The sequence below is a fragment of the Paenarthrobacter sp. 10L412 genome, from assembly GCF_056395565.1.
Genome location: NZ_JBFTJT010000003.1, coordinates 339,835 through 383,930 on the forward strand (window position 1 = coordinate 339,835; position 44,096 = coordinate 383,930).

Sequence of the window (44,096 nt, forward strand, 5' to 3'; positions counted from 1 at the left end):
CGTGGCATCCCTCACGGCCACCAAACTTCGGTGGCTGGCTCGAAACGAGCCCGAAAATGCCCGGCGCACTTCTGCCGTTTGCCTTCCCCATGATTGGTTGTCGTGGCGGTTGGCCGGCCATGGGCCAGGCACAGGGCCGGCCTCTTTGGAGTTGCTCCGCACAGATCGGTCCGATGCTTCAGGCACAGGATACTTCTCCTCCAGAACGGGCGAATACTTTCCGGAAGTCTTGAAAGGCACCCTCGGCCATGTCCCGGTGCTGCCGGCCGTCGTCGGGCCTTTGGAAGCATCCGGCAAGACACCGGGCGGCGCCTTGATCGGGCCCGGTGCAGGCGATAACGCCGCAGCGGGTCTGGGCGTCAGCGCCGCCGTCGGGGATGTTGTTATTTCGATCGGCACGTCAGGCACCGTTTTCGCTGTATCGGCGGTCCCATCCCAGGACCCAAGTGGCCTGGTGGCAGGGTTCGCCGATGCCACAGGGAACTACCTGCCACTTGCCTGTACGCTCAACGCCACCCGGATCTTTGATGCCACCGCCGCATTGCTCGGGGTGGATTTGCCGGAGCTCGGCAAGCTTGCCCTGTCCGCCGCGGAAGGAGCCGGCGGCTTGACCCTGGTGCCGTACTTTGAAGGTGAACGGACGCCCAATCTTCCGGACGCCACGGGTTCCCTCCATGGGCTCACAGTTTCCAACTACACGCCAGCAAACCTGGCCAGGGCCGCCGTCGAAGGTGTGTTGTGCTCCCTGGCCGACGGCCTTGCTGCCCTGCAATCGCAAGGCGTGGCGGCCCGACGCATCATCCTGGTGGGCGGTGGCGCCCAGTCCGAGGCTGTGCAGCAGGTTGCCGCTGAGGTCTTCGGATTGCCGGTGTTCGTACCCGCTCCTGGCGAATACGTGGCAGACGGTGCCGCACGGCAGGCCGCCGGCGTCCTCACGGGAAAGCTGCCCGATTGGCCCCTTGAAGGAATCGAGGTTGCTGCGCCGAAGTCCTCGGGAACACCGGGGTTCCTGACGAGGTACCGCCATTACGCGGCCAGGGCAGCCATGGGCTGATCACCGCGCCCGTGCTCTATCGTGACAGGGTGAGCACTGAACAATCCGCACCAAGCAGGCCTCCTGTCATGGAGGACGTCGCCCGCGTTGCCGGCGTTTCCCACCAAACTGTGTCCCGTGTTCTGAACAACCACCCCAACGTGAGCCCAAAGACCCGCGAGCGCGTCGAACAGGCCATCACTGAACTTGGGTACCGCCGCAACACCGCTGCACGCAGCCTGGTGACCCGACGCTCCCAGACCATCGGCGTCCTGGGCAGCGAGTTGGCGCAGTACGGCCCGTCCCACACCCTCCTCGGAGTGCAGCAGGCGGCCAGGGAAGCGGGCTACTTTGTCAGTGTCGCCGGCCTGCGGGAAGTCACGCCGGAGACCATCAAGGACGCCATGGCGCACTTCATGGACCAAGGCGTAGACGGCATCGTCGTGACAGTGCCGCACCCTGGGACCTTTGAGGTCCTGAAGGACATCACCGCTCAAGTGCCGCTGGTGGCAGTGGGCTCTGTCGGCGACGAGCACCTCAGCGGCGCCACCGTGGACCAGCGCGGAGGAGCCCGGCTTGCCGTCCAGCATCTCCTTGAGCTGGGGCACAAGCATATTGGGCATCTTTCCGGGCCCGCTGATTGGATTGACGCAGTTGCCCGTACCGATGGTTGGCGGGACGCCCTGCGTGAGGCCGGCTTGGAACCAGCGGCCCTGATCGAAGGCGACTGGAGTGCTGAGTGCGGCTACCGCGAGGGCCTGAAAATTGCCGCGGAGCGTTCAATGACAGCCTTGTTCGTTGCCAACGACCAGATGGCTCTTGGGGTGCTCCGGGCCTTTCATGAAGCGGGCGTCCAGGTCCCTGCCGATATCAGTGTTGTGGGCTTCGACGACCAACCCGAAGCCGCTTACTTCATTCCGCCGCTGACCACCGTGGCCCAGGACTTTGAGGAGCTTGGCCAGCGCTGCATTGGCTTGCTGCTTGACCGTTTGGAGACGGGCACTACGGGTACGCCAGTGACCGTGAAGCCCCGGCTCGTTGTCCGAGCCACGACGGCGCCCCTCTCAAGCTAACCCAAGCAGGTGGCAGCAGAGCGCGTTCTGGACGTTCAAAACGCGCTGATCTGCGACCTGGTTGGGTCGGAGTGTCTGAAACGGTCCCACATGACGCCCGTCCTCTTGACATCAAAGTTGTGAGCGCTAACAATTGCATCAGACCTTCTTCACTTCTTCCACCCCGACCCCCGGCAATGAGGCCTTGGCCAGCCGGATGGAGACCCCATGAATACCACTGAAAACCTCCCGCTCGACGAGCAGTTTGTCATCGGCGTGGACTACGGCACTTTGTCTGGTCGCGCCGTCGTCGTGCGCGTTTCGGACGGTGCCGAACTCGGCAGCGGCGTGTTCGAATACCCGCACGCCGTTGTGTCCGACCGACTGCCCACAACTGGTCAGCGGCTGCCCGCCGACTGGGCGCTCCAAGTGCCCAACGACTACCGCGACGTCCTGCGCAACGCGGTACCGGCTGCCGTCGCCGATGCCGGAATCAACCCGGAACATGTGGTGGGCATCGCTACGGACTTCACCGCTTGCACCATGGTCCCGACGACGGCGGATGGCACTCCGCTGAACGAACTGGAACGCTTCGCGGACCGTCCTCACGCTTACATCAAGCTGTGGCGTCACCACGCCGCGCAGCCGCAGGCCGACCGCATTAACAAGCTCGCCGAGGAACGCGGGGAGGCATGGCTTCCCCGGTACGGGGGCCTGATCTCTTCAGAGTGGGAGTTCGCCAAGGGCTTGCAGCTGCTTGAGGAAGATCCCGACGTTTACAGCGCCATGGATCATTGGGTTGAGGCAGCCGACTGGATCGTCTGGCAGCTGTGCGGCAGCTACGTTCGAAATGCCTGCACCGCTGGCTACAAGGGCATCTACCAGGACGGCAAGTACCCGTCGGAGGATTTCCTCGCCGCCCTGAACCCCGACTTCAAGGGCTTCGTATCTGAAAAACTGGAGCACACCATCGGCCGCTTGGGCGACGCCGCGGGCTACCTCACAGAAGAGGCTGCGGCCTGGACCGGCTTGCCTGCGGGAATTGCCGTAGCGGTGGGCAATGTGGACGCCCACGTCAGCGCTCCCGCAGCCAACGCTGTTGAGCCGGGGCAACTCGTGGCCATCATGGGCACGTCCACCTGCCACGTCATGAACGGTGACGTCCTGCGTGAAGTCCCGGGCATGTGCGGCGTTGTGGACGGCGGCATCGTGGACGGATTGTGGGGCTATGAAGCCGGGCAGTCCGGAGTCGGCGATATCTTCGGCTGGTTCACCAAGAACGGCGTTCCCCCTCACTACCACCAAGCCGCCGCCGCCAAAGGCCTGGGCATCCACGAATACCTCACCGAACTCGCCCAGAAGCAGGCAATCGGCGAGCACGGCCTCATTGCCCTGGACTGGCACTCAGGCAACCGCTCAGTGCTGGTGGACCACGAACTCTCCGGCGTCATAGTGGGCCAAACCCTGGCCACAAAGCCCGAGGACACCTACCGCGCGCTGCTGGAGGCCACGGCCTTCGGCACCCGCACCATCGTGGACGCATTCCGTGATTCCGGAGTACCTGTCAAGGAGTTCATCGTGGCCGGCGGACTCTTGAAGAACAAGTTCCTGATGCAGGTCTACGCGGACGTCACTGGCCTCCAGCTGTCCACCATCGGCTCGGAGCAGGGACCCGCCCTGGGCTCGGCAATCCACGCCGCTGTGGCTGCCGGGAAGTACAAGGACATCCGCGAAGCGGCAGCATCCATGGCAGCTGCCCCGGGTGCCGTCTACACGCCGATCCCTGAAAACGTCAGGGCCTACGAGGCACTTTTCCAGGAATACCGCACCCTGCACGACTACTTCGGCCGCGGGACCAACAGCGTCATGCACCGCCTGAAGGCAATTCAGCGCGCTGCCCACACCGCCATCACAGAAGGGGTCAACGCATGAGCACGCTCTTGGAAACCATCGCGAAAGTCCGGCGCGAAGTCTGCGACCTCCACGCTGAGCTGACCCGCTACAAGCTGGTTGTCTGGACTGCGGGCAACGTCTCCGGACGGATCCCTGGCTACGACCTCATGGTCATCAAGCCCTCCGGTGTCTCCTATGACGAGCTGACGCCCGAGCAAATGGTGGTCACGGACCTCTACGGGACTCCCGTCAGGGGCATCAACATCGGAAGCGGCGGAACCATTGACTGGGGTAACCCGGACCTCTCGCCGTCCTCTGACACTGCAGCGCATGCCTACGTCTACCGGCACATGCCCGAGGTTGGCGGCGTGGTGCATACCCACTCCACCTATGCCACGGCCTGGGCAGCCCGCGGCGAGGAGATCCCCTGCGTACTGACGATGATGGGCGACGAATTCGGCGGCCCGATCCCGGTAGGCCCGTTCGCACTGATCGGAGACGATTCGATCGGACAGGGAATCGTGGAGACCCTCAAGAACTCCCACTCCCCCGCCGTGCTCATGCAGAACCACGGACCTTTCACCATCGGCAAGGACGCAAGGTCCGCGGTCAAGGCAGCCGTGATGTGCGAGGAAGTGGCAAAGACGGTGCACGTCTCCCGGCAACTCGGCGAACCCCTACCCATTGACCAGGCCAAGATCGACTCGCTCTACAACCGCTACCAAAACGTCTACGGCCGCTAAAGCGGACGTCCAACATACTTTCAGGAGCTATCAAAATGCCCAGCGCCAACACCACGTCCCTTGATCAGTATGAGGTCTGGTTCCTCACCGGCAGCCAGCACCTCTACGGCGAAGATGTCCTCAAGCAGGTCGCCTCGCAATCGCAGGAGATTGCCAACGCCCTCAACGATTCCTCGGACGTGCCGGTCAAACTCGTGTGGAAGCCGGTCCTTACGGATTCAGACGCCATCCGCCGCACCGCGCTGGAAGCAAACTCAAACGACTCCGTGATCGGCGTAACCGCCTGGATGCACACGTTCAGCCCGGCCAAGATGTGGATCCAGGGCCTGGACGCCTTGCGCAAGCCGCTCCTGCACCTGCACACCCAGGCCAACCGTGACCTGCCGTGGGCGGATATCGATTTCGACTTCATGAACCTGAACCAGGCAGCCCACGGCGACCGCGAATTCGGGTATATCCAGTCGCGCCTCGGCGTGCCGCGGAAGACCGTCGTCGGGCATGTCAGCAATCCTGAGATTGCCCGCCAGGTGGGCGCTTGGCAGCGCGCCTCGGCCGGTTGGGCCGCCGTGCGGACGCTGAAGCTGACCCGTTTCGGTGACAACATGCGCAACGTCGCCGTCACCGAAGGCGACAAGACCGAAGCCGAGCTGCGCTTCGGCGTCTCGGTCAACACGTGGTCCGTCAACGAGCTTGCCGACGCCGTGCACGGCGCTGCGGAGTCCGACGTCGACGCCCTGGTTGCCGAATATGAGCGCCTTTACGAGGTGGTTCCGGAACTGCAAAAAGACGGTGCGCGCCATGAGTCGCTGCGCTACAGCGCGAGGATCGAACTCGGTCTCCGCAGCTTCCTGGAAGCGAACGGCTCAGCCGCGTTTACGACGTCGTTCGAGGACCTGGGCGAACTCCGCCAGCTCCCCGGCATGGCAGTCCAGCGGCTCATGGCTGACGGCTACGGCTTTGGCGCCGAGGGCGACTGGAAGACCGCCATCCTGGTCCGCGCCGCCAAGGTCATGGGCGCGGGGCTGCCCGGCGGCGCCTCGCTCATGGAGGACTACACGTACCACCTTGAGCCCGGCTCGGAGAAGATCCTGGGCGCCCACATGCTGGAGGTTTGCCCGTCCCTGACCGCAAAGAAGCCGCGTGTGGAGATCCACCCGCTCGGTATTGGCGGCAAGGAAGACCCCGTACGCATGGTGTTCGATACGGACGCCGGCCCCGGCATTGTGGTCGCATTGTCCGATATGCGGGATCGATTCCGCTTGGTAGCGAACGTTGTGGACGTCGTCGATCTCGACCAGCCTCTGCCCAACCTCCCCGTGGCCCGCGCACTCTGGGAGCCCAAGCCCAACTTCGCTACGTCGGCCGCAGCCTGGCTCATTGCCGGCGCTGCCCACCACACGGTACTGTCCACGCAGGTGGGCCTGGAGGTGTTCGAGGACTTCGCAGAAATCGCCAAGACTGAACTCCTGACCATCGACGAGGACACCACCATCAAACAGTTCAAGAAGGAACTGAACTGGAACGCCGCCTACTACAAGCTGGCCGGCGGCCTGTGAGCACCGAATTCACGCTGCAGTCCGGCGGCTACCGGGCTGTCATCACAGCCCGGGCCGCGGCGCTGCGTGTCTTGCAGTTCCAGGGCCGCGACCTCGTGGTTCCTTTTGCGGCCAGCGAACCAATCCCGGATTACCGGGGAATCATCGCGGCGCCGTGGCCCAACCGGATTGCCGACGGTGCCTATCGTTTCAATGGCAAGGTGCATCACTTGCCCGTCAACGAACCGGACCGGGGCACATCCTTGCACGGCCTCGCCTTCCCGCTGGATTGGGTCCTGAAAGAGTCCGACGCCGGTTCACTCACGTTGACCTGCACGGTTGGGCCCACGCCGGGATATCCGTTCGTGCTGGAGCTCTCGGCTCGGTACATGTTGGACGACGCCGGGCTGCACACGCGGGTAACTGCCCGCAACGCAGGCGACGCTCCAGCACCGTACGGCGTGTGCCCGCACCCTTATCTTGTGGCCGGGTCTTCGCCTCTGGATCAGTGGGTCCTCGATTTTGCTGCGGATAGCTTCCTTGAGGTAACCCCTGACAGGCTGCTGCCCGTGGGTGTTGTGGGAGTTGAGGGCCACGCTTTCGATTTCCGGACCCCGCGCGCCATCGGCACCACTGAGATCGACCATGCGTTCACAGGAATAGCGTTCGACGACGGGCTGGCGCGGCTTTCGCTGCGCGACCCGGCGGGCACCGGCGTCGGGATGTCCTGGGACGAAAGCTGCGCGTGGCTGCAAATCCATACGGCAGACAAGCCGGCACCCCTTCCAAACCGGTTGGGCTTGGCCGTAGAGCCGATGACCTGCCCGCCCGACTCGTTCAACAGCGGTGCGGACCTGATCCGGTTGGAACCCGGTGTCCGGCACACTGCAGCGTGGAGCATCTACGCCCTCTAGTTACCCAACTGGGTCGCAGTAGTGCGCGTTTTGARCGYTCAAAACGGCCCAAGGCCTCCGTGGGCTGACGGATGGAGGACAAGGGCACCACGGCGGAGACGGCGAAATCGATGTCGTCGTAGCCGATGAGGGCAATGTCCTCGGGGATTTTCACGGTCCGGAGCATGGTCAGCGACTGCATGACGCCGAGCGCCAGGAGGTCGTTGGAACAGAACACGGCTTCCGGCCTTTCGGCTGGCTCCCGCTCCACCAGAGCGTTGCCCACTTGGCGCCCCGCAAGGACGGTCTGCCCTGCGGAATCCAGGACCTCGATGGTTGCCCCTGCTACTTCCGAGACGGCCCGCTGTGCGCCGTTGAGTCGGTTGGCTACCTGGCGAATTGATGGGGTACCAACAAAAGCCAGACGACGGCGGCCCGTGTCCAGCAGGTGCTTGGCGGCCAGATACCCGCCTTCTTCGTCATCCACGGAGACTGAACTGCACCGGTCGGTGTCGGCGAGTTGGTCCACCAGGACAGTTGGCACACCACGTTCGCGCAGCGTATCTATCCGATCTCCAACGTCCCCTACAGGCGAGATCAGCAGGCCTTGGACACGCTGTTCCTGGAACAGGTCCATGTAATGCGCTTCCCGGGAAGCGTCCTGGCCGCTGTCCCCTACCAAAACCACGCTACCGAGGGCTGTGGCTGCATCTTCCGCGGCACGGGCAACCGAGGAGAAGAACGGGTTGCCCACATCCAGCACAATCAGTCCGATGGTCCGGCTCTGCCCTGCCCTGAGTTGGCGAGCGGCGTCGTTGCGGACGAAACCGAGTTCGGCGATGGATTTGAGGACGCGCTCCTTGGTCCTTTGCGATACGCGGTCCGGATAATTCAGCACGTTGGAAACAGTTCCCACGGCTACTTGTGCGTGGGTGGCAACGTCTTTGATGCTCGCTGTCTGGGACATGCTTTCCAATCTCCGCTGGTTGTCATCGATTTGCAGGAAACGCCTTGACACCCTCCTTCTTGCGAGGGTAATTTGAATCGTAACAAATGAAACGATTCAAAGACGAGTGACCTGGAGAACCGCACATGAGGGTCTGTTTCCGCTCTTCCGTCCAGTCGGAGCTGATGGACGAATACAAGCGCCGGCATGCAGCCGTTTGGCCGGAAATGCTGCGCGCCCTCAAGGACGCGGGATGGGACAACTACTCCCTTTTCCTGGCTCCCGACGGCCAGTTGATCGGATACCTGGAATGCGATGACTACCAAGCCGCCCAAGCCCGCATGGCCATAACGGACGTCAACGCCCGCTGGCAGGCCGAGATGGCAACCCTGTTCTCGAACAGCGACCTCCCTCCGGACCAGGGATTCGAAATCGTCGAAGAAGTTTTCAATCTTGAGGATCAACTGGCCAAGGCCAGCACCGTCGCAACCCAGCAGAAGGAACAAGCATGAACACCACAGAGTCGGCCGCCACAGAGTCGGCACTTGGCCGCTTGGGAGAACTGGCCATTGAAGTGCCATCCTGGGCCTACGGAAATTCGGGCACCCGCTTCAAGGTCTTCGGCACCCCGGGTACGCCGCGCACCGTCCAGGAAAAGATCGCGGACGCCGCCAAGGTCCACGAGCTGACGGGCCTGGCCCCCACCGTTGCCCTGCACATTCCGTGGGACAAAGTTGATGACTACTCTGCGCTGCGCGAATACGCTGCAGGCTTGGGCGTTGGACTGGGCACCATCAACTCCAACACGTTCCAGGACGACGAGTACAAATTCGGTTCCCTGACGTCCTCCAACGAGACTGTGCGCCGCCGGGCGATCGATCACCACCTTGAGTGCATCCAGATCATGGATGCCACCGGATCAAAGGACCTGAAGATCTGGTTGGCCGATGGCACCAACTACCCCGGCCAGGACGATATGCGGGGCCGTCAGGATCGCCTCGCGGAATCCCTCCAGGAGATCTACGCAGCCCTCGGCGACGAGCACCGACTGGTCCTGGAATACAAGTTCTTCGAGCCGGCTTTCTACCACACCGACGTTCCGGACTGGGGTACTTCCTACGCCCAGACCCTTGCCCTCGGCGATAAGGCCTTCGTCTGCCTGGACACCGGCCACCACGCTCCCGGGACCAACATCGAGTTCATCGTGATGCAGCTCCTGCGCCTGGGCAAGCTGGGATCCTTCGACTTCAACTCCCGCTTCTACGCCGACGACGATCTCATTGTGGGCGCGGCCGATCCGTTCCAGCTGTTCCGCATCATGTACGAGGTGATCCGCGGCGGCGGCTTCGGGAAGGATTCGGGCGTTGCCCTGATGCTGGACCAATGCCACAACCTGGAAGAGAAGATCCCGGGCCAGATCCGCTCGGTCCTGAACGTCCAGGAAATGACGGCCCGCGCATTGCTCGTGGATACCGCAGCATTGTCCGAGGCCCAGCGTGCCGGGGATGTCCTGGCCGCCAATGGCATCTTCAACGATGCCTTCTACACGGACGTCCGCCCGGTCCTGGCCGAGTGGCGTGAATCCCGCGGCCTGCCCGCCGACCCGATCGCTGCCTACAAGGCCAGCGGCTACCAGAAGAAGATCAACGAGGACCGCGCAGGCGGCCAGCAAGCCGGATGGGGCGCATAAAGCATGAACGTGCAAGACACCAACAAGACTGTTGAAGACCTGATTTCCCGCTCCAACCGCCTCGGCGCCGACAAGCGGAACACCAACTTCGCCGGCGGCAACACTTCCGCCAAGGGGATCGAGAAGGACCCGGTTACCGGCCAGGACGTCGAGCTCCTCTGGGTCAAGGGCTCCGGCGGTGACCTCGGCACGCTGAAGGCGGAGAACCTCGCTGTACTTCGGCTGGACCGGCTGCAGGCACTGAAGTCCGTTTACCCCGGCGTCGAGCGTGAAGACGAAATGGTGGCCGCCTTCGATTACTGCCTCCACGGCACGGGCGGCGCTGCGCCGTCGATCGATACTGCCATGCACGGCCTGGTGGACGCGGCGCATGTTGACCACCTGCACCCCGATTCGGGCATCGCGATTGCGACGGCGGTGGACGGCGAAGCGCTGACCTCAAAGGTATTCGGTGAGAAAGTTGTGTGGGTTCCGTGGCGTCGCCCCGGTTTCCAGCTCGGCTTGGACATCGCCGCGATCAAGGAAGCCAACCCGCAGGCGATCGGCACCATCCTCGGCGGTCACGGCATCACCGCCTGGGGCGCCACAAGCGAAGAGGCTGAGGCCAACTCGCTGTGGATCATCGATCAGGCAGAGAAGTTCATCGCGGAAAACGGCAAAGCCGAGCCCTTCGGCGCCAAGCTCCCCGGCTACAGCGCCCTCCCCGAAGCTGAGCGCAAAGCCAAGGCAGCCGCCCTCGCCCCGGTGATCCGCGGCCTGGCCTCCACGGACAAGCCGCAACTGGGGCACTTCAGTGATGACGCCGTCGTGCTTGAATTCCTTGCCTCGGAAGAGCACCCGCGCCTCGGCGCGCTGGGCACCTCCTGCCCGGACCATTTCCTGCGCACCAAGGTCAAGCCGCTGGTCCTGGACCTGCCCGCCGATGCCTCGATCGAGGACTCCGTCAACCGCTTGAAAGACCTGCACGCGGACTACCGCGAGGACTACCAGGCGTACTACGACCGCCACGCCGACGAGAACAGCCCCGCCCTCCGCGGCGCGGACCCGGCCATCGTGCTGGTCCCCGGCGTGGGCATGTTCTCCTTTGGCAAGGACAAACAAACCGCCCGCGTGGCTGGCGAGTTCTACATCAACGCCATGAATGTGATGCGCGGCGCCGAGGCGATCTCCACCTACGCCCCGATCGAGGAATCCGAGAAGTTCCGCATCGAGTACTGGGCGCTGGAAGAAGCCAAGCTCGCCCGCATGCCCAAGCCCAAGTCCCACGCCACCCGCATCGCGCTGGTGACCGGTGCGGCGTCGGGCATCGGCAAGGCGATCGCCACCCGCTTGGCGTCCGACGGCGCGTGCGTAGTGATTGCCGACCTGAACCTTGAGAACGCCCAGGCCGTGGCCGCGGAACTGGGCGGACCCGACGTCGCGATCGGCGTCCAGGCTGACGTGACCGACGAAGCCCAGATCGCGGGAGCGATCCAGGAAGCCGTGCTCGCGTTCGGCGGCCTGGACCTGGTGGTCAACAACGCTGGCCTCTCCATCTCCAAGCCGCTGCTGGAAACCACGGAGAAGGACTGGGACCTGCAGCACAACGTCATGGCCAAGGGCTCGTTCCTGGTGTCCAAGGCCGCGGCCAAGGTCATGATCGAGCAGGGCATGGGCGGGGACATCATCTACATCTCCTCCAAGAACTCCGTGTTCGCCGGCCCGAACAACATCGCCTACTCCGCCACCAAGGCCGACCAAGCCCATCAGGTCCGCCTGCTCGCTGCTGAACTTGGCGAGTACGGCGTGCGCGTCAACGGCATCAACCCCGACGGCGTGGTCCGCGGTTCCGGCATTTTCGCCGGCGGCTGGGGCGCCAAGCGTGCCGCGGTTTACGGCGTGGACGAGCAGGAACTGGGCAAGTACTACGCCCAGCGCACGCTGCTGAAGCGAGAGGTGCTGCCGGAACACGTTGCCAACGCAGTCTCCGTGCTCACCAGCAACGAACTGTCCCACACCACCGGCCTGCACATCCCCGTGGACGCGGGCGTGGCTGCTGCCTTCCTGCGCTAGGACTGCCAGATGAGCAACGGAACGCCCGCGAACAGCAAAGCAGTCTTTGCGGCAGTGGATATTGGCGCCTCTTCCGGTCGCGTCATGCTGGGCCGGGTGTCTCCCACAGCAGGGGTCTCGCTTGAGACGATCCACCGCTTTGCCAATGGTGTTGTGGAGCTCGACGGCGGCCTCCGCTGGAACTTCGACGCCCTGTTCGCTGAGGTGCTCAAGGGCCTGTCCGCCGCCGCTGCCGTTGCGCATGGGAATGGCGAGCGCATCTTCAGCATCGGCATCGACACCTGGGCTGTGGACTACGGCCTGGTGAACGACGCCGGGAAACTCACCGCGCAGCCGTACAGCTACCGGGACGAGCGCAGCCGCGCGACGGTGGGACGCGTGCACTCCGCGATCTCCCCGGAGAAGTTGTATGCCACAACGGGCTTGCAATACCTGCAGTTCAACACGCTGTACCAGCTGGCGGCGGAACCAAAACTGAATGGTTTGCAGGCTCTCCTCATCCCGGACCTGATCGCCTTCCTGCTCACGGGAGAGCGCCGGACGGAGGCTACAAACGCCTCCACCACAGGGCTCTTTGATGCTGTGGCGGGAGAGTTGGCCACCCAGTTCCTGGACGCACTGGGCCTGCCCGGTGACATCTTCCCTCGGCTCATTCAGCCGGGCGAAACCGTGGGCACCCTCCTGCCGGGCATCCTCGAACAAACGGGATTGCCGGCGGACACCGGGGTGGTTGCGGTTGGATCCCACGACACCGCTTCGGCTGTGGCGGCTGTCCCCGGTGAAGTGCCGGACTTCGCCTACATTTCCTCGGGAACGTGGTCCTTGGTGGGCATTGAGTTGGATAGCCCAGTACTGAGCGAGGCAAGCCGCAAGGCCAACTTCACCAACGAACGCGGTGTGGACGGAACCGTCCGGTACCTGCGGAATGTGGGCGGGCTCTGGCTTCTCAGCGAGTGCCAGCGTGCTTGGGCGGCACAAGGGTTCAGCCAATCGTTGACCTCGCTGCTGGACGCGGCCGCCGCTCTCCCCGCCGGCGGTCCACGAATCAACGCCGATGACCCTGCCTTCACGGCCCCGGACAACATGCCGGATCGCATCCGCGCAGCCGTGCGGAACACAGGTGCCGTGCTCGCGGACCGGCCTGCCGCCGTCGTGCGTTGCATCATGGACAGCCTCGCTGCCGGTTACGCCCGCACGCTGGCGGACGCTGAACGGCTCGCGGGCCGGAGCGTGGACGTGGTTCACATTGTGGGCGGTGGTTCGCAGAACCGGCTCCTGTGCCAACTCACGGCGGACGCTGCGGGCAAACCGGTTATCGCAGGACCCGTTGAGGCGACTGCCCTGGGCAACGTCCTGGTTCAGGCGCGCGCTGCGGGTGTGGTGGAAGGTGGGCTTCATGAACTGCGCGCCCTGGTAGCCGCTGGGACGGACCTCGAACGCTACGAGCCGGCCCAGAGGGTCAGTGCCGTACCTTCCTGACCTGTTGTGAACTGATGGCAGCCTCGAAACAACCGAAATCGGATGTTTCGGGGCTGCTTCCTTCTCAAAGAGAGGGTCAGGAAGCAGCAGGCCGCCGAACGTCTGGTACGTCACAGCGCCGGATGAGGGTGCCGCGCTAAACTGATCGCATTATGATCCGCACAATGTTCAAGTCCAAGATCCACCGCGCAACGGTGACCCATGCCGATCTTCACTACGTCGGTTCGGTCACTGTCGACCTTGACCTGCTGGACGCGGCTGACATCCTTCCGGGCGAACTCGTCTCCATCGTTGACGTGACCAACGGCGCCCGGCTGGAGACCTACACCATCGCCGGCGAGCGCGGTTCCGGCGTGATCGGGATCAACGGCGCGGCTGCCCACCAGGTTCATGTAGGGGATGTCGTCATCCTCATCACCTATGCCGAGATGACCACCGAAGAGGCGCGCGCCTATGAGCCCAGGGTTGTCCATGTCAGCAAGGACAACAAGATCCTGCAGCTTGGAAACGACCCCGCCGAGGGCCACACCCCGGGGCTGATGCGTCCGCCGCACGCCCTGAGCAACGCCGCGCACATGAGCTAACCCGGCCAAAAGCCAACCTCGACGTCGGTACCCATCTGAGTGCCGACGTCTCGCTTTAGGTGTCCGTATGACGGAACTCTCCCGAGAAAACGCTTACTCAGTACCTGAATGTGGCTAGGCTGTTGTTCGTGACCCAACACCTCCCCGCCAGCACGCCCTCATGATCGGCGTCCTGTCCGGGTTCTTCGTGGTGTGGGCCATCATCCTGGTGGGCATGTTCGTCGGGCGTCGCGGAATCCTGGGTGAGAATGCCCGCTCGGTCCTGAGTTCGTTGACCTTCTTCGTCGCAAGCCCGGCACTGCTGTTCGAAACCCTGAGCAAGGCCAAGCTGCACGAGGTGTTTGCCGCCCCGCTGCTGGTCACCGCGGTGGGTGCCATCATCACGGGCCTGCTGTTCTTCCTGATTGTAAAGTTCTGGCTCAAGCGCACCATGCCCGAAGCCCTGATGTCATCGATGAGTGCATCACTGGCAAACTCAGCGAATCTGGGCATTCCGATTGCGGTGTTTGTCCTGGGTGACGCGAGCTATGTGGCGCCACTGCTGATCTTCCAGCTTGCCTTCTTCACACCCCTGTACTTGATGGCCCTGGATGCCAGCACGAGTACCCACCGCACCACTCCCCTGCGGTTCCTGCTCATGATTGTGAAGAACCCGATGATCGTGGGCTCGGGGCTTGGACTTCTGGTGGCAGGAACGGGTTTCCAGGTGCCCACGCTCATCCTGGAGCCGATCCACTTGATTGGCGGAGCCGCGATTCCAGCCATGCTGATGGCGTTCGGCATGAGCCTGAACGGATCGAGGCCTTTGCAGAAGGACGCCGGACGACGCCTGGACACGCTGCTGGCCAGCGGGTTCAAGCTGTTCGTGCACCCTTCAATCGCTTATGTGTTTGCCCGCTTTGCCTTGGGAATGGACGGCCACGCCCTTTTCGCCGTGGTGGTGACGGCAGCGCTCCCGACGGCCCAGAACGTGTTCGTCGCCGCCACCCGCTACCGCGCCGGCATCACCGTAGCCAAGGACACCGTGCTCATCACGACGATCGTGGCGGTGCCCGCGATGATCGCCGTGGCGCTGCTCCTCACGTAGCCCTCCCCGCCCAAGTAGGGGACAGATAACGCTCCACTCGGGCCTGGGAGGAGCGTTATCTGTCCCCTAGTTGGGCTACTCCACGTCTGCGCTGGCCAGGTAATGGTCCAGGAGCTGCGCACACCGGATGAAGCCCAGGTGCGAGTATGCCTGGGGGTGATTGCCCAGGTGCGTTTCCGAGGCAGGATCGTATTCCTCCGGAAGCAGGCCAGTAGGACCAAACAAAGCCACTAGCTGGTTGAACAGCTCCAGGGCATCGTCCAAGCGGCCAACAGCAAGGTACGCCTCGATCAGCCAGGTGGTACAGATGTGGAAGCCGCCCTCCAAGCCCGGCAGGCCGTCGTCGTACCTGTACCTGAAAACGGTGGGACCCACACGCAACTCGCGCTCAACAGCCGTCACTGTATCCAGGAACCGCTGGTCCTGGACATCCAGCAGGCCGGACAGTCCGATATGCAGGACGGCGGCGTCCAGGTCGGGGCTGTCGTAGGCCACGGTGTAGGAAGCCGCAGATGAATCCCAGCCCTCGCGGAGGACTTCCTCGCGGATCTTAGCGGCTATCGGCGACCAGTCCTCGTGTGCAACACGACCATGCAAGGCAGCGGTTCGCAACGCCCGGTCCAACGTCACCCAACACATGACCTTGGTGTACACGTGGTGCCGTGGGGGTCGGCGCGCTTCCCAGATTCCGTGGTCTGGCTCGTGCCAACGGGCAATGACGGCGTGGGCCATCTGCTCCATCAGGAACCAGTGCTCATCCGGGAGGTACCCGCGCCGCTCGCCAAGATCGTGAATCAGCTCGGCAATCGGGCCAAAGACGTCCAACTGCACCTGGTGGTCGGCCGCGTTCCCGATCCTCACCGGACGCGAACCGGCATAGCCTGGGAGGCTCTCGACGATCGCTTCCGTGGACAGCGGAGCACCGGTCACCGAGTACAGCGGGTGGAGCCACTCCGGCCCGGGCGCGGTTTCCAGGATGCGGCCAAGCCAGCGAAGGAACCCGTCGGCTTCGTCCGTGGAGCCCAAGCTCACCAAGGAATTAACGGTCATGGACCCGTCGCGCAGCCAGCAATACCGGTAGTCCCAGTTGCGCGTCCCGCCAATTCCCTCCGGCAGGGAGGTGGTTGGTGCCGCAAGGACAGCACCTGTTGGCTCGTGCACCAACGACCTCAGCACCAGCGCCGACCGTCGTACCAATGACGTCTTGATGGTGGGAAGCTGAAGCGCCCTGACCCACTCCCGGGCGGACTGCCCGACGGCGGCACGCCGGGTGGGCTCTCCAGTCGGGTCTGCGGGCGGCGGCTCAGTGTCACCGCAGCGCAGGTTCAGCACAACGGGACCATATTGCAGCGGCACTTCAGCGGTGGCGGTGGCGTACCTGCCGTCACTGGTGATCTGGAAGGCAACCCCGGGCGCCGAGAGGATGATGGGATCCGAGGTGCCCATGATGTGGACTTCCTCGCCACGGATCTCCATGCTGAACGGCGCAGTGGCATAGTCCGGGCGGGGCGCGAACACTATCCGTGCCGTGCCCGTGCCGGACAGAACACGGACCAGGCTGGTGATGCCTTCAGGCGCGGGCTCAAGATAGTCCGTCACGGTGACATCGGCCCAACGGGTCTCCACGATCATGGTGTTGTCCACATAGCGCTGGGCGAGTACTTGCGAACGCTTGACCGGCTCGATGCTGAAGTGGCCCGCCGGGTCACCGCCCAGGATATGGGCAAACAGGGACCCAGAGTCCGGCAAGGGATGGGTCATCCAGCAAACCTTGGCGTCAGGGGTGAGCAACGCCGTCGACGTGCCGTTCCCGATCATCGAATGCCGCTCCAGACCCACGGCGTCCTCGCCGAACAGCCAGGCCCGCCGCAGTTCGAACAACAAAGCCAGCACACGCGCAAAGGCTTCCGGATCCGGAATGGTGTGTGCCGCCGTCGTACTCCCGGGACCGACGTGAAGGCCAAGGTCTGGGCCGCGCAGGGTGGCGAGCGCCTTTTCGTCGCTTGCGGCATCGCCCGCGTAAAGGGCAGCGCTCACACCCAGGCGCGAGCGAAGCTGCTCCAGTGCCTGGCCCTTGGCCGGTTCCTCAACGGTAAGGTCCAGCACGGAGCCGTCGATGATGAAGTAGAGCCCGTACTCAATGGCAATCTGCTGGGAACGGAAGATGACGCGTTCCACCACTTCCGGCGTTGCGGGCCGGGTGTGGACGGCAACGCCCACCGGTTTGCGGACGATGCTGATGCCCTTCTCGAAGGCGACCGCTTCAGTCAATGCCGTGGCTACCTGCTGGAGCAGGGTTTCCGTGGCCAGGGACAGGGTGTACGCATAGCCCATGTCGAACTCAACGCCGTGGGAGCCCACCAAATGAACTTCTGCCGGCAACCTGGACACGGCAGCGAGGTCGCGCAATGACCGGCCGGAAATGATGGCCGTATGCGTATTGGGGAGTGCTGCGAGCGCACGAAGAGCCACAGCCGCACTGTCCAGCGGCAGAGTCTCGGTGGAGACGCCTTCAGCTGCACAGAGAGTGCCGCCATAGTTGCACGCCACCAGCAGACCCGGGACGCGGGCAATGGCCCTAAGCTCCGTCATCAACTGCGGTGTGATGCCCTGCTGCGCGTCCGTCCGGAGCAAGGTCCGGAGCAGGCCAAGGGGCAGCGAATTCATCAGCAGCGCAGAGTCTGCGGCTGATTGATTTAGGGGCGTGGGCATAGCGGATCCTTCCACTGCGGATAGCTATAGTCTCCGCCTGTGGAGTTTCGGCGTCATGCCTAAATCATTGCAAATGCGTAAAGCTTTCGAATTTATTCTCGATGTCTGCCCCTACGCCGTTACAAGCCCCGCAACTTCGGCAACCAGTTCCACAGATCGCAGGCGCTCGTCGGTGCCAATGCTCTGGTGGGCAACGATGAGTTCGTCTGCATCTGCGTGGTTGGCGAACTCGTCAAGGTAGTCGCGCACAACGTCCGGCGTACCGACGGCGGAGTACTTCATCATTTGCGAAATGTGCTGGCCTTGCGGGGAGTCCAGCACCATGTCCGCTTCGTCGTCGGTGAACTGTCGGCCGCCGCCAAAAAAAAGGGACACACGGGCGCGCTTCACGGCGAGGTGGATCGCCTGGGCCTCAGCATTGCTGTCCGCTGCGGTGACGTTGACCCCTGCGATCACGTGCGGTTGGGACAGCTGTTCCGAGGGCTTGAAGTCCCGGCGGTAGATGGCCACGGCATCCTGCAAGGCGGCGGGCGCGAAGTGCGAAGCGAAGGCGTAGGGCAGCCCAAGCTGTGCAGCCAGCTGTGCTCCAAACAGCGAGGAACCCAGGATGTACAGCGGCACGTTGGTGCCCTTTCCCGGGGTCGCTTCGACGCCCTGGATGCGGGTAGGTCCGGTGAGGTAGCCCTGCAGTTCCAGGACATCCTGCGGGAAAGCATCCGAGGACGTATGATCCCGGCGAAGCGCACGCATGGTGTTCTGGTCACTGCCCGGCGCACGGCCAAGTCCCAGGTCTATGCGTCCAGGGTGCAGCGTCTCCAAGGTGCCGAACTGCTCCGCAATGGTCAGCGGTGAGTGGTTCGGAAGCATGACGCCACCTGCACCAAGCCGGATGGTGTTCGTGTGCGCGGCGACGTGCGCGATCAGCACACTCGTGGCCGAGGAAGCGATGGCTGACATGTTGTGGTGCTCGGCGTACCAGACCCTGCGATAGCCCAGCTCTTCGGCCTTCTGCGCCATGGCCACGCTACCGGCGAGGCTTTCCGCCACGGTCTGGCCCTTTCCGATGGTTGCCAGGTCCAGAATGGAAAGAGGAACAGTCACGGGGAATGCCTTTCGGTACGTTTCGCGGCACCCGCACTGTTGGTTGGCGGGCACTCTAGCGACAACGACGGCGGCCCCCGGCTTATTTCTGTGAGTTGCGTCGCGCAGGGGCCTCTTCCGGTTTTCCCCAGAACGTTTGTGACCTCGTTCGACTCCTCATTAACTGCAATTACCCCCTGTATCCCAGCGTTTCAGAGTGCTTTGACCGCGTTCCCGCCCTGCTGGATAGTTGCAGCCACAAGTACGCATCAGACACCCCCGGTAGGGGAAAAATAAGGGGAAACCATGGCACGTTTTGCAGCCAAGACCGGCCTGACCGCGGCGCTGGCCGCTACGGCTCTACTGGGGCTCGCCGCCTGCTCGGATCCGGGTGCAACGGCGGCGACAGCACCGTCGTCGGGCTCTTCAAGGGCGTCCTCCAGCGCGGCCAAAGACTTCAACCTGTCGCCCGAACAGGACCGCATCAAGGTGACCGTCGACTCCGCGGCCGCGGCCCTGGTTCCCGAAGCCATCAAGGCCGATGGCAAACTGACGGTGGTCTCAACCGGCGGGACGCCGCCGCTGAGCCTGTTCGCCACGGACAACAAGACCCTGATCGGCAGCGAGGTTGACCTTGCGTACGCCATCGGCGAGAGCCTTGGCCTGCAGGTTGAGGTGCTGCCGGTGGCGTGGGCCGATTGGCCCCTCGGCATCGAATCCGGCAAGTATGAGGCCGTCCTCTCCAACGTCACAGTCACCGAAGCACGCAAGGAAAAGTTCGATTTCGCGACCTACCGCAATGACCTCCTGGGCTTCTATGCCAAGGCCGATTCGGATATTTCAGAGGTCAAAGAGGCCAAGGACGTCGCTGGCAAGCGCGTGATCGTCGGCTCCGGCACCAACCAGGAAGCCATCCTGGTGCGGTGGGACGAGGAGAACAAAAAGAACGGTCTGAAGCCGGTTGAGTTCCAGTATTACGACGACGACTCCGCCTCCCAGCTCGCCCTCCAGTCCGGACGCGCGGACCTGACGTTCGGGCCCAACGCCTCCGCTGCCTACAAGGCAGCGAAGGACGGTAAGACCAAAGAAGTGGGCACCCTCAACGGCGGCTGGCCGCTGAAGGCTGAGATCGCGTTCACCACCAAGAAGGACAACGGCCTGGCTGCGGCTGCGCAGGCGGCCATCAACCACCTCATTAAGGACGGCAGCTACGGCAAAATCCTGGACCGTTGGGGCCTGTCCTCGGAGGCCATTCCGACGTCCGAATTGAACCCGGCAGGCCTGCCCAAGAAGTAGGAACCGCTGTGGCAGGGCAGACCTGCCGACGTCGAATCCCCGCCGGACATCAACCGGCGGGGATTCTTGCGCTGGACTCTGCTAGAAGTGTGCTGGATCGGTGTTGGCCCCACAAAGAATGACCGCGACCGTCTCACCATCCTTGGGCACGTAGGCGCCGGAAATCAGGGCGGCGTAGGCTGTCGCCGCACCATGTTCCACCACCATCCGGTACTCCTCCCACAGCTTGCGGCGGGCCTGGACGATGTCTTCGTCGCTGACCAGCACGCTCTGCACGCCCGTGCGACGGGCAACACCAAATCCAATCTCGCCAATTCGCCGTGCGCCCAGGGAATCCACGGCGATACCGGAGACGGCCACATCCACCGGTTCTCCCTTGGCCATGGCCGTGTGCAGTGTGGGAACCGTCTCGGGCTCGACGCCCACCACATGGGCCCGGCCTTCAACCGCCGCGGCAATGCCACCCATCAATCCGCCGCCGCCTACAGCAACGAGGATGGTATCGACGTCGGGCAGTTCGTCCAGCAGCTCCAGGCCAACGCCGCCTGCGCCAGCCACAATCTCGGGCTGGTCATAGGCATGGCAATAGACCGCGCCGGTTTCCTCGGCAAACTTCACAGCTGCAGCGTAGGCCTCGGCGTACTCAGAGCCTCCTTGGACCACCCGTGCTCCGCTGGCGTACAACTTGTGGATCTTGGTGGCGGGCGCGGCCTCGGGAACGAAGACCGTAGCAGGGACTCCGAGCTTGGACGCTGCGTAGGCGTTGGCCAGGCCCGCATTGCCCCCGGACGCCACCACAATGCCAACCGCCGGGTCCAGTTCGCCATTCTCCCGCGCCGTCAGCAACCGGTTGAAGGCTCCCCGGGCTTTGAACGTTCCCGTGTGCTGCATGTACTCGCACTTGAACCACAGATGATACGGCTCCTGGTTGCCGCTCTCAGCCACCGGTGTATGCCGTACCCAGCCTGCCGTCCGTGAGTACGCTGCTTCTACTTCTTCGCGTGTGACCATCGTGTGCTGCACCCTTTCGTCCGTTTCATCCTATGGTTCGGGCGGGGGTGCTGGGGTCCTGGTTTACGGGGGTTTCGGCGTTCGGCGCTCAGGCCTCGGGGATCACCATAGCGAAGCGCTCCGGGCGGGCGACGTCCGGATCCGGGCCATTACGGACGCCGAGGTCCAATCCGTCGATGGCCGCGAGTTCTTCTTTACTGAGCTCGAAGTCAAAGACATCGAAGTTCTCCGCGATGCGTTGTGGGTTGGTCGACTTGGGAATGGCTGAGCGGCCTTGCTGCAAGTGCCAGCGGATCATCACCTGGGCCGGTGTCTTGGCGTGGGTCCGCGCGATCGCTGCAATAGCGGGATCTTCCATCACGTTCCGTCGGTCTCCGCCCCAGCCCGGGTAGAAAGTGATTCCGCCAATGGGTGACCAGGCCTGGGTGAGGATACCGTTTGTTGCATCCGCGTCCTGGACATCGGGCTGCGTGAAGTAAGGGTGCAGCTCGATCTGGTTTACCGCTGGCACGATGTCAGTTGAGGCGAGCAAGTCCTTGAGGTGGTGCGGCATGAAGTTGCTGACACCGATTGAGCGGACGCGCCCGTCCTCGAGTAGTCGCTCCAGCGCCTTGTACGCTTCGATGGTCTTCTCGAACCGGTCCGGGGCGGGCTGGTGCAGGATGAACATGTCCAGGTAATCGACACCGAGCTTGCCGGCTGCCTTGTCCCAGGCATGCAGTGTTTGCTCGTAGCCGTAGTCACTGACCCAGACTTTGCTCTCGATGAAAACTTCCTCCCGCCGCAAGCCTGATGCACGGATGCCCTGGCCTACCTCCCGCTCGTTGCCGTACGCGGCGGCGGTGTCGATGTGCCGGTAGCCTGTGGCCAGGGCTGTCTCGACGGCGGCGGTGGTTTCCTCGGGTGCGCTCTGGAAGACGCCCAAGCCGAGTGCCGGCATCGTGATGCCGTTATTGAGGGTTAGTTCAATAGTCATGGTGTTCACGCTATTCAGCCCTGGCCCGCTGTGGGAGTGCCCGTCATTACCCCCTTGGGCGTTCCAAGTAATACCAGGCCCTCCCTCGCTCCCTTGCTGACGGCGTAGCGTTGCTCTCATGAGTCATAGCGAGGACGTACGGAAGTTCCTGACCTCCCGGCGTGCAAGGATCAAGCCCGACGCCGCAGGATTGCCGGCCTATGGGGGCAACCGCCGCGTGGCCGGGCTGCGCCGCGAGGAAGTGGCGATGCTGGCCGGGATGAGCATCGATTACTACATTCGGCTCGAGCGAGGAAACCTTTCCGGAGCCTCGGACAGTGTCCTCGAGGCGCTGGCTCGCGCCCTGCAGCTTGACGACGCCGAGACAGCGCACCTCTTCGACCTGGCACGCGCGGCCACGGCCGCGCCGCGGGTGAGGCGGAAGCACAGCCCAAGGACGGTCCGGCCAAGCGTGCAGCGGGTCATTGATTCCATCACCGCGGCACCGGCGTGGGTTCGGAACGACCGCGGCGATGTCCTCGCTGCCAACGAACTTGGCGCAGCTCTCTACATGGACCTGATGGCCGGAGAAACCACCCCTCCAAACAGCGCACGGTTCACCTTCCTCAACCCCAAGGCACGCCAGTTCTTCGCAAATTGGGAGCGCAGCGCCGACGATATTGTTGCCGTCCTGAGGTCTACCGCCGGGAAGAATCCTTACGACAAGGACCTTACTGACCTGATCGGGGACCTCTCCACGCGCAGTGAGGAATTCCGGGTCAGGTGGGCCAGGCACGATGTGAAGTACCACCGGACGGGTCGGAAAAGACTCCACCACCCGATCGTCGGCGATCTTGACCTGAGCTTCGAAGCCCTTGAGCTGTCCGCGGACCCCGGGCTGCGGATCAACGTGTACACCGCGGATCCCGGCACACCTTCGGAAGACGCATTGAAAGTGCTCGCCAGTTGGGTGGTTACCCAGCGGATTAGCGAAGAGGCCAGCCAAGACGCCTCTCTTCAGGATTAGTGCCCATCCGGAAACAGGGCTGAACCATTTAGGCTGGGAAACGTGCCTCCCGACTTCACCTTGCGCCCGTCTTACAGTTCCGATGCCATCTGGATTGCCGAGCTTCGTGCCGTGGTAATGCGTCCGGACCTCGAACGGCTGGGTCGCTGGGATCCGGTGCGGGTCCGGGAGCGCTTCCTGACAGCCTTCCAGCCGGAGCACACCTATGTGATCCATACTGCAGGTGTGGATGCCGGGGTGATCGCAGTTCGCCAGGAGCCGGACGCCCGGTGGATTGAGCATTTCTATGTGGCTCCGGCGCATCAGGGCAAAGGGCTGGGCGGTGCTGTACTTCGGCACGTCATGGCGGCTTCCGTGGATGAGAGGCCATTCCGTTTGAACGTACTGCAGGGAAGTGCGGCACGGAACTTGTATGAGCAGCATGGTTTTGTTCTGGAATCCGAGGACCAGATCGACGTCTTCATGCTGGCGGCCGGCAACCCCTAACCAACGCAACCCCTGATCAGCGCACCCCAAATACGGTAACGTCAACACATCGACGCCAGCTTCCGGGGGGAACACAATGGGGAACGTTCAAGCGCGCACCAAACGATTTACAACGGGCTCAGCGATCGCGGTGGCCATGGCGTTGGCAGCGGGGCTGCTGGCCGCCGTAGCGCCACCCTCCGTCGCGGCGTCCCAGCCGACACCCTACATCGACGGCGTACCGTATGTCGGCGCGGAACTGCGCCGCCAGTACAACTACGACTACTCAGCTTGCAGGAATCCCGACGGCACGGGTGAGGGCATCACCCTGGAGTGGTTGAGGGACGGCGTGCCGCTTCCTGCTGAGCGGCAGGGTGAAACCCTGCCGGTCCTTCCCGAAGACCAGGGCCACCGCATTTCGATGAAGGTCTACCCGCTCACCCCGGGCCAGTCGGGTTGTCCGACGGGTTCCCAGGTGAGCCCGGAAACACTGCCCGTCAAAGCCTCCAGCAGGGCCATGGGCTGGACCGGTCGCGGCAACTTCGAACCACTCGCTCGAACCCACGATGGCCGCCTCATCCTGTATCCGCGGACTTACACCTATTACAAGGGAAGTTGCGAGGGCGCGTGCCCTACCTACTGGGGTGCGTGGGACGAGCCCGTGCAGGTTGGCCAAGGCTGGAACGTGTTCAACATCGTCTTCTCACCCGGCGACTTCGATGGTGACGGCTTCAATGACCTCCTCGGCAGGGATGCGGCAGGCAACCTCTTCCTCTACCCGGGCGATGGCGAGGGTGGCTGGCTTGATCGCCAACAGGTGGGCCAGGGTTGGAACGTTTTCAACATGATCGTCGGACCGGGTGATTTCAATGGCGATGGAACCAATGATGTCCTCGCGCGAAACCCGGCGGGAGATCTCTTCCTTTACCCCGGCGATGGCAGCGCAGGGTGGCTCGCCCCCACGAAGGTGGGCCAAGGCTGGCAGAGTATGAACAAGATCATCACTGCCGGCGACATGAACGGCGATGGCCCCGTGGAGGTCTATGCAAGGGATGGCAATGGGCGCCTCTTCCTCTACCCGGCTGATGACACTGGCGGCTGGCAGCCATCGTCCATCATCAGCGGCGGTTGGGATGTCTTCTCCGAGATTGCGGGACTCGGCAGTTTTCCGCACTCCAAGTACAACGACCTCGCGGCCATCAACGGGAACGGAGATTTGGTCACCTATTCTGCGGGAGCGTCCACCACAGTCCTCTGGGGCCCCTATGGTCCCGTAGGCCGCGGTTGGGATGTCTTCAAGGAACTCCTCTAGTTTCCTGCGTTTAGAGCGTTTGCCCCCACACCGCCAACTGCAGGCGGACAGTTGCTCGCGACTCGTCAACCCCTGCTGAACGATTTTGCTGGATCATTCCACCATCCACGCGACGGAACCCGCGTGGATTCGGGCGCCTTCCGAGCCGCCGAAGGAATGATCCAGCAAAAAATGCCGCCAACATCAGGCCGGCACCGACTCAGTGGAACGCACAGGTGTCTCAAGCCCCAGGTTTTCGCGCAGCGTGGTTCCGCGGTAGTCCGTAGGGTAGACCCCGCGTTCCTGAAGTTCAGGTACCAAGTGGTTCACGATGTCGTCCAGGCCAGTAGGGATAAGCCACGGTGAGATGTTGAACCCGTCCACTGCGCCAACGCGGGCGTACTCGGAGAGGTGGTCGGCAATGGCGGTATAGGAACCGGTAAAGGTCGCATCCACCCGCGCTGTGCGTGAGGTGACGAACTGGCGGATTGAGAGCCCCTTGTCCTTGGCCTCAGCCCGCCACTGGTCCGCGAGCTGGCGCGCCTTCGCTCCATGGAAGCCGCTGCCGCGCGTCTCCGATGTCTCCTCGACTGCCGGATCAATCTCCGGAAGCGGACCATCGGGATCGTACTCAGTGAGTTCACGGCCCCAGAACTGCTCCAGGTACGCGATGGCTTGTTGCGGCCCAATCTGGAGGCTGCGGACCCAGGCCTTCTTCTCTTGGGCTTCCTGATCGGTGGCGGCCAGGATGAACTCGCTGGCCGGCATAATCTGCACCGCGTTGGCTCCGCGGCCGGCAGCGACGGATCGCGCCACAATGTCGCGGCGGAACTCTACAGCGTCATCGAACTTTGGATGGGCGGAGAAGATCACGTCAGCTTGGCGCGCCGCGAAGTCGCGGCCATCCGGGGAGTCGCCGGCCTGGAAGAGCACGGGACGGTACTGGGCGCTGCGGGGCAACCGCGGGGTGACGTCCACCGTGTAGTGCTGGCCCTCATGAAACACAGGGCGTGCCGGCCCCGAAGAGGTCTCCCAGGAGTCCCAGATGCGTTTGGTGGTCTCAACAAATGCTTCGGCATGCTTGTACCGGTCGGCATGATCGAGGTATCCCCCGCGACGAAAATTGGCGCCGGTCCAGGCGTTGTCCGTGGTGACCACGTTCCAGGCAGCCCTTCCGCCGGAAATCAGGTCCAGGGAGGACAAACGGTGTGCAAGGTCCGCCGGATCGTTGTATGTGGTGTTCTGCGTTGCTACGAGTCCGATGTTCCTGGTGACCGCTGCCAGGGCCGCGAGCATGGTCTGCGCATCAGGCCGGCCAGCGACGTCCAAGGCATGTGGGCGGCCGAGGTGTTCGCGCAGGCGCAACCCCTCTCCGAGGAAGAACGCCGCGAACTTCCCTCGCTCGGCGGTCTGGACGATGCGGCGGAAGGATTCGAAATCGGTTTGCGAACCCGATTCCGACGCCTTCCAAATCGTGCCGGAGTTGACGCCCTGGAAGAAAATGCCGAACTGGATCTGACCCGTCGGCTGGAAAATAGCACGGTTGTGCTGTGTCATGGTGATCCCCTTTAGTTTTCCGAGCCAACGGCTGCAATGGTCGTATTCGCGTAGCGGCTCGCCGGACGTTCCAGGCCCAGCAGATCGCGGAACGTTCCATCTTGCAGAGGCGCACGCAAGGATCCACGCTGGCGGAGTTCGGGCAGCACCAGGCGGGACAATTCTTCCAAGTCCACGTCCAAGACGGCTGGGTGGAGACGGACGCCGTCGGCCTCCTTGAGGAGCGAATCGAGCACGTCAGCCAGACCAGCCGACGAACCAACAAACCGTGCCCGGCCTGCTTCCGCAGACGAACCGCTTTCCGCCGAGGAAGCGAAACGTGAAACGGCAGGCTGCCCGCGCGAGTCAAGAACGACGTCGAGCTCTGCAACAATCGCAACCGCAGCTCCAAGCCGGGCCCGCACATCGCGAACCTCGGCAACGAGCAGTTCGGGCGTCGGAGCAGACACCAGCACAGCATCCACGGAATCCACCGGAACCAAGCCTTCGCCCACCAAGGAGGCAGCGGCGAGCACAGGCAGCTGACCTTGCAACGGCCGGGGGATGATGGACGGACCCTTGACGGAGTAAGCGGGACCGGCGAAATCGGCAGGAGTTTCGAAGTCCACATAGTGCAGCTTGTCGACGTCAAGGTAGCGACCCGTGGCGACATCGCGGATCACGGCGTCGTCCTCCCATGAATCCCAGAGCCGGCGGCCAACTTCGACGGACGCAGCCGCTTCCTGCGCCAGCGCTTCGCCCCTCACATGGGAACGCCCGACGGCGGCCGCGGCCTCGGACGAGTCCGCTGCGGTGACGATCCACCCGGCGCGCCCGCCGGACACGTAGTCCAGGCTGGCAAGCTGCGTGGAGATGTGGAAGGGCTCCGTATACACAGTGTCGACTTCCGGTACCAGTGCAATGTTCCGCGTCACCGGCCCGGCAAAGGCTGCACGCTGCAGGGCGTTAACCCGCCCCGGGGCCGGCGCGTCGGCGAAGGTTGCCGCGTGGAAACCAGCGGACTCCGCTGCCAGGACGGCGGCTGCAAGGTTCTGGTACCCCGCGCCGTCGAGTTCAATGGCCAGGAACCCGGCCTTGCGTTCTTCGAAGGTGCTCACTTCTGGTCCTGCCGTTCGTAGGGAATCTTTTCGCCGGCTTCGATGGCCACGGGAAGCCGGTTTTCGGCGGGCGGCAACGGGCAGGTGGCGAGGTCGGTGTAGGCGCATGGAAGGTTGACGGCACGGTTAAAGTCCAGCTGCACGGAGCCGTCAGCCGCGGGGACCACGGAGAGCGAGCGGTTGGCCGCGTAGGTGGTCTTGCCGGAGGTCTGGTCCGTGAACAGCACAGACAGCGAACCCGGGGCGTGGCCGTTGAACGCCGTCAACGCCAATTCCTGGCCCGCGAGCTTGAAACGGATCTCGCCCGGGGCCTCGTACACATGCTGGATGCCCTCCACCGCAGCACCCACTGTGGTGGGGCGCGGTGTTTCGAACGGCACGAACGTACCGGCAACGGCAAACGACGCATTCGGTGCGTAAGCGGGCGTGCCCTGGTACTCCTGCAAGAGGGCATTCGACGGGTTCCGTGGCCGCACGATGTACTCGCCGCCGCGCTTGGCTAGCTCGATCACGGTGTCGCCGGAGGCCAGGTTGATGCCCCCGCGCTCCTCGATAGGCCCGAATTCAAGCGGCTCTGCCTTGCCTGTGTTCAGTTCAACGCCGTCCTGCTGCAGGCTTTCGCCCGGCTCCAAAACAACGCGTACGACGTCGGCTTCCACACTCCAGGTACCGGGCACACCTTCCAACCGGGTCGGGTTGCTGTTCAGCCAATGGAGATGGGTCACGGCGAGGAAGCCGTGCGGATGTGCCCGTTGGCGCTCATGGGCGGCGTGCCACTCCTGCCATTCCTCGGCAAAGGAGTCGGCGGCAGTTGAGGCGTGGGTAGCTGTTTCAGTGTGCGTAGACATGTGCGTAATCGCTCCTGTTGAAGGCGTGGTCTGCTGTGACGGTTGCTGCGGCGTCGGGTTCGGTGGCGCCGGCGAACTGGGGTCGTCCGGCGAACGGGTCTCCGGATTCCCACAACGTGGTTGGGGCTGCGGCGCGGAGGGCCGGGATGACCTCCAGTGCGAAGCGTCCCAGGATGTCGAGCTGCTGTTCGAAGGGCAGCGTGGTGGGCAAGGAGATCGACTGCAGGTCATGCTGATACAGCGAGTGGTAGCTGAGGATCTTGTCGATCACCTGCTCCGGGCTGCCCACAAGGGCGGGCCCCTCGGCCACAGCGTGCTGGATGTCCCGGAAGGGTGAGTTGTTGCCCGGAACGTTGCGGCTGGCGGTCAACGCCTCATAGACGGGTCCATACTGACGGATGGCTTCCTGCGTGGTGTCGGCGATGAACACTCCGCCGGCCCCACTGCCTGAGCCCAGATACTGGTGCCGGGGATCGTGACCGTGGCGCTGGTACTCCTCGCGGTAGTGGTCGATCAGGACCTTGTAGTTCTCCCGGGGCTGGATGGCGTTCGCGGTGAACAACGGATCGCCCCACTTGGCCGCCAGCGCCGCAGACGTAAGGGTTGTAGCCGAGCCGTGCCAAATCCGCGGCGAGCCCGCGAAGGGGCGTGGCGTCGTCGTGGTTGGTTCAACCAGAGGTGACCTGAAGCGGCCTGACCATGTGACGCTCTCCTTGCGCCACAGGGTGCGGAGCAGGGCGTACTTCTCAGCGAGCAACTCCCACTGGTCATCCAATGACAGGCCAAAGAGGGGGTACTGCAGCACCTCATTGCCTTTGCCGATCACCAGCTCCAAGCGGCCGCGGCTCAGTTGGTCGATCGTGGCGTAGTCCTCGGCCACCCGGACAGGGTCCAGGACGGACAAGACAGCGACGCCGGTATGAAGCCGGATTCGTTGAGTGACTGCGGCAATGGCGGCGAGGACCGTCGCCGGGGACGAGGAAACAAACTCACCGGCGTGGCGTTCCCCCACGGAGAAGCTGTCGAAGCCCAGTTCCTCGGCCCGGCGGGCCGTTTCCACCACCTGGTTCAGGCGGTCGGCGGTGGAGACGATCTCCCCCGTCACCGGGTTCTTCAGATGGGGAATGATGTCAAGGACCTGGAACTTCATTTGCCGGTCCCAAAACTTGCTTCTGTGACGGTCTTGGATTCGGGCAGGGCTTCTTCGGAGAGGCCCCAGCGTTCCAGTACCTTGGCGTAGGAGCCGTCCTTGATGGTGGAGTTGAGGGCATCGGTGATGGCTGGGGCCAGCCCGTTGCCCTTGAGCGTGGTGGCGGCAACGAGGGTTTCCGACGGCCAGCCGGCGTTAACCTTGCCCACTACTTTGAGGTCGTCACGGGTGTTCTCGCGGTACGTCACCGACGGGTAGGGCGCCAGGTTCAGGTCCGTGCGGCCGGAGGACAATGCCAGGATCGTATCGGCGTCGGACGAGTAGTACTGCAGCGTCGCCGGGGTTTTGCCCTTGGCCTCAAGCTCCTTGTTCCACGCCAGCAGGATCTTCTCCTGGTTGGTGCCGGAGCCCACGGAGATTTTCAGCCCGGAGATATCGTCCGAACCCTTGATGTCGTAGGTGGAGCTCTTCTTAGCCTCAAAGCCCATGTATGCAGCCCTGTAGGTGGAGAAATCGAACAGCTTCACCCGCGCGCCGTTGATGCCCACATTGGAGAACACGGCCTCAAAATCACCGGACTGGGTCTTCAACGGCCAGTTCTCCCACGAGGTCACTTGGAGGTCCAAGTCCAGGCCCAGCTTGTCCGCCACGAGTTGTGCAATGTCCACCTCCACACCGATCGGAGTTTTGTCGTCGGTCGCGTGGAAGGACAGTGGGATGGAACCCGCGGTGGTGGCAACGGTCAGCCTGCCATCCTTGGCGATGGCAGCCGGAACAGCAGAAGCCGCGGCATTATCTTTTTCGTCACGGATCCGGTTCTGGTCCACTGAGGTGTTGTAGACGACGCCGTTCTTTGCGGCTTCGCTCCCGGGTTTGGCTGCTGAAGCGCCAGGATCGGAGCATCCGGCGAGCGCAGGAAGTACGACGGCGGGCAGTACAGCAAGTGCCAGGAGTTTGGTTTGGGTGATGCGAAACATGGAGGACTTCTTCCTAGATGTTGAAAGCCGGTTCGATGACCTTGGAGAAGAAACTTCGGGTGCGTTCTTCACGGGGGTTGCCGAAGATTTCCTGGGGCGTGCCGGACTCAACGATCTGACCCTGGTCCATGAACACCACGGTGTCCGCGACGTCCCGGGCAAAACCCATCTCGTGGGTCACGATGATCAACGTGGTCCCTGACTTGGCGAGTTCGCGGATGACGTCCAAAACCTCGTTGACCAGTTCGGGGTCCAACGCTGAGGTGGGCTCGTCGAAGAGCAGGATCTTGGGGTCCAGTGCCAGTGCCCGCGCAATCGCGACCCGCTGTTGCTGGCCCCCGGAGAGCTGCCGCGGGTACGCATCGGCCCGGTCCTTAAGGCCCACCCGGTCCAGGAGTTCCAGGCCACGCTTCCTGGCATCGGCCTTGGATCGCTTTTGGGCGACAATTGGCGCCTCGATGACGTTTTCCAGGGCGGTGAGGTGCGGGAAGAGATTGAAGCTCTGGAAGACCATGCCGATGTTGGTGCGCTGCTTGAGGATGTCTTTCTCACGCAGTTCGTGGAGCTTGTTCCCGCGGACGTGGTAGCCCACCAGCTCGTTGTCGATAGTGATGAAACCGCCATCCACCTTCTCCAGGTGGTTGATGGTGCGCAGCAGCGTGGACTTTCCGGAGCCGGACGGACCCACGATCACCGCGACACCGCCTGGCGGCACGGACAAGGAGACACCCTTGAGGACTTCGGTAGTGCCGAAGGACTTTCGGACGTTCGTGATATCGACCTGCCCGCGGGTGGTGGTGTTGTCCGTGGCGGGCTTGTCCCTCAAGGCGGGCCGTGCCGCCGTCTGACTGGCCCCTGTCGGACTGGCGGAAACTGACCCAGCCAGGGCGTCAGCCTGCGTTTCGTCGGCAGCCTGGGCCGCCGTCGTGGTTTCTTTGCGCGCGGCGAGGATGCTCATCGGCTTTCCTTGGTCTGTGAGACTGCAACGTGGGTGGCGAAGAACCTGCGGGCCTTCTGCAATGGAGTGAGCGGCAGGTTCCGCAGGGCACCCTTGGAGAAGTGCCGTTCGATGTAGTACTGGAAGACACTGAGCACGGACGTGATGACGACGTACCAGAGTGTTGCGACCAGCAGCAGCGGCAGAACCTGCTGGGTCCGGTTGTAAATGACCTGGACGGTGTAGAAGAGCTCCGAGTACGCCAGGACGTAGACGATCGACGTGCCCTTGACCAGGCCGATGATCTCGTTGAAAGCATTGGGCAGGATGGCGCGCATGGCCTGTGGCAACACGATACGTGTGGAGCGCTTCCAGGCGGGAATGCCCAGTGCGGAAGCTGCCTCGAGTTGGCCTTGGTCCACCGAGAGGATGCCGCCACGAATGATCTCTGCGGAGTAGGCGGCCTGGTTGAGGGTCAGGCCCAGCACTGCTGCAGCGAACTGGCTGATCAGCGTGGTGGTCTGGGCTTCGAAGAAGCGGACATCCGTAAAGGGGATGCCCAGGCTGATCTTCTCGTAGAGGTAGCCCAGGTTGTACCAAAGGAGCAGTTGGACCAGCAGGGGCGTGGAACGGAAGATCCAGGAGAACGTCCAGGAAACCGAGACCAGCAGCGGCGACGCGGACAAGCGCATGAGGGCAAGGATGAATCCCAGGACGAATCCCAACACTCCGGAGATCGCCGTGAGCTTGAGCGTCTCCACCAGGCCATTCACCACGGACTGGGCCGTGAACCACTGCGCCACCACTCCCCACTCCCAACGCGGGTTTGTGACAAGCGACCACGCAATGGCTGCGACGCCCGCAGCCACCAGGACAGTACCCACCCATCGCCACGGATGCCGGGCAGGGACCAGTTTGTAGTCGGAGTAATCCGTGGTGGCAGGTGCAGTTTCTGCCGTGGCAGGCGGTGCGATCGCACTCATGCGCCACCTCTTTTCAGATCGGTTGTTGACTATCGGATGGCTGCCAATCTAGGTGCGCACAGGACAGCCAGCAAGGCGGAAATTTGCACTTCTTCACTGGACTTAGCGCGGGTTCACGGGACTTCACGCAACGCCATATGAGTCCGAATTTTGCGCCCGTTAACGCTGGATGACGCGCAGTGAACGGCCGTTACCAGCTCCTCGACCGGGGCGGCATCGCCTCCCTAGATTGGGCTGCACCACCCGATGTATTTTCAGGAGATTCCATGCCGTCACCAGTTCCCGCCATCGCCTTCATCGGCGGCGGCCCGCGCACGGCCGGCGTGCTGGAAAGGCTGGCAGCGAGCCGGCCCGGATTATTCGATGGGCCGCTGCACATTCACATTGTGGAGCCGTACCAGCCGGGTTCCGGGAGGATCTGGCGCTATGACCAGAGCCCGGGCCTGCTGCTGAACTCCACCGCCGCGGACGTCACCATGTTCACCGACGCGTCCGTGGCGTGCGACGGTCCTCCCGTTGAGGGCCCCGGCCTGGCCACCTGGGCAGCAGGTGTGCTGGATGGGAGCATCCGCGACGCCCCTGCGCTGGAGCCGCACTTGCTGGCGCAACTCCGTTCGCTCACACCTTCTTCATTTCCCACCCGGCAGCTCCAGAGCAAATACCTCGAATGGTTCTTCCGCCGGTCAGTCGCCGCCCTGGGGCCCGATGTCACTGTGACGGTCCACCGGGACACGGCTACAGCGGTCACGCCAGTTTCCGCTTCCGTGCACGGTCCCACGGGGTCCGACGCCGGCGCGCACCGCGTGCGGCTGGCTTCCGGCGCCGAGGTGCTGGCCGACGTCGTGGTTTACGCCCTGGGCCATACCGATTCGTTGCCGGACGACGAGTCCGCCCGCCTCAGCGATTTCGCTGCCCGCCACGGTGGGTTCCATGCGCCGCCGTCGTACACAACGGACGTGGACTACTCGGGCATCAAAGCCGGCCAGGACGTGATCGTATCCGGCATGGGGCTCGGGTTCGTGGATCTCCTGGTGCTGCTGTTCGAGGGCCGCGGCGGGCGCTTCGAGGAAGTAGCCGACGGCGAACTTAAGTACGTGCCCTCCGGCGCCGAACCGAGCCTCTGGGTAGGTTCACGACGCGGCGTGCCTTACCACTCCAAGATTTCCTCCGTTGTGCGCGGCGAGCCGTTCAGCCGGCCGCGGTACTTCACCGCCGAGGCAGTTGATGCGTTGTTGGCGAACCATCAGGAACTGGACTTCCGCTCACAGCTGTGGCCGCTGATCGCCAAGGATGCCGGCTATGCCTACTATCGGGAGCTGTTCACCGGCTACCCAGCGCGTGTGTCAGGCAACTGGGAGGAGTTCGAAGCCCGGTTCGATGCAGTCGACTGGTACAGCAGTGCCCGGGAAGAGCTGGTTGCCTTCTCCATCCCTGATGCCGCGCTGCGGCTGGACCTGGAGGCCTTGGACCACCCCCTGAGCGGTTGCGCGTTCGCGGACCATGAGGCGGTGCAGCGTTCGGTGGCCGCGTACATCCAACACGATCTCGCCCTCCGAACCAGCCCGGACCATTCCGAAACGCTCGCGCTCTTCACCGCATTGTTGTTCGTCTACATGGACCTTGGCCGGCTGGTCCCGCAGGAGCGGCTCAATGCACAGTCGCAACAAGCGATCCACGGCTGGTGGCACGGCTTCTTCAGCTTCGTGGATTCCGGGCCGCCGTCACACCGTCTCCGTGAAATGCTCGCGCTGCACCGCGCCGGGTTCCTGAAGTTCCTGGGGCCGGGAATGTGGGTTCGCACCGACGAATCAACGGGCCGGTTTGTAGCCGGCTCATTCCAGTCACCCGTGGTGGTGGATGCGTCCGCGTACATCGAAGCACGGTTGCCCTCAGCGTCCGTGGAACGTTCGGCGAATCCCGCTTTGGCAGACCTGTACGACGCCGGATGGGGCACCGAGCAGAGGCTGCTCACCTCGGAGGGTCCACACTCCACGGGCAAACTCCTGGTCTCCGGGAATCACCAGGTCCTGACCCCTGTTGGTACAGCACAGAAGACTTTGTTTGCAGTGGGACCGTGGACGTCCGGTTGGGGCGCGGGAGCGTTTGCCCGCCCCAATACCAATGCGGCACCTTTCCGGGAGAACGATGCCCTGGCCCGGCAGATCCTGACGACCGTTGCTGCTGCCCGCCCAACTGAGTCGCAGTTAAGCGCGTTCTGACCGCCCAAAACGCGCTTAATTGCTACTTACTTGGGCTCCACCTACGAAAGGCCTGACATGACCACAACGCCAACCCTGCCGACGTCGGGCCTTTCCGTCCTGAGCCTGCCCATGCGCGATCCCCGCGTTCGTCCCCTCCTGGACGAACTCGCCGTCGAATATGACACGCGGTACGGGACACTCTTCGGCACCGGGGGTGCTGCGGAGGAATTGAACCGGTACCCGGCCGAGGAATTCGCCGCGCCCCACGGAGCACTGATCATCATCCAGGAGAACGGCGAATCCGTGGCTGGCGGCGCGTTCCGGCGTTACGACGAGCACACCGCAGAGCTCAAGAGGATCTGGACCCACTCTGCGCATCGTCGTCGCGGCCTGGCACGGCGGGTGCTCACAGAGTTGGAGAATGAAGCACGACGCCGCGGCTACAGGAAGCTCTACCTCACCACCGGTCCACGCCAGCCGGAGGCCAAGAATCTGTACCTCGCCACGGGCTATAAGGCGCTCTTCGACCTCGCCGCCGACCCCGAAGACATCAAGCATTTGGCCTTCAGTAAGGATCTTGCCCGGCCCAGCTAAGCTATGCGCATGGCCAACAAACCCACCGCAACAACTGCTGAAAAACTTGCCACCATCCAGCAGGGGTACGCCCTGGAAGGTGCCACCATCGAGCTGGGCGCCGCGATCGTCGATGGTGAAATTCACAAAGAGGCCCAGGTCCGGCTCCCTCTGGCCATGATGAACCGGCACGGCCTGGTGGCCGGCGCCACCGGTACTGGCAAAACGGTCACGCTGCACATGATTGCCGAACAGCTCTCGACGGCGGGTGTTCCGGTTTTCCTCGCGGACATCAAGGGAGATCTTTCCGGACTGGCCACGGCGGCAACGGGCAGCGAAAAATTGAGCGCACGAACTGAAGCCCTCGGGCAGCAGTGGCAGGGAAAGAACTTCCCTGTTGAATTCCTGAGCCTGGGCGGTGACGGCAATGGAATCCCGATCCGCGCCACCATCACCTCGTTCGGGCCCATCCTGCTCTCACGCATCATGGACCTCAACGACACCCAGGAATCCAGTCTTCAGCTGATCTTCCACTTTGCGGACAAGAACAAGCTGGAACTGATCGACCTCAAAGACCTCCGGGCCGTGATCCAGTTCCTCACCTCGGACGAGGGCAAGGAACAGCTGGAGGACCTTGGCGGACTCTCCAAAGCCACAGCTGGCGTCATCCTGCGGGAACTCGTCACCCTTGAGGCGCAGGGCATGGAGAAGTTCTTCGGCGAACCGGAGTTCGATACCGCCGAGCTCCTCCGCACAGCCCCCGACGGCCGGGGCGTGATCAGCTGCCTTGAGCTGCCCACCCTGCAGACCAAGCCCCTGCTGTTCTCCACGTTCCTCATGTGGCTCCTGGCGGACCTTTTCGAGGACCTCCCCGAAGCCGGCGACCTCGACAAGCCCAAACTGGTGTTCTTCCTGGACGAGGCACACCTGCTGTTCAGCGACGCCTCCAAAGCCTTCCTTGAGGCCATCACCACCACGGTCCGGCTCATCCGTTCCAAAGGCGTAGGCATATTTTTCGTCACCCAGACACCCAAGGACGTCCCCGCTGATGTCCTGGGCCAACTCGCCAACCGTGTGCAGCACGCCTTGCGAGCGTTCACGCCGGAGGACGCGAAGGCCCTCAAAGCCACGGTTTCCACATTCCCGGTCAGCGATTACGACCTCGAAGAGACGCTCACCTCCGCCGGCATCGGTGAGGCCGTCATTACCGTGATGAACGAAAAAGGCGCGCCCACACCTGTTGCCCTCACCCGGCTCCGTGCCCCCGAATCCGTGATGGGCCCCAGCGCCGATGACCTGATCCGCAGCACCGTGGCTTCGTCCTCCCTTCTGGTCAAGTACGGGACGGCTGTAGACAACGTGTCCGCCTACGAGAAACTCGCTGGCAACGCCGCGCCCTCCACCGGCGACGCCGCACCGGGCTTGCCACCGGTTCCAGGCAACGCTTCAGGTTCTGGCGCTTCAGGTTCTGGCGCTTCGGGGGGTACGCCCTACGACATCGACGCCGAAGCGCGGCGCATCGAGGAAGAGATCCTCGGCCGCCCGAGTTCCCGTCCGGCGCCTGCACCCTCCTCGTTTCCTGCGCCGGCTCCCGCGCCCCAGCAGGCGCCGCAACAGTCATCCCAGCAGGACGGCGGCATGTTCGGCGACCTCGCCGGGGCACTCGGCGGAGCCTTGGGCGGCGGGCTGAAGAGCATGGTCCGCTCCATGGGGACACAGCTTGGCCGCGACCTCATGCGCGGCGTTTTCGGTACCTCCTCGCGGCGCCGCCGCTAGCCGTTTTTGACTGCCAAAAGCCCGACGGCGGGTGGCGGCAAAGCTTGCTGCCACCCGGCGTCGGGCCCTCTGGGAAGGGTCTTCGCAGGTCAAGGTGACGCCCTCATGCACAGCTATCGCGGCCGCGGCAGGTAACGTAAAGGGCGTGCAGTTGAGTCAAGCGATAGTCAGGACCGCAGCCGGATGGCTGCTCGGTCTAATGCTTGCTGCCGCCGGAGCCATCGTCTGCATCAACTTGGTGAGCTCCTCCGTGGCCAGTCCGCAGCAGCCGGTCCGGGAGTATTTGGAGGCCTTGCAGAAGGGCGAAGGCGAGCAAGCCCTGGGTCTGTTGCGGGCCAAAGTTCCCAGTGCAAATGCCGCCATGCTCGACGGCACCGCCCTGCAAACGGCGGCCTCCAAGTTGTCCGACATAAAACTCGGCAATGCCGAGTCCAGGGGCAGTAATCGTGTTGCCGTGCCCATGGACTACACCTTGGATGGCAACCGGCTCCACACCGAATTCCTGATGGAGCGCACGGGGACCCAATGGTTGTTCTTCGGCAAGTGGGCTTTCGTTCCCACCACACTGCCCACCATTGAAGTCACCGTCGTCAACTCCAACGAGGCAGCGCTCAACGGCGTCCCCGTGAACATGCCCAATGGCCGGAACACTTTTGCCGTGTTCTACCCCGGCAAATACGAAGCCAGCCTGAACGGCACCTACTTCGAGGCCCCTGCTGCTTCTGCCCTCGTTTCAAGCCGCGACGGCGGCCAGGCGCCCTTGAACCTGCAGACCCGGTCAACCAAAGCCATGAACGAAGCCGTTGCCGGTAAAGTCCGGGAGTTCCTGGACACCTGCGCCGCCCAAGCCACGGAGCAGCAGCGCCTCCAACCTGATTGCCCGTTCTACCACGTCAGCAATGCGCGCGTCGTCGACGGAACCATCAAGTGGGAAATTACCGAGTACCCCAAGATCACCATCGAACCCTTCGGTGGCAAGTGGGTAGTAGCCCCGCTCAACGGCAAGGCAAGGGTTTCCGCCCGCGAGATCAATTTGTTCACCGGCTTGGTCAACGACCTCAACGTCGAGCACGATTTCAGCTTCACCACCCAACTGGACACTGACAACAACACTGTGACCGTCACCCCGATGCTGACTTTCTAGGCGCCGGCGAAGGATCTCACGAACGTGCCGCAGCATCGCATCCGGCGTGTGGACCACATCGTCGTAGAAGAACCTCAGCACCAGCAAGCCCTGACGGATCGCCTCGTTGTCCCTCCGACGATCCTTCTTGAACTGACGCGGATTCAGATAGAACGCCAGCCCGTCGATCTCGATGATGAGGAAGCCCTCAAGGAGGAAGTCCACTGTTCCTACGCCGTCGATCCAAACCTGTGTCTCGGTCCAGGGCATGAAGAAGGCCCGGGTCCTCCCCCTCAAGGGTCAAACCCGGGCCAGTTCAGCAGGCTTAGTCCATGCCGCGGAGATCGAGCACCAGCTCTGATTCACCGTCAGCCTGCAAAATAACTGGGATGCCCCAATCCTGCTGGTACAGGTGGCAGGCTGCGTGGTCCGGAATCTCTCCGTCCGCGGTTTCAGGTCCGTCACAGGCGGCCGCACGGGCAGTGATGTGAAGGATGCCCTCTGGCACATCGGGCGACAATTCGATGGTCCGCAACAAGCCCACCGACGTCCCGCCACCGGAGACCAGCAGTTCCGGCGGAGTGGAAGAGACCTTCATCTGCGTGGGGTCGCCCCAGCGGTCATCAAGCTTCTGCCCGGTGGGGGCCTTGAAGCGAACAGCAAGCTCCAGGATTCCAGGTGTCACGGGGCTCTTGGGACGGTGGGTCTGGGACGCACCCTCATCCACCTGCTGGGCTTCCTTGGGGATCGGCACCAAAACCAGTTGATGCTTGTTTGACTCAACCACCACCAGCAGCGGCTCACTGTTGCCGTGGTTAACCACGACGACGTCACTCGGCTCAGCCAGGCCACGTGCCAACGTTGACACGGTCTTCGTCGCGGGATCGTACCGGCGAACGGCACCGTTGTAGGTATCGGCGATCGCTACGGAACCATCGGGCAGTACCGTGACCCCCAAGGGGTGCTGCAGGCGTGCCTCAGTGGCGTCGCCATCACGGAATCCGAAGTCGAACAGCCCCTGGCCAACGGCTGTCTCCACCGTCACGCCGGTTTCGCCGAGCACCAAACGTCGCAGAGAGGAAGTCTCCGAATCGGCCACCCAGATGTTCTCATCGGCATCAATGGCCAAGCCGGACGACTGGGCGAACCAAGCTTCCTCCGCCACGCCGTCCAACAGCCCCTCCAGGCCCGAACCGGCCAGAATGGAAACCTCGTTGCTCAGGGGATCGAACGCAAAGATCTGGTGCGTTCCCGCCATCGCGACTACTACACGCTGCAGCTTCGCGCTCCACACCACGTCCCACGGCGAGGACAAGGAAACCCCGGTACCGAGGCCAAGCACCCCGACGTCGATTGCGTCGGCAGCAAAGTCAGCCGGACCGCCGTCGTGGTGTTCGGACCAGGCACCCGCGCCCGTCTCGGTGACACGGGCAGGGCCGGCATCGAGCAAGCGCTGCACACCGTTGCCGGCAACAGTCCGCACCTGCCCTGAACTCAACGTCACACCCCGAAGGCGGTGGTTCACGGTGTCTGCCACCACGGCGTCATAACCGAGCGTGGAAGCGAGCTCCGCCGGAAGAACAGCTATGCCTTGCGGCTCGTTGAACTGGGCCGTGTCCGTCTGGCCGTCCGCGTACCCCTTGGTCCCGGAGCCAATAACCCGCTCAACGGTTTTCAGGTCAGGGTGGAGCTCCACCAGGCGGTGGTGCCCGGAGTCGACGACGAGGTAATTGCCGTTGGCCAACTGCGTCGTTTTGCCCGGGAAGCGCAAAGTGCCCGACGTCGGCACTGGAGCAACGTACGGACCGTTGCCCCTGTGAAGGGTTCCCTTTGCTTCGTGCTCCGCAACAAGTTCCTCAAGCAGCACAGCGAGGCCATCTGCGTGGCCTTCACCGGAAAGATGCGCCACGATGTAACCCTCCGGATCCACAACCACCAGCGTGGGCCAAGCACGGGCTGTGTACGCCTTCCACGTGGCGAGCTCGGGATCGTCCAGGACCGGGTGGTGGATCTCGTAACGTTCCACGGCCGCGGCAAGGGCAACAGGATCAGCTTCGTGCTCGAACTTGGGTGAATGCACGCCGACTGTCACCAGGACATCAGAGTACTTTTCCTCAAGGGGCCGGAGTTCGTCGAGGACATGCAGGCAGTTGATGCAGCAGAAGGTCCAGAAATCCAGCAACACAATTTTGCCGCGCAGGGATTCCAAGTCAAGGGACTTGCCGCCCGTATTGAGCCAGCCGCGGCCCTCCAGTTCGGAGGCCCGGACCCGGAGTTGGGTGCGTACGGTTTCGCTCATCAGCGTCCTTCCAGCTTCGTGTTTCGTTCGGTCTTGCTGCTTGCTTGGTCAGCGTTTTCCTCTGGGGTGGCGCCTGCCGGGGCGTCACTTGTTCGGGTAGCTTCAGTCGTTTGGGTGGGTTGGGCCGGGCGGCCGGCCAATTTGGCATCGCGGTCAGCGAGCCGGGCAAACATATCGTTATAAGCACTGAGATCGGCGTCGTTATTCCTGTCGGCCGCGCGGTCCACCCTTCGGGTCTCCCGCTCGTCCGAGCGGGACCACATGACGGCTACGCCGATTGCCACCAGCAAAGTGGGAACTTCACCAATGCCCCAAGCCACAGCGCCGCCCATTTGTTGGTCTGCAATGGCCGAGGCACCCCAGGTCCGGCCCAGGTTGCCGAAGTAGTCAGCAGCGAGCAGGCCAGTACCGCCCATAATGGCCACGCCAAAGAACGCGTGGAACCCCATGGTTGCGAGCAGGAGCAGCAGGCGCATGGGGTACGGCGCCCGGCGCGGCAAAGGATCACTGCCGATCATGCTGAGCACAAAAATGTAGCCGGTCAGCAGGAAGTGCAGATTCATGAGCTCATGCCCGACGTGCTCCCGCATCGCCAGGCCGAAAAGGTCTGAGTAGTAGAACAGCACGATGGATCCCGCGAAGTTCGCAGCGGCGAACAGCGGATGAGTCACCACCTGCGAGAACCGGGAGTGGACGAACAGGAGCAGCCACTCCCGCAGACCCCGCGAACCGTGGGCGCCTTCGCCCCGGGAAGGGAGTGCACGCAGGGCAAGGGTCACGGGCGAACCCAACACCAGGAAGATCGGTGCCACCATGGTCAGGGCCATGTGATCCACCATGTGGGCAGAAAACAGTACGCGGCCATAGACCGCTGGCGGACCCGAGGTGATGTATGTGAGAATCACCAGTCCAATCATCCAGTTCACCGTCTTGAACCAGGACCAGCTATCCCCGCGCTTGCGGATCTTGATGATCCCGAGGACGTAGGACACGGTGCCGAATAAGGCGACTCCCACCCACAGCCAGTCAAAACGCCATTCCGTAAGCCAGCGCTCTGGCGTAAGTTCAGGCGGAATCTCATAGCCGGACAGGATGAAGGCTGGCGAGGCGTCCGGTGCGTACGTAGTGGGCTGCGGCGGGGCCGAGCGCCCGAGCGCCACGGCGAGGCCCGACGTCGCGCCCATCACCAGTAGCTCAACCAGAACCAGCTGCCACAGCACGCGGCGGGCAGACATCGAACCGCTCTTCCCCAGCTGAGGTATAACCCACTGGCGATGCATGAAGCCAATGCCACCCAGCACCAGGGTGGCAAGTGCTTTGGCAAGGATGAGCTGGCCATAGGCAGAGCCAAACAGATCGCCCAGGTTCGTCACGCGGATGGCTGCGTTTATCACACCGGACGCAAACACGAGGACGAAAGCAAAGCCTGCCAGGGCCGAGAACCTTCGGAGGGTCGGTTCGGTGATGTCGCTCGTCCCAGACCTCCTGGAAGCAACGAGCAATCCGGAAAGGACCGCGAGAATGATGATGCCTCCCACCCACACGGAGACTCCAACCAGGTGAAGGCCCAGCGAGTTGATGGCGCCTTCGTGATCACTGGAGCTGGAGGAGTGACCGATCAGCGCGGTCGGAATCAGCCCGATCAGGGCAAGCAGCAGCGTAAAGGCGAGGCCAGTCAGCGATCGGACGCCGAAGAGCGCGGTGGTGACCACCGCAGCAATGATAGTGATGGACAGCCAAGCCTTGCCCGTATCTATGTCCGTCATGAAGTACACCAGCGAGCGGGTGAATTCGGCGTCGCCGGAGATTCCCTGACCCGCGACATCCGCGTAGGTCAATACCAGGACCGCTACGGCGGACAGTGTCCAAGCGGCACCTGCCGCGGCGGCAACGGCAAGGGCGCGTGCAAAAGCCGGATGCTCCGGAGCGTCCAGATCCTTTTCACGGGATCGCGACGCTCTAAGGTTCTTGGGCAGGATGCCGACTGCGAAGATCAGGCCACCAATAACTGTGGCTATGGAAACGTTGTGGACGGCTTTCGCCACCGGCAAGCCCCACCGGACCAACGCTCCGGGGTCCGAGACCTGGCGGGCAACAGAAGCACCGGAGAAGATGAGGGCCGCAACCAAAGTCAGGAAGAGCACCGCCAGTCCAGCAAGCTGCCATGGGAGGGAAATGCCCGTGACGGCATTGCCTCCCCGCGCTCCCGGCTTGGGAACAGGCGATGGGGCAGTTGCGGAGCTTCTTGCTGATGGCACCTATCCATTGTCCGTTACGTGTGGCTGGGCTGCGAATCGGGAACCATTTGGGGAGGAGAAGTGGGCACGGGCGACAGGATGCCGCCTTGGTGTTCGGGACAAGTGATTGCTTAACGGCAAAAGGGGCGGCAACCAGTTGGTTGCCGCCCCTTTCAGGCGTTCGCCGAAGTGGAATTACTTCTTCTTGGCGACAGCAGCCTTCAGCTTGGAGCCTGCGGTCAGCTTAACGCTGTGGCCAGCGGCGATCTGGATGGTTTCGCCCGTCTGCGGGTTGCGGCCGGTGCGTGCTGCACGGTCGGTGCGCTCAACTGCGAGCCAGCCCGGGATGGTGATCTTCTCGCCAGCGGCAACAGAAGTCTCGAAAACTTCGAACAGTGCATCGAGCACGGAGTTGACGGCTGCCTGGCTCGTGCCAGCCTTGCCTGCTACCTCTGCAACGAGTTCACTACGGTTCTTAGCCATTTACGTCCTCCTGGACTAATACGTTTTTTGAGCTTTCAAGCGGAATGCGAGCAAGCCACTGCTCGAAAACTTACCAGCTTGCACCGGCTTGGCCAGCAAATTCCGCGTGTTTCCGCGCTTTTTTGACCAAAATCACCGGTTTTTCAGGGTTTTTGGGGGTGTGGACCGCACATGGCGTACCCTTCGGCGTTGAATAGGCCTCCAGCCACGCATACGAAATCACGACGCCGACAGCCACCGCCGGGAGTTGCAGGCGGCTGGCCATCCCGGCTTCAGAGCATCCAACCGTCGTGGATCAGAAGAGAATTCGCTGATACAGGACATCGTCCTGCCACTCGCCTGCTATGTGGAGATACGACGGCGCCATGCCGATCCGCTCAAAGCCGGATCGTTTGAGGACCGCCTGCGAGGCTGCGTTATGCATCAGGGTTGCGGCTTGGATACGGTGGAGTCCCAGATCGTCGCTAGCCATGGAGAGAACCGCCGCCACCGAAGAAGTGGCAATACCCTTGCCGGCGAACGCTTGGTCGACCCAATAACCCAGGTTGGCGTTCATGAACGGTCCGCGGACTATGCCCGTCAAAGTAATCATGCCAATGACATCCCCGTCATGGAGAACTACCCACGGCACCTCCGTGCCTGCGGCATACTGGTTCAGTTTGCTCCGAACAACGGCCTCTTGCCCTGCCCTGGTATAGAACGCCTCGCTGCGCCGTGGTTCCCATGGGGCGAGGTACTCTGCGTTCAGGGCATAGGCGGCCGCCAAGGGCTCGACGTCGGACAAGGACAAAGTCCGAAGGTGGACTTTCCCGTCCGCGGGGTTCCCAGAGGGGAGATCCAAGATTCGGGTCAGGGTCATCCTGCGACTCTAGCGTCTCTGATTGTCTCGTTAATGTGGGAGACCCCCCGTCCCTGGTGTGGGTTGGGGGGTCTCGACCTAATGTGTGTCCGGCGGTGTCCTACTCTCCCACACCCTCCCGGGTGCAGTACCATCGGCGCTGTGGGTCTTAGCTTCCGGGTTCGGAATGGGA

36 protein-coding genes, 1 rRNA gene and 1 pseudogene (1 of these 38 running past the window's edge) are annotated in these 44,096 nt (G+C 63.2%); 20 read left to right on the forward strand and 18 right to left on the reverse strand.

What is annotated here, in order from left to right; genetic code table 11:
• The 6 genes from xylB to AC1DD7_RS04950 all read left to right on the forward strand — a co-directional run.
• A protein-coding gene (gene xylB, locus AC1DD7_RS04925) for a xylulokinase (RefSeq protein ID WP_477514043.1) crosses the window boundary here: on the forward strand, positions 1-1,054 show its 3' portion. 377 nt of this gene lie to the left of the window's left edge; the window shows 1,054 of its 1,431 coding nt (coding positions 378-1,431); its start codon lies off the left edge, out of view; it ends in the stop codon at positions 1,052-1,054.
• A gap of 68 nt (positions 1,055-1,122) precedes the next feature.
• The gene (locus AC1DD7_RS04930) at positions 1,123-2,106 is read left to right on the forward strand and encodes a LacI family DNA-binding transcriptional regulator (RefSeq protein WP_477514088.1); all 984 of its coding nucleotides are present in this window, start codon (positions 1,123-1,125) and stop codon (positions 2,104-2,106) included.
• A 207-nt stretch (positions 2,107-2,313) separates the two neighbouring features.
• Positions 2,314-4,017 (forward strand): ribulokinase, encoded by a 1,704-nt coding sequence (gene araB, locus AC1DD7_RS04935; protein WP_477514044.1) that lies wholly within the window; start codon positions 2,314-2,316, stop codon positions 4,015-4,017.
• Positions 4,014-4,721: an L-ribulose-5-phosphate 4-epimerase gene (locus tag AC1DD7_RS04940; protein ID WP_477514045.1), complete on the forward strand. Its 708-nt coding sequence runs from the start codon at positions 4,014-4,016 to the stop codon at positions 4,719-4,721. The genes araB and AC1DD7_RS04940 overlap by 4 nt, the downstream gene beginning before the upstream one ends.
• A 35-nt stretch (positions 4,722-4,756) precedes the next feature.
• A complete protein-coding gene (gene araA, locus AC1DD7_RS04945) occupies positions 4,757-6,277 on the forward strand; it encodes an L-arabinose isomerase (RefSeq protein WP_477514046.1) in 1,521 nt (506 codons plus the stop codon).
• On the forward strand, positions 6,274-7,170 hold the full coding sequence (locus AC1DD7_RS04950) for an aldose 1-epimerase family protein (RefSeq protein ID WP_477514047.1): 897 nt from the start codon (positions 6,274-6,276) through the stop codon (positions 7,168-7,170). The genes araA and AC1DD7_RS04950 overlap by 4 nt, the downstream gene beginning before the upstream one ends.
• Here AC1DD7_RS04950 and AC1DD7_RS04955 read toward each other — a convergent pair.
• A complete protein-coding gene (locus tag AC1DD7_RS04955; RefSeq protein ID WP_477514048.1) occupies positions 7,094-8,116 on the reverse strand; it encodes a LacI family DNA-binding transcriptional regulator in 1,023 nt (340 codons plus the stop codon). The genes AC1DD7_RS04950 and AC1DD7_RS04955 overlap by 77 nt on opposite strands.
• Positions 8,117-8,241: 125 nt before the next feature.
• Between AC1DD7_RS04955 and AC1DD7_RS04960 the strand changes: the two genes are divergently transcribed.
• The 6 genes from AC1DD7_RS04960 (at position 8,242) to AC1DD7_RS04985 (ending at position 14,987) form a co-directional block, all read left to right on the forward strand.
• Complete coding sequence (locus tag AC1DD7_RS04960; protein ID WP_477514049.1) at positions 8,242-8,607, forward strand: L-rhamnose mutarotase; 366 nt, start codon at positions 8,242-8,244, stop codon at positions 8,605-8,607.
• Positions 8,604-9,785: an L-rhamnose isomerase gene (rhaI, locus tag AC1DD7_RS04965; RefSeq protein ID WP_477514050.1), complete on the forward strand. Its 1,182-nt coding sequence runs from the start codon at positions 8,604-8,606 to the stop codon at positions 9,783-9,785. The genes AC1DD7_RS04960 and rhaI overlap by 4 nt, the downstream gene beginning before the upstream one ends.
• A gap of 3 nt (positions 9,786-9,788) precedes the next feature.
• The gene (locus tag AC1DD7_RS04970) at positions 9,789-11,837 is read left to right on the forward strand and encodes a bifunctional aldolase/short-chain dehydrogenase (protein WP_477514051.1); all 2,049 of its coding nucleotides are present in this window, start codon (positions 9,789-9,791) and stop codon (positions 11,835-11,837) included.
• 9 nt (positions 11,838-11,846) lie between these two features.
• Entirely contained in the window at positions 11,847-13,316 is a 1,470-nt protein-coding gene (locus AC1DD7_RS04975) for a rhamnulokinase (protein WP_477514052.1), read from the forward strand.
• Positions 13,317-13,468: 152 nt separating this feature from the next.
• The gene (panD, locus tag AC1DD7_RS04980) at positions 13,469-13,900 is read left to right on the forward strand and encodes an aspartate 1-decarboxylase (protein WP_431116915.1); all 432 of its coding nucleotides are present in this window, start codon (positions 13,469-13,471) and stop codon (positions 13,898-13,900) included.
• A gap of 160 nt (positions 13,901-14,060) precedes the next feature.
• Positions 14,061-14,987: an AEC family transporter gene (locus AC1DD7_RS04985; protein ID WP_477514053.1), complete on the forward strand. Its 927-nt coding sequence runs from the start codon at positions 14,061-14,063 to the stop codon at positions 14,985-14,987.
• Positions 14,988-15,062: 75 nt separating this feature from the next.
• Here AC1DD7_RS04985 and AC1DD7_RS04990 read toward each other — a convergent pair whose 3' ends face one another.
• Both AC1DD7_RS04990 and AC1DD7_RS04995 read right to left on the reverse strand, forming a co-directional pair.
• Positions 15,063-17,699 carry a trehalase-like domain-containing protein gene (locus AC1DD7_RS04990; RefSeq protein ID WP_477514054.1) on the reverse strand — a complete coding sequence of 879 codons (2,637 nt, stop codon included), beginning with the start codon at positions 17,697-17,699 and terminating at the stop codon, positions 15,063-15,065.
• Between the two features lie 111 nt (positions 17,700-17,810).
• A complete protein-coding gene (locus tag AC1DD7_RS04995; protein WP_477514055.1) occupies positions 17,811-18,800 on the reverse strand; it encodes an LLM class flavin-dependent oxidoreductase in 990 nt (329 codons plus the stop codon).
• Between the two features lie 285 nt (positions 18,801-19,085).
• Between AC1DD7_RS04995 and AC1DD7_RS05000 the strand changes: the two genes are divergently transcribed.
• Positions 19,086-20,075, forward strand: a complete 990-nt coding sequence (locus tag AC1DD7_RS05000; RefSeq protein WP_477514056.1) for an ABC transporter substrate-binding protein — start codon at positions 19,086-19,088, stop codon at positions 20,073-20,075.
• 81 nt (positions 20,076-20,156) lie between these two features.
• Here the strand turns inward: AC1DD7_RS05000 and AC1DD7_RS05005 are convergent, their stop codons facing one another.
• Entirely contained in the window at positions 20,157-21,086 is a 930-nt protein-coding gene (locus AC1DD7_RS05005) for a threonine/serine dehydratase (protein ID WP_477514057.1), read from the reverse strand.
• An 88-nt stretch (positions 21,087-21,174) separates the two neighbouring features.
• On the reverse strand, positions 21,175-22,056 hold the full coding sequence (locus AC1DD7_RS05010; RefSeq protein ID WP_477514089.1) for an aldo/keto reductase: 882 nt from the start codon (positions 22,054-22,056) through the stop codon (positions 21,175-21,177).
• A 124-nt stretch (positions 22,057-22,180) separates the two neighbouring features.
• On the opposite strand from AC1DD7_RS05010, the gene AC1DD7_RS05015 reads away from it, so the two are divergent.
• From AC1DD7_RS05015 to AC1DD7_RS05025, 3 genes are all read left to right on the forward strand, one after another.
• Positions 22,181-23,068 carry a helix-turn-helix transcriptional regulator gene (locus tag AC1DD7_RS05015; protein WP_477514058.1) on the forward strand — a complete coding sequence of 296 codons (888 nt, stop codon included), beginning with the start codon at positions 22,181-22,183 and terminating at the stop codon, positions 23,066-23,068.
• A 42-nt stretch (positions 23,069-23,110) separates the two neighbouring features.
• On the forward strand, positions 23,111-23,554 hold the full coding sequence (locus tag AC1DD7_RS05020; RefSeq protein WP_477514059.1) for a GNAT family N-acetyltransferase: 444 nt from the start codon (positions 23,111-23,113) through the stop codon (positions 23,552-23,554).
• Between the two features lie 76 nt (positions 23,555-23,630).
• A complete protein-coding gene (locus tag AC1DD7_RS05025) occupies positions 23,631-24,845 on the forward strand; it encodes an FG-GAP repeat domain-containing protein (protein ID WP_477514060.1) in 1,215 nt (404 codons plus the stop codon).
• A gap of 183 nt (positions 24,846-25,028) precedes the next feature.
• Here the strand turns inward: AC1DD7_RS05025 and AC1DD7_RS05030 are convergent, their stop codons facing one another.
• From AC1DD7_RS05030 to AC1DD7_RS05060, 7 genes are read right to left on the reverse strand one after another with little or no spacing between them, the layout of a single operon-like run.
• A complete protein-coding gene (locus AC1DD7_RS05030; RefSeq protein WP_477514061.1) occupies positions 25,029-26,381 on the reverse strand; it encodes an NtaA/DmoA family FMN-dependent monooxygenase in 1,353 nt (450 codons plus the stop codon).
• Between the two features lie 11 nt (positions 26,382-26,392).
• Positions 26,393-27,478, reverse strand: a complete 1,086-nt coding sequence (locus tag AC1DD7_RS05035; protein WP_477514062.1) for an LLM class flavin-dependent oxidoreductase — start codon at positions 27,476-27,478, stop codon at positions 26,393-26,395.
• Complete coding sequence (locus AC1DD7_RS05040; RefSeq protein ID WP_477514063.1) at positions 27,475-28,326, reverse strand: DUF1684 domain-containing protein; 852 nt, start codon at positions 28,324-28,326, stop codon at positions 27,475-27,477. Before AC1DD7_RS05040 ends, AC1DD7_RS05035 begins: the two co-directional genes overlap by 4 nt.
• Positions 28,310-29,476, reverse strand: coding sequence for an LLM class flavin-dependent oxidoreductase (locus AC1DD7_RS05045; protein ID WP_477514064.1), 1,167 nt, complete (start codon positions 29,474-29,476; stop codon positions 28,310-28,312). Before AC1DD7_RS05045 ends, AC1DD7_RS05040 begins: the two co-directional genes overlap by 17 nt.
• The gene (locus tag AC1DD7_RS05050; RefSeq protein WP_477514065.1) at positions 29,473-30,453 is read right to left on the reverse strand and encodes an ABC transporter substrate-binding protein; all 981 of its coding nucleotides are present in this window, start codon (positions 30,451-30,453) and stop codon (positions 29,473-29,475) included. The genes AC1DD7_RS05045 and AC1DD7_RS05050 overlap by 4 nt, the downstream gene beginning before the upstream one ends.
• A 13-nt stretch (positions 30,454-30,466) precedes the next feature.
• Positions 30,467-31,411, reverse strand: a complete 945-nt coding sequence (locus AC1DD7_RS05055; RefSeq protein WP_477514066.1) for an amino acid ABC transporter ATP-binding protein — start codon at positions 31,409-31,411, stop codon at positions 30,467-30,469.
• Complete coding sequence (locus tag AC1DD7_RS05060) at positions 31,408-32,373, reverse strand: amino acid ABC transporter permease (protein ID WP_477514067.1); 966 nt, start codon at positions 32,371-32,373, stop codon at positions 31,408-31,410. Before AC1DD7_RS05060 ends, AC1DD7_RS05055 begins: the two co-directional genes overlap by 4 nt.
• Positions 32,374-32,639: 266 nt before the next feature.
• Between AC1DD7_RS05060 and AC1DD7_RS05065 the strand changes: the two genes are divergently transcribed.
• From AC1DD7_RS05065 to AC1DD7_RS05080, 4 genes are all read left to right on the forward strand, one after another.
• Positions 32,640-34,592, forward strand: coding sequence for an FAD/NAD(P)-binding protein (locus AC1DD7_RS05065; RefSeq protein WP_477514068.1), 1,953 nt, complete (start codon positions 32,640-32,642; stop codon positions 34,590-34,592).
• A gap of 57 nt (positions 34,593-34,649) precedes the next feature.
• A complete protein-coding gene (locus AC1DD7_RS05070; protein ID WP_477514069.1) occupies positions 34,650-35,168 on the forward strand; it encodes a GNAT family N-acetyltransferase in 519 nt (172 codons plus the stop codon).
• A gap of 3 nt (positions 35,169-35,171) precedes the next feature.
• Positions 35,172-36,923 carry a helicase HerA-like domain-containing protein gene (locus AC1DD7_RS05075; protein WP_477514070.1) on the forward strand — a complete coding sequence of 584 codons (1,752 nt, stop codon included), beginning with the start codon at positions 35,172-35,174 and terminating at the stop codon, positions 36,921-36,923.
• A gap of 115 nt (positions 36,924-37,038) precedes the next feature.
• Positions 37,039-38,067, forward strand: coding sequence for a hypothetical protein (locus tag AC1DD7_RS05080; protein WP_477514090.1), 1,029 nt, complete (start codon positions 37,039-37,041; stop codon positions 38,065-38,067).
• 21 nt (positions 38,068-38,088) lie between these two features.
• On the opposite strand, the pseudogene AC1DD7_RS05085 reads toward AC1DD7_RS05080, so the two are convergent.
• The 6 genes and pseudogenes from AC1DD7_RS05085 to rrf all read right to left on the reverse strand — a co-directional run.
• Positions 38,089-38,316 (reverse strand): annotated as a pseudogene (locus AC1DD7_RS05085) (endonuclease domain-containing protein); the annotation flags it as partial.
• A gap of 55 nt (positions 38,317-38,371) precedes the next feature.
• Positions 38,372-40,345, reverse strand: a complete 1,974-nt coding sequence (locus AC1DD7_RS05090; protein ID WP_477514071.1) for an NHL domain-containing thioredoxin family protein — start codon at positions 40,343-40,345, stop codon at positions 38,372-38,374.
• Entirely contained in the window at positions 40,345-42,603 is a 2,259-nt protein-coding gene (locus tag AC1DD7_RS05095) for a bifunctional copper resistance protein CopD/cytochrome c oxidase assembly protein (RefSeq protein WP_477514072.1), read from the reverse strand. Before AC1DD7_RS05095 ends, AC1DD7_RS05090 begins: the two co-directional genes overlap by 1 nt.
• 174 nt (positions 42,604-42,777) lie before the next feature.
• Positions 42,778-43,065 (reverse strand): HU family DNA-binding protein, encoded by a 288-nt coding sequence (locus AC1DD7_RS05100; RefSeq protein WP_011776355.1) that lies wholly within the window; start codon positions 43,063-43,065, stop codon positions 42,778-42,780.
• Between the two features lie 295 nt (positions 43,066-43,360).
• Complete coding sequence (locus AC1DD7_RS05105) at positions 43,361-43,924, reverse strand: GNAT family N-acetyltransferase (RefSeq protein ID WP_477514073.1); 564 nt, start codon at positions 43,922-43,924, stop codon at positions 43,361-43,363.
• 87 nt (positions 43,925-44,011) lie between these two features.
• A 5S ribosomal RNA gene (rrf, locus tag AC1DD7_RS05110) occupies positions 44,012-44,096 on the reverse strand; the annotation flags it as partial.

What these genes read in the sequence shown, in the direction of transcription:
- AC1DD7_RS04985 (WP_477514053.1), top strand. Translation starts at nt 14,061, where the DNA reads ATGATCGGCGTCCTGTCCGGGTTCTTCGTGGTGTGGGCCATCATCCTG.
- AC1DD7_RS05070 (WP_477514069.1), top strand. Translation starts at nt 34,650, where the DNA reads ATGACCACAACGCCAACCCTGCCGACGTCGGGCCTTTCCGTCCTGAGC.
- AC1DD7_RS05005 (WP_477514057.1), bottom strand. Translation starts at nt 21,086, where the DNA reads ATGGTCACACGCGAAGAAGTAGAAGCAGCGTACTCACGGACGGCAGGC.
- AC1DD7_RS05000 (WP_477514056.1), top strand. Translation starts at nt 19,086, where the DNA reads ATGGCACGTTTTGCAGCCAAGACCGGCCTGACCGCGGCGCTGGCCGCT.
- AC1DD7_RS05090 (WP_477514071.1), bottom strand. Translation starts at nt 40,345, where the DNA reads ATGAGCGAAACCGTACGCACCCAACTCCGGGTCCGGGCCTCCGAACTG.
- AC1DD7_RS05015 (WP_477514058.1), top strand. Translation starts at nt 22,181, where the DNA reads ATGAGTCATAGCGAGGACGTACGGAAGTTCCTGACCTCCCGGCGTGCA.
- AC1DD7_RS04940 (WP_477514045.1), top strand. Translation starts at nt 4,014, where the DNA reads ATGAGCACGCTCTTGGAAACCATCGCGAAAGTCCGGCGCGAAGTCTGC.
- AC1DD7_RS04960 (WP_477514049.1), top strand. Translation starts at nt 8,242, where the DNA reads ATGAGGGTCTGTTTCCGCTCTTCCGTCCAGTCGGAGCTGATGGACGAA.
- AC1DD7_RS04975 (WP_477514052.1), top strand. Translation starts at nt 11,847, where the DNA reads ATGAGCAACGGAACGCCCGCGAACAGCAAAGCAGTCTTTGCGGCAGTG.
- AC1DD7_RS05030 (WP_477514061.1), bottom strand. Translation starts at nt 26,381, where the DNA reads ATGACACAGCACAACCGTGCTATTTTCCAGCCGACGGGTCAGATCCAG.
- araA (WP_477514046.1), top strand. Translation starts at nt 4,757, where the DNA reads ATGCCCAGCGCCAACACCACGTCCCTTGATCAGTATGAGGTCTGGTTC.
- AC1DD7_RS05060 (WP_477514067.1), bottom strand. Translation starts at nt 32,373, where the DNA reads ATGAGTGCGATCGCACCGCCTGCCACGGCAGAAACTGCACCTGCCACC.
- AC1DD7_RS04990 (WP_477514054.1), bottom strand. Translation starts at nt 17,699, where the DNA reads ATGCCCACGCCCCTAAATCAATCAGCCGCAGACTCTGCGCTGCTGATG.
- AC1DD7_RS04970 (WP_477514051.1), top strand. Translation starts at nt 9,789, where the DNA reads ATGAACGTGCAAGACACCAACAAGACTGTTGAAGACCTGATTTCCCGC.
- AC1DD7_RS05050 (WP_477514065.1), bottom strand. Translation starts at nt 30,453, where the DNA reads ATGTTTCGCATCACCCAAACCAAACTCCTGGCACTTGCTGTACTGCCC.
- AC1DD7_RS05100 (WP_011776355.1), bottom strand. Translation starts at nt 43,065, where the DNA reads ATGGCTAAGAACCGTAGTGAACTCGTTGCAGAGGTAGCAGGCAAGGCT.
- rhaI (WP_477514050.1), top strand. Translation starts at nt 8,604, where the DNA reads ATGAACACCACAGAGTCGGCCGCCACAGAGTCGGCACTTGGCCGCTTG.
- AC1DD7_RS05105 (WP_477514073.1), bottom strand. Translation starts at nt 43,924, where the DNA reads ATGACCCTGACCCGAATCTTGGATCTCCCCTCTGGGAACCCCGCGGAC.
- araB (WP_477514044.1), top strand. Translation starts at nt 2,314, where the DNA reads ATGAATACCACTGAAAACCTCCCGCTCGACGAGCAGTTTGTCATCGGC.
- AC1DD7_RS05040 (WP_477514063.1), bottom strand. Translation starts at nt 28,326, where the DNA reads ATGTCTACGCACACTGAAACAGCTACCCACGCCTCAACTGCCGCCGAC.
- AC1DD7_RS04930 (WP_477514088.1), top strand. Translation starts at nt 1,123, where the DNA reads ATGGAGGACGTCGCCCGCGTTGCCGGCGTTTCCCACCAAACTGTGTCC.
- AC1DD7_RS05065 (WP_477514068.1), top strand. Translation starts at nt 32,640, where the DNA reads ATGCCGTCACCAGTTCCCGCCATCGCCTTCATCGGCGGCGGCCCGCGC.
- AC1DD7_RS05075 (WP_477514070.1), top strand. Translation starts at nt 35,172, where the DNA reads ATGCGCATGGCCAACAAACCCACCGCAACAACTGCTGAAAAACTTGCC.
- AC1DD7_RS05025 (WP_477514060.1), top strand. Translation starts at nt 23,631, where the DNA reads ATGGGGAACGTTCAAGCGCGCACCAAACGATTTACAACGGGCTCAGCG.
- AC1DD7_RS05045 (WP_477514064.1), bottom strand. Translation starts at nt 29,476, where the DNA reads ATGAAGTTCCAGGTCCTTGACATCATTCCCCATCTGAAGAACCCGGTG.
- AC1DD7_RS05055 (WP_477514066.1), bottom strand. Translation starts at nt 31,411, where the DNA reads ATGAGCATCCTCGCCGCGCGCAAAGAAACCACGACGGCGGCCCAGGCT.
- panD (WP_431116915.1), top strand. Translation starts at nt 13,469, where the DNA reads ATGATCCGCACAATGTTCAAGTCCAAGATCCACCGCGCAACGGTGACC.